Annotated in this window: 76 protein-coding genes and 1 tRNA gene (1 of these 77 cut by a window edge); 8 read left to right on the top strand and 69 right to left on the bottom strand. The window is 31.3% G+C overall.

Annotated features, from left to right (window positions below):
• The 55 genes from mutS to CLCY_RS01455 form a co-directional block, all read right to left on the bottom strand.
• Positions 1-2,415: the 5' portion of a DNA mismatch repair protein MutS gene (gene mutS, locus CLCY_RS01690; protein ID WP_048569499.1), read on the bottom strand. 216 nt of this gene lie to the left of the window's left edge; the window shows 2,415 of its 2,631 coding nt (coding positions 1-2,415); it begins with the start codon at positions 2,413-2,415; its stop codon lies off the left edge, out of view.
• A gap of 84 nt (positions 2,416-2,499) precedes the next feature.
• Entirely contained in the window at positions 2,500-3,858 is a 1,359-nt protein-coding gene (miaB, locus tag CLCY_RS01685; protein WP_048569498.1) for a tRNA (N6-isopentenyl adenosine(37)-C2)-methylthiotransferase MiaB, read from the bottom strand.
• A gap of 586 nt (positions 3,859-4,444) precedes the next feature.
• A complete protein-coding gene (locus CLCY_RS01680) occupies positions 4,445-5,338 on the bottom strand; it encodes an N-acetylmuramoyl-L-alanine amidase (protein ID WP_048569410.1) in 894 nt (297 codons plus the stop codon).
• 116 nt (positions 5,339-5,454) lie between these two features.
• On the bottom strand, positions 5,455-5,682 hold the full coding sequence (locus CLCY_RS01675; protein ID WP_048569409.1) for a phage holin family protein: 228 nt from the start codon (positions 5,680-5,682) through the stop codon (positions 5,455-5,457).
• A 2-nt stretch (positions 5,683-5,684) separates the two neighbouring features.
• Complete coding sequence (locus CLCY_RS01670; protein WP_048569408.1) at positions 5,685-5,981, bottom strand: hypothetical protein; 297 nt, start codon at positions 5,979-5,981, stop codon at positions 5,685-5,687.
• Between the two features lie 80 nt (positions 5,982-6,061).
• On the bottom strand, positions 6,062-7,489 hold the full coding sequence (locus CLCY_RS01665; protein ID WP_053083225.1) for a ComEC/Rec2 family competence protein: 1,428 nt from the start codon (positions 7,487-7,489) through the stop codon (positions 6,062-6,064).
• Positions 7,490-7,707: 218 nt separating this feature from the next.
• Positions 7,708-8,154 carry a sunset domain-containing protein gene (locus tag CLCY_RS01660; protein ID WP_048569407.1) on the bottom strand — a complete coding sequence of 149 codons (447 nt, stop codon included), beginning with the start codon at positions 8,152-8,154 and terminating at the stop codon, positions 7,708-7,710.
• A 285-nt stretch (positions 8,155-8,439) separates the two neighbouring features.
• Positions 8,440-9,648, bottom strand: coding sequence for a hypothetical protein (locus tag CLCY_RS01655; protein ID WP_048569406.1), 1,209 nt, complete (start codon positions 9,646-9,648; stop codon positions 8,440-8,442).
• 164 nt (positions 9,649-9,812) lie between these two features.
• Positions 9,813-9,965, bottom strand: a complete 153-nt coding sequence (locus tag CLCY_RS13865; protein ID WP_200899954.1) for a hypothetical protein — start codon at positions 9,963-9,965, stop codon at positions 9,813-9,815.
• A gap of 1 nt (position 9,966) precedes the next feature.
• Positions 9,967-10,293: a hypothetical protein gene (locus tag CLCY_RS01650; RefSeq protein WP_048569405.1), complete on the bottom strand. Its 327-nt coding sequence runs from the start codon at positions 10,291-10,293 to the stop codon at positions 9,967-9,969.
• A 17-nt stretch (positions 10,294-10,310) separates the two neighbouring features.
• On the bottom strand, positions 10,311-11,741 hold the full coding sequence (locus CLCY_RS01645; protein ID WP_048569404.1) for a ligand-binding sensor domain-containing protein: 1,431 nt from the start codon (positions 11,739-11,741) through the stop codon (positions 10,311-10,313).
• Complete coding sequence (locus CLCY_RS13270) at positions 11,742-12,641, bottom strand: phage tail protein (protein ID WP_053083224.1); 900 nt, start codon at positions 12,639-12,641, stop codon at positions 11,742-11,744. It lies immediately after the preceding gene.
• Between the two features lie 14 nt (positions 12,642-12,655).
• Complete coding sequence (locus tag CLCY_RS01635; RefSeq protein ID WP_048569403.1) at positions 12,656-13,309, bottom strand: phage tail protein I; 654 nt, start codon at positions 13,307-13,309, stop codon at positions 12,656-12,658.
• Positions 13,310-14,452: a baseplate assembly protein gene (locus CLCY_RS01630; protein WP_048569402.1), complete on the bottom strand. Its 1,143-nt coding sequence runs from the start codon at positions 14,450-14,452 to the stop codon at positions 13,310-13,312.
• Positions 14,445-14,744 (bottom strand): GPW/gp25 family protein, encoded by a 300-nt coding sequence (locus CLCY_RS01625; RefSeq protein WP_048569401.1) that lies wholly within the window; start codon positions 14,742-14,744, stop codon positions 14,445-14,447. Before CLCY_RS01625 ends, CLCY_RS01630 begins: the two co-directional genes overlap by 8 nt.
• An 8-nt stretch (positions 14,745-14,752) precedes the next feature.
• The gene (locus CLCY_RS01620) at positions 14,753-15,364 is read right to left on the bottom strand and encodes a phage tail protein (RefSeq protein WP_048569400.1); all 612 of its coding nucleotides are present in this window, start codon (positions 15,362-15,364) and stop codon (positions 14,753-14,755) included.
• 1 nt (position 15,365) lies between these two features.
• On the bottom strand, positions 15,366-15,569 hold the full coding sequence (locus tag CLCY_RS01615; RefSeq protein WP_048569399.1) for a hypothetical protein: 204 nt from the start codon (positions 15,567-15,569) through the stop codon (positions 15,366-15,368).
• Positions 15,566-16,495 (bottom strand): phage late control D family protein, encoded by a 930-nt coding sequence (locus CLCY_RS01610; protein WP_048569398.1) that lies wholly within the window; start codon positions 16,493-16,495, stop codon positions 15,566-15,568. Before CLCY_RS01610 ends, CLCY_RS01615 begins: the two co-directional genes overlap by 4 nt.
• A 3-nt stretch (positions 16,496-16,498) precedes the next feature.
• Positions 16,499-16,717 (bottom strand): tail protein X, encoded by a 219-nt coding sequence (locus CLCY_RS01605; protein ID WP_048569397.1) that lies wholly within the window; start codon positions 16,715-16,717, stop codon positions 16,499-16,501.
• The gene (locus tag CLCY_RS01600; protein WP_048569396.1) at positions 16,707-18,911 is read right to left on the bottom strand and encodes a tape measure protein; all 2,205 of its coding nucleotides are present in this window, start codon (positions 18,909-18,911) and stop codon (positions 16,707-16,709) included. Before CLCY_RS01600 ends, CLCY_RS01605 begins: the two co-directional genes overlap by 11 nt.
• A gap of 151 nt (positions 18,912-19,062) precedes the next feature.
• Positions 19,063-19,377, bottom strand: a complete 315-nt coding sequence (locus CLCY_RS01595; RefSeq protein ID WP_048569395.1) for a hypothetical protein — start codon at positions 19,375-19,377, stop codon at positions 19,063-19,065.
• Between the two features lie 31 nt (positions 19,378-19,408).
• Entirely contained in the window at positions 19,409-19,927 is a 519-nt protein-coding gene (locus tag CLCY_RS01590; RefSeq protein ID WP_242844923.1) for a phage major tail tube protein, read from the bottom strand.
• Positions 19,927-21,369: a phage tail sheath protein gene (locus CLCY_RS01585; RefSeq protein ID WP_048569393.1), complete on the bottom strand. Its 1,443-nt coding sequence runs from the start codon at positions 21,367-21,369 to the stop codon at positions 19,927-19,929. Before CLCY_RS01585 ends, CLCY_RS01590 begins: the two co-directional genes overlap by 1 nt.
• 13 nt (positions 21,370-21,382) lie before the next feature.
• Positions 21,383-21,901, bottom strand: coding sequence for a hypothetical protein (locus CLCY_RS01580; protein WP_048569392.1), 519 nt, complete (start codon positions 21,899-21,901; stop codon positions 21,383-21,385).
• On the bottom strand, positions 21,901-22,485 hold the full coding sequence (locus CLCY_RS01575) for a phage tail protein (RefSeq protein WP_048569391.1): 585 nt from the start codon (positions 22,483-22,485) through the stop codon (positions 21,901-21,903). Before CLCY_RS01575 ends, CLCY_RS01580 begins: the two co-directional genes overlap by 1 nt.
• Before the next feature lie 2 nt (positions 22,486-22,487).
• Entirely contained in the window at positions 22,488-22,823 is a 336-nt protein-coding gene (locus CLCY_RS01570) for a hypothetical protein (protein ID WP_048569390.1), read from the bottom strand.
• 36 nt (positions 22,824-22,859) lie between these two features.
• A complete protein-coding gene (locus CLCY_RS01565) occupies positions 22,860-23,072 on the bottom strand; it encodes a DUF7210 family protein (protein WP_048569389.1) in 213 nt (70 codons plus the stop codon).
• Positions 23,073-23,083: 11 nt separating this feature from the next.
• The gene (locus tag CLCY_RS01560) at positions 23,084-24,124 is read right to left on the bottom strand and encodes a major capsid protein (protein ID WP_048569388.1); all 1,041 of its coding nucleotides are present in this window, start codon (positions 24,122-24,124) and stop codon (positions 23,084-23,086) included.
• Between the two features lie 49 nt (positions 24,125-24,173).
• Complete coding sequence (locus CLCY_RS01555) at positions 24,174-24,518, bottom strand: head decoration protein (protein ID WP_048569387.1); 345 nt, start codon at positions 24,516-24,518, stop codon at positions 24,174-24,176.
• Positions 24,518-25,552: a head maturation protease, ClpP-related gene (locus CLCY_RS01550; RefSeq protein ID WP_048569386.1), complete on the bottom strand. Its 1,035-nt coding sequence runs from the start codon at positions 25,550-25,552 to the stop codon at positions 24,518-24,520. The genes CLCY_RS01555 and CLCY_RS01550 overlap by 1 nt, the downstream gene beginning before the upstream one ends.
• Positions 25,533-27,077, bottom strand: coding sequence for a phage portal protein (locus CLCY_RS01545; protein ID WP_048569385.1), 1,545 nt, complete (start codon positions 27,075-27,077; stop codon positions 25,533-25,535). The genes CLCY_RS01550 and CLCY_RS01545 overlap by 20 nt, the downstream gene beginning before the upstream one ends.
• 52 nt (positions 27,078-27,129) lie before the next feature.
• The gene (locus CLCY_RS01540) at positions 27,130-27,366 is read right to left on the bottom strand and encodes a DUF6148 family protein (RefSeq protein WP_048569384.1); all 237 of its coding nucleotides are present in this window, start codon (positions 27,364-27,366) and stop codon (positions 27,130-27,132) included.
• Positions 27,367-27,368: 2 nt separating this feature from the next.
• Positions 27,369-29,210 carry a phage terminase large subunit family protein gene (locus CLCY_RS01535; RefSeq protein ID WP_423230484.1) on the bottom strand — a complete coding sequence of 614 codons (1,842 nt, stop codon included), beginning with the start codon at positions 29,208-29,210 and terminating at the stop codon, positions 27,369-27,371.
• Positions 29,170-29,766: a hypothetical protein gene (locus CLCY_RS01530; RefSeq protein WP_048569382.1), complete on the bottom strand. Its 597-nt coding sequence runs from the start codon at positions 29,764-29,766 to the stop codon at positions 29,170-29,172. Before CLCY_RS01530 ends, CLCY_RS01535 begins: the two co-directional genes overlap by 41 nt.
• Before the next feature lie 267 nt (positions 29,767-30,033).
• On the bottom strand, positions 30,034-30,609 hold the full coding sequence (locus CLCY_RS01525) for a tyrosine-type recombinase/integrase (RefSeq protein ID WP_048569381.1): 576 nt from the start codon (positions 30,607-30,609) through the stop codon (positions 30,034-30,036).
• The gene (locus CLCY_RS01520; RefSeq protein ID WP_048569380.1) at positions 30,606-30,968 is read right to left on the bottom strand and encodes a hypothetical protein; all 363 of its coding nucleotides are present in this window, start codon (positions 30,966-30,968) and stop codon (positions 30,606-30,608) included. Before CLCY_RS01520 ends, CLCY_RS01525 begins: the two co-directional genes overlap by 4 nt.
• A gap of 11 nt (positions 30,969-30,979) precedes the next feature.
• Complete coding sequence (locus CLCY_RS13820) at positions 30,980-31,177, bottom strand: hypothetical protein (RefSeq protein WP_048569379.1); 198 nt, start codon at positions 31,175-31,177, stop codon at positions 30,980-30,982.
• 67 nt (positions 31,178-31,244) lie between these two features.
• Positions 31,245-31,457, bottom strand: a complete 213-nt coding sequence (locus tag CLCY_RS01510; protein ID WP_048569378.1) for a hypothetical protein — start codon at positions 31,455-31,457, stop codon at positions 31,245-31,247.
• 147 nt (positions 31,458-31,604) lie between these two features.
• Positions 31,605-32,129 carry a DUF722 domain-containing protein gene (locus tag CLCY_RS01505; RefSeq protein ID WP_048569377.1) on the bottom strand — a complete coding sequence of 175 codons (525 nt, stop codon included), beginning with the start codon at positions 32,127-32,129 and terminating at the stop codon, positions 31,605-31,607.
• A 112-nt stretch (positions 32,130-32,241) separates the two neighbouring features.
• Positions 32,242-32,565 carry a hypothetical protein gene (locus CLCY_RS01500; RefSeq protein WP_048569376.1) on the bottom strand — a complete coding sequence of 108 codons (324 nt, stop codon included), beginning with the start codon at positions 32,563-32,565 and terminating at the stop codon, positions 32,242-32,244.
• Positions 32,566-32,600: 35 nt separating this feature from the next.
• Positions 32,601-33,008 (bottom strand): YopX family protein, encoded by a 408-nt coding sequence (locus CLCY_RS01495; protein ID WP_048569375.1) that lies wholly within the window; start codon positions 33,006-33,008, stop codon positions 32,601-32,603.
• A 12-nt stretch (positions 33,009-33,020) separates the two neighbouring features.
• Positions 33,021-33,380, bottom strand: coding sequence for a hypothetical protein (locus CLCY_RS01490; protein WP_048569374.1), 360 nt, complete (start codon positions 33,378-33,380; stop codon positions 33,021-33,023).
• 98 nt (positions 33,381-33,478) lie between these two features.
• A complete protein-coding gene (locus CLCY_RS01485; protein WP_048569373.1) occupies positions 33,479-34,477 on the bottom strand; it encodes a hypothetical protein in 999 nt (332 codons plus the stop codon).
• Between the two features lie 99 nt (positions 34,478-34,576).
• Complete coding sequence (locus CLCY_RS13715) at positions 34,577-34,726, bottom strand: hypothetical protein (protein ID WP_161797095.1); 150 nt, start codon at positions 34,724-34,726, stop codon at positions 34,577-34,579.
• Between the two features lie 20 nt (positions 34,727-34,746).
• On the bottom strand, positions 34,747-34,908 hold the full coding sequence (locus CLCY_RS13710; RefSeq protein WP_161797094.1) for a hypothetical protein: 162 nt from the start codon (positions 34,906-34,908) through the stop codon (positions 34,747-34,749).
• Positions 34,898-35,173, bottom strand: coding sequence for a hypothetical protein (locus tag CLCY_RS01480; protein ID WP_048569372.1), 276 nt, complete (start codon positions 35,171-35,173; stop codon positions 34,898-34,900). Before CLCY_RS01480 ends, CLCY_RS13710 begins: the two co-directional genes overlap by 11 nt.
• A gap of 14 nt (positions 35,174-35,187) precedes the next feature.
• Positions 35,188-35,595 (bottom strand): single-stranded DNA-binding protein, encoded by a 408-nt coding sequence (locus CLCY_RS01475; protein WP_048569371.1) that lies wholly within the window; start codon positions 35,593-35,595, stop codon positions 35,188-35,190.
• Positions 35,561-36,610, bottom strand: a complete 1,050-nt coding sequence (locus CLCY_RS13265; protein WP_053083222.1) for a DnaD domain-containing protein — start codon at positions 36,608-36,610, stop codon at positions 35,561-35,563. Before CLCY_RS13265 ends, CLCY_RS01475 begins: the two co-directional genes overlap by 35 nt.
• A 53-nt stretch (positions 36,611-36,663) precedes the next feature.
• Entirely contained in the window at positions 36,664-36,834 is a 171-nt protein-coding gene (locus CLCY_RS13705; RefSeq protein WP_161797093.1) for a hypothetical protein, read from the bottom strand.
• Positions 36,835-36,845: 11 nt separating this feature from the next.
• Positions 36,846-37,001 (bottom strand): hypothetical protein, encoded by a 156-nt coding sequence (locus tag CLCY_RS13700; RefSeq protein ID WP_161797092.1) that lies wholly within the window; start codon positions 36,999-37,001, stop codon positions 36,846-36,848.
• A gap of 12 nt (positions 37,002-37,013) precedes the next feature.
• Complete coding sequence (locus tag CLCY_RS01465; RefSeq protein ID WP_048569370.1) at positions 37,014-37,259, bottom strand: hypothetical protein; 246 nt, start codon at positions 37,257-37,259, stop codon at positions 37,014-37,016.
• A gap of 71 nt (positions 37,260-37,330) precedes the next feature.
• A complete protein-coding gene (locus CLCY_RS13695) occupies positions 37,331-37,474 on the bottom strand; it encodes a hypothetical protein (protein WP_161797091.1) in 144 nt (47 codons plus the stop codon).
• Positions 37,475-37,525: 51 nt separating this feature from the next.
• Positions 37,526-37,963, bottom strand: coding sequence for a helix-turn-helix transcriptional regulator (locus tag CLCY_RS01460; protein WP_048569369.1), 438 nt, complete (start codon positions 37,961-37,963; stop codon positions 37,526-37,528).
• Between the two features lie 15 nt (positions 37,964-37,978).
• Positions 37,979-38,134, bottom strand: a complete 156-nt coding sequence (locus CLCY_RS13690) for a hypothetical protein (RefSeq protein WP_161797090.1) — start codon at positions 38,132-38,134, stop codon at positions 37,979-37,981.
• Between the two features lie 209 nt (positions 38,135-38,343).
• Positions 38,344-38,544, bottom strand: a complete 201-nt coding sequence (locus CLCY_RS01455; protein ID WP_048569368.1) for a helix-turn-helix transcriptional regulator — start codon at positions 38,542-38,544, stop codon at positions 38,344-38,346.
• A gap of 159 nt (positions 38,545-38,703) precedes the next feature.
• Here CLCY_RS01455 and CLCY_RS01450 point away from each other — a divergent pair, with 159 nt between their 5' ends.
• The 7 genes from CLCY_RS01450 to CLCY_RS01420 all read left to right on the top strand — a co-directional run bounded on the left by CLCY_RS01450 (position 38,704) and on the right by CLCY_RS01420 (position 44,849).
• Positions 38,704-39,120, top strand: a complete 417-nt coding sequence (locus tag CLCY_RS01450; RefSeq protein ID WP_048569367.1) for a helix-turn-helix domain-containing protein — start codon at positions 38,704-38,706, stop codon at positions 39,118-39,120.
• Positions 39,121-39,139: 19 nt separating this feature from the next.
• A complete protein-coding gene (locus tag CLCY_RS01445) occupies positions 39,140-39,613 on the top strand; it encodes an ImmA/IrrE family metallo-endopeptidase (RefSeq protein ID WP_048569366.1) in 474 nt (157 codons plus the stop codon).
• 14 nt (positions 39,614-39,627) lie between these two features.
• Positions 39,628-40,254 carry a hypothetical protein gene (locus tag CLCY_RS01440; protein WP_048569365.1) on the top strand — a complete coding sequence of 209 codons (627 nt, stop codon included), beginning with the start codon at positions 39,628-39,630 and terminating at the stop codon, positions 40,252-40,254.
• A 101-nt stretch (positions 40,255-40,355) separates the two neighbouring features.
• Positions 40,356-40,571: a YHYH domain-containing protein gene (locus CLCY_RS01435; protein ID WP_053083220.1), complete on the top strand. Its 216-nt coding sequence runs from the start codon at positions 40,356-40,358 to the stop codon at positions 40,569-40,571.
• 137 nt (positions 40,572-40,708) lie between these two features.
• The gene (locus CLCY_RS01430; protein WP_048569364.1) at positions 40,709-42,610 is read left to right on the top strand and encodes a DEAD/DEAH box helicase; all 1,902 of its coding nucleotides are present in this window, start codon (positions 40,709-40,711) and stop codon (positions 42,608-42,610) included.
• Positions 42,611-42,645: 35 nt separating this feature from the next.
• On the top strand, positions 42,646-42,954 hold the full coding sequence (locus CLCY_RS01425) for a hypothetical protein (RefSeq protein WP_048569363.1): 309 nt from the start codon (positions 42,646-42,648) through the stop codon (positions 42,952-42,954).
• A 215-nt stretch (positions 42,955-43,169) separates the two neighbouring features.
• Positions 43,170-44,849, top strand: a complete 1,680-nt coding sequence (locus tag CLCY_RS01420) for a recombinase family protein (protein WP_048569362.1) — start codon at positions 43,170-43,172, stop codon at positions 44,847-44,849.
• Positions 44,850-44,892: 43 nt separating this feature from the next.
• Here the strand turns inward: CLCY_RS01420 and CLCY_RS01415 are convergent, their stop codons facing one another.
• The 13 genes from CLCY_RS01415 to CLCY_RS01385 all read right to left on the bottom strand — a co-directional run bounded on the left by CLCY_RS01415 (position 44,893) and on the right by CLCY_RS01385 (position 54,508).
• Entirely contained in the window at positions 44,893-47,640 is a 2,748-nt protein-coding gene (locus CLCY_RS01415; protein ID WP_048569361.1) for a transcriptional regulator, read from the bottom strand.
• A 479-nt stretch (positions 47,641-48,119) separates the two neighbouring features.
• Positions 48,120-48,833 (bottom strand): replication-relaxation family protein, encoded by a 714-nt coding sequence (locus CLCY_RS13940; protein WP_048569360.1) that lies wholly within the window; start codon positions 48,831-48,833, stop codon positions 48,120-48,122.
• Positions 48,834-48,998: 165 nt separating this feature from the next.
• Positions 48,999-49,166 (bottom strand): hypothetical protein, encoded by a 168-nt coding sequence (locus tag CLCY_RS13685; protein ID WP_161797089.1) that lies wholly within the window; start codon positions 49,164-49,166, stop codon positions 48,999-49,001.
• Positions 49,167-49,241: 75 nt separating this feature from the next.
• Positions 49,242-49,409 carry a hypothetical protein gene (locus tag CLCY_RS13680; protein ID WP_161797088.1) on the bottom strand — a complete coding sequence of 56 codons (168 nt, stop codon included), beginning with the start codon at positions 49,407-49,409 and terminating at the stop codon, positions 49,242-49,244.
• Positions 49,410-49,555: 146 nt separating this feature from the next.
• Complete coding sequence (locus tag CLCY_RS01405) at positions 49,556-49,807, bottom strand: hypothetical protein (protein ID WP_048569359.1); 252 nt, start codon at positions 49,805-49,807, stop codon at positions 49,556-49,558.
• Positions 49,808-50,053: 246 nt separating this feature from the next.
• Positions 50,054-50,141, bottom strand: a tRNA-OTHER gene (locus CLCY_RS13570).
• A gap of 432 nt (positions 50,142-50,573) precedes the next feature.
• Positions 50,574-50,900, bottom strand: a complete 327-nt coding sequence (locus CLCY_RS01400; protein ID WP_161797087.1) for a hypothetical protein — start codon at positions 50,898-50,900, stop codon at positions 50,574-50,576.
• A 14-nt stretch (positions 50,901-50,914) separates the two neighbouring features.
• Complete coding sequence (locus CLCY_RS13675; RefSeq protein ID WP_161797086.1) at positions 50,915-51,064, bottom strand: hypothetical protein; 150 nt, start codon at positions 51,062-51,064, stop codon at positions 50,915-50,917.
• A 161-nt stretch (positions 51,065-51,225) separates the two neighbouring features.
• Positions 51,226-51,393 (bottom strand): hypothetical protein, encoded by a 168-nt coding sequence (locus CLCY_RS13670; RefSeq protein ID WP_161797085.1) that lies wholly within the window; start codon positions 51,391-51,393, stop codon positions 51,226-51,228.
• Between the two features lie 279 nt (positions 51,394-51,672).
• Positions 51,673-51,834 carry a hypothetical protein gene (locus tag CLCY_RS13665; RefSeq protein WP_161797084.1) on the bottom strand — a complete coding sequence of 54 codons (162 nt, stop codon included), beginning with the start codon at positions 51,832-51,834 and terminating at the stop codon, positions 51,673-51,675.
• A 341-nt stretch (positions 51,835-52,175) separates the two neighbouring features.
• Positions 52,176-52,376: a hypothetical protein gene (locus tag CLCY_RS01395; protein WP_048569357.1), complete on the bottom strand. Its 201-nt coding sequence runs from the start codon at positions 52,374-52,376 to the stop codon at positions 52,176-52,178.
• 823 nt (positions 52,377-53,199) lie between these two features.
• The gene (locus CLCY_RS13565) at positions 53,200-53,385 is read right to left on the bottom strand and encodes a GNAT family N-acetyltransferase (protein WP_048569356.1); all 186 of its coding nucleotides are present in this window, start codon (positions 53,383-53,385) and stop codon (positions 53,200-53,202) included.
• Between the two features lie 226 nt (positions 53,386-53,611).
• Entirely contained in the window at positions 53,612-54,508 is an 897-nt protein-coding gene (locus CLCY_RS01385) for a GGDEF domain-containing protein (RefSeq protein ID WP_048569355.1), read from the bottom strand.
• Between the two features lie 500 nt (positions 54,509-55,008).
• On the opposite strand from CLCY_RS01385, the gene CLCY_RS01380 reads away from it, so the two are divergent.
• Entirely contained in the window at positions 55,009-56,277 is a 1,269-nt protein-coding gene (locus CLCY_RS01380; RefSeq protein WP_048569354.1) for a ComEC/Rec2 family competence protein, read from the top strand.
• A 270-nt stretch (positions 56,278-56,547) separates the two neighbouring features.
• Here the strand turns inward: CLCY_RS01380 and CLCY_RS01375 are convergent, their stop codons facing one another.
• Positions 56,548-57,177 carry an HDIG domain-containing metalloprotein gene (locus CLCY_RS01375; protein ID WP_242844922.1) on the bottom strand — a complete coding sequence of 210 codons (630 nt, stop codon included), beginning with the start codon at positions 57,175-57,177 and terminating at the stop codon, positions 56,548-56,550.
• Between the last annotated feature and the right edge of the window lie 280 nt (positions 57,178-57,457).

The following is a 57,457-nucleotide window of genomic DNA, read 5'->3' as shown; positions in this document are numbered from 1 at the left end:
TAAAGGCTCTATCTTTTTGCTACTTTGTGTATTTTTATTATTAATATCATTTTCCTCAAGTCTTTGAAGTATAGTCTTAGATAAATCTATAACCTTATCTGGAAGTCCTGCAAGCTTTGCTACCTGAATACCATAACTTTTATCCGCTCCACCTGGAACTATTTTTCTAAGGAATATTATATCCTCTCCGTGCTCCTTAACAGATATACAATAGTTTTTTACACCTTGTATCTTTTCCTCTAGTTCAGTTAACTCATGATAGTGGGTTGCAAATAGTGTTTTGCATCCTATAGAATTTGCTATATAGTCAACTACTGCCCATGCAATACTTAAGCCATCATAGGTACTAGTCCCACGACCTACTTCATCTAAAATAACAAGGCTATTTCTAGTAGCATTAGTTAATATATTTGAAACCTCCGCCATTTCAACCATAAATGTACTTTGCCCTAGAGACAAATCATCTGAGGCTCCTATTCTTGTAAATATTCTATCTACTATACCTATAACTGCACTAGAGGCTGGTACAAAGCATCCTATTTGTGCCATAAGTGTGATTAGGGCAACTTGTCTCATATAAGTAGACTTTCCCGCCATATTAGGTCCTGTAATAATAGATATAGTGTCTGATGCATTGTTAAGGTAAGTACAATTAGGCACAAATACTCCATCAATTACTCTTTCAACAACTGGATGTCTTCCTTCCTTAATGTCTATAACATCATCTTTACTTATAATAGGCTTTACATATCCATTTTCAAATGATGCTTCAGAAAATGATAGAAGTACATCAATAGTTGCAATTATCTTAGCTGTTTTTAGTATTCTTTCTATTTCAAGGGCTACTTTTTCTCTAATTTCTTGATAAAGATTATACTCTATAACCTTAATCTTCTCCTCTGCCCCTAATACCTTTTCCTCTATTGTTTTAAGCTCTTCAGTTATATATCTTTCACAATTAGCTAGTGTTTGTTTTCTAATATACCTGTTTTCTGGAACACTAGATAGGTTAGACTTTGTAACTTCAATATAGTACCCAAAAACCTTATTATAGCTAACCTTTAGGGACTTTATTCCTGTTTCTTCCCTTTCTCGGCTCTCAATATCCATTATCCATTGCTTACCTTTTTGCATAGCTTCTCTTAATTCATCTACTTCAATTGAATATCCATCTTTGATTATATTTCCTTCTTTAATTTGAAGAGATGGAGAATCCATAATTGAAGAGGATATAAGTGAGTGTATGTCCCCAAGTGTATCAAACTCTTCATGCATTTTTGTAAGTGCTAAGGACCTACACATTGATAAAGATTCCTTTATATCTGGAAGTAGTGATAGAGAATTCTTAAGAGACACCATATCCTTTGGAAGAACAGCCCCTGAAGATATCTTGCTTGTTATTCTTTCAATATCATAAACCCCAGATAGAAACTCCTTAAAATCTCCCGCAGCATTAAGGTTATCTATAAATTCCTCTACAACTTCAAGTCTTAAATTTATTTCATCTATTTTAACTAATGGCTCTTCAATCCACTTTCTAAGAAGTCTTCCTCCCATTGGAGTCTTTGTCTTATCTAAAGCTCCAATTAAAGATCCTTTTTTACTTTTTCCTCTAATGGTTTCTGTAAGTTCAAGGTTTTTTCTAGATGTGGAATCAAGCATCATGTAATTTTCTAAATCATATCTTTCAACTTTTAAAACATGGGAAAGACTTCCCTTTTGTGTTTCTTTAATATATGAATAAAGAATACCTGAGGATATCTTCTCCTCTTCCTTAATATTTGATATATCAAAGTCTACAAGTGAATCCTCTGTGTATGAATATTCATCTACCTTATTTATAAGTAGATTAAACTTACTTTTTATTAGCTTCTCTAGGTTTATCTTAAGTGAAAATTTAGTTTCTACTAATATTATCTCAGCCGGAGAGAACTTTGACATCTCATCTATTGCCTTAAAGTAACTATTAAAGCTGCTAGTTGTTAAAAATTCTCCTGTTGATATATCACAAAATGAAAGTGAAAATCTATCTTCTAAAACATAAACAGATGCTATAAAGTTATTTCTAGTATCCTCTAGAAGGTTGCTATCTATAAGCGTCCCTGGAGTTACTATTTTAATAACATCTCTTTTTACTATCCCCTTAGCCTTAGATGGGTCTTCTACTTGCTCGCATATAGCCACTTTATATCCCTTTTCAACAAGTCTTGCTACATAGCCTTCAGAAGAGTGAAAAGGAATCCCGCACATAGGTGCTCTTTTCTCCATTCCACAATCTCTTCCTGTTAAAACAAGTTCTAGTTCCCTTGAAGCTGTTTCTGCATCCTCAAAAAACATTTCATAAAAGTCACCTAATCTAAAGAAAAGTATACAATCCTTATGCTTTTCCTTTATTTCAAAATACTGCTGCATCATAGGGGTTAGTGCCACATTTATCCCTCCTTAAGTAAAAGTCAAAGTGCCTTTGAATAAATTTTGTCAAAGGCACTAAATGCTTTTTTATCTAACTACTTCTACAAATTCCCCTGTTAAACTCCATGTTTGAGGTTGTATGATTTTAACTAGTACTAGTTTTCCTATAACTGAATCATCTGCTCCATCAAAGTTTACAAGCTTTCCACCTCTAGTTCTACCCATAAGCTTTGTTGAATCATTTTTACTAGTACCCTCTACTAAGACTTCTACAATCTTATCCTTATAAGAATTATTAATCTTAATTGAATTATCGTTCATAGCAGCAACTAATCTATTAAATCTTTCATGTTTTACCTTATCATCAACTTGGTCTTCATATTTAGCCGCTGGAGTACCTTCTCTAATTGAATAAATGAAAGTAAATGCTGAATCATAAACTACCTTATTTACAAGGTCTAATGTATCTGCAAAGTCCTCTTCAGTTTCCCCTGGGAAACCTACTATTATATCCGTAGTAAGTGTTACACCTGGAATTGCTGACTTTATTCTATCTACAAGTGCTAAATAGTCTTCCTTTGAATACTTACGGTTCATCTTCTTTAGAAGTCTTGTACTTCCTGATTGAACTGGTAAGTGAACTTGTTCACATACCTTATCACAATCCTTCATAGCCTCTATAACATCATCAGTTAAATCCTTTGGATGAGAAGACATGTATCTAATTCTTTCTAAACCTTCTATTTCATTTACTATTCTTAGAAGCTTTGCAAAGTTCATATCCTCAAGGTCTTTACCATATGAATTAACATTTTGACCAAGAAGTGTAATTTCCTTATATCCTTCAGCAACTAGAGATTTAATTTCTCCAACTATAGCGTCAACTGTTCTACTTCTTTCTCTTCCTCTAGTGTATGGAACTATACAATAGCTACAGAAATTATTGCATCCATGCATTATAGTTACAAATGCTTTTAACTCACTTTCTCTTTTTATTGGAATATCTTCAACTACTTCTGAAGCCTCATCCCATATTTCAACTATGCTTTCACCTTGAAGAGCATGTACTAAAAGCTCTGGGAATCTATGAAGGTTATGAGTTCCGAATATAATATCAACAAATGGATACTTTTTCTTAATTTCTTGAGGCATACCCTTTTGTTGCATCATGCATCCTGAAATAGCAATAATAAGATCTGGTCTTTGCTTCTTTAAAGCCTTTAATTGTCCTAGGTTTCCATAAACCTTAAGTTCTGCATTTTCTCTAACGCAACAAGTATTAAATATAATAACATCTGCTTCATCACGAACTTCAGTCTTAGAATAACCCATACCCTCTAGCATTCCTGCCATTTTCTCTGAATCTTCTTCATTCATTTGACAACCGTATGTGTGAAGGTAGAACGTCTTGTCTGCTCCTGATTTCTTATCTAAATTGTCATATATTTCATTAAAACTTTTTCTACTTTGTATCTTAATCAATGTAAATCCACCTTTCTAATTCTTGAGTAAAAAATAATTAAGTCCAATGCTTCTTAGTATATTATACTAGTAAAATCACTCCATACAATAATAACAAATATTATATAATAATTGCAAACATTGAATAATGTGAAGCATTGAATTTTAAGGTTTAAGAAGACACTAATATATAACTCAAAAAACATTGAATTTATAATGATTTATATATAGAAAATAACTAAGTAATGTTTTATACTCTTGATTTTATCTACTTTTAAGTGGTGATTTTTTGTCTATTTTTATCTTTTAATTATCAGTTATGATAATATTCGTTATGATATAGTCCATAACAAGAATATAGATGGCGTCCTAGTTTTTATCACTTTTCTATTTTTAATAATGTATCTTTATTGTATTTGCAGAAGGGATTGATATAAATAAAAAAAGAGGCAACAGAAATTAATCTGTTACCTAAACTTTTTTAAAAGAATTGCATAAGATACTAGGGGAATATCTTGCTACTAAATATATCCTATTATATAATATTTATTATCCTTTTACAAACTTTATTCTAATATTCTAGAAGTTTTGTCCATGTATCCCCATCTATTAGTATATTACTTTCTTCTATACCCAATGCTTTTTTAAACTTATTAATAGCGTTCTTATTCGCTGGGCCTATTACCCCTGTATCAGAGTTTTTACTTAGGAATCCCTTATATATTAATATGCGTTGCATTACTGTAACACAGCCTCGTTTTTCGATTCCAGTAAGCTGTGGAAGTCTGCTTACTAATTCTTCAGTAGCAAAACCATCTTCTTTTAATTTGCATATCCTTTGTAGTATTCTTATCTCTTCCTCCATAACACTAGCAATTGGACTGCTACTGTTAGCTTTTATAGTATTAGCTTGTATCTTTTGTCCAGTTATTCCTTCCACTATCGCCTTTGCTAATCCATCATGACCACACTTTTTATATAGCTCCACATCATTTGCATTATCTAGGAAGAAAGGTTCTATTATTATCGCTGCCATTTTTGTACGATTTAATTCATATAAACCTCTATCATCAGCCTTAGCTCCATTTCCATTTCTTAGCTTGAATCCTAAGTTAGATATACATTTAGATACATTAGAAGCTACTACTTTACCTTTGGAACTATTAGGATGATGTAATGCCTCGCACCCATATCCTTTCCCATTACTTGAATTAACATGACAGCTTATAAAAAGGTCAGCGCTCCATGAGTTAGCTCTTGATACTCCATACGCTAAATCCTCTGATTTCGTATCAGTAGTTTTTGGAGTAACATCTAGCACTTCATGATCTAATTGTCTTAAATATTTAATTACTAACTGGTAGTATTCTCTATCTACTTCAACTTCATCTATTTTAACTTTATTTATTACTGCTTCAGCGCCTCGTACTTTTTCGTTATGCCCACCTCTAACTGCTATTTTCATAATTTATCACGACCTTTCAAAAACAGGCTCACAGTTTGACCTGTAAGCCTGTTAATTTATTTTTGAGACCAATTATATTGAAATAAACTAAAAGCTCTTAGAATTGATTACACACCTTATTTATTGATTTCATCTTTCCTGATTGAAAACGGGTTATATATTCCTTCATCTGTTGGATTATTAAGGACTCCAAGAGCTATACCTATAGAACAAATAGCTTTTACTATTACCATCACCTGCTCATTGTCTACTTTAATTCCTAATGTGGTTAGAATTAAAACTGCTGCTGAAACAATAGTTACGATTGTCCCAGGATTCTTTACTCTTTTCAAAAACTCTTTCATACTTATTCCCCTCTTTCTATTCCATCAAGCCTTTTATGTGCTGACTTAGTAGACTCCTCAACCTTTATCATTCTATTATTCAATTCATCAATTCTTTTATCTTGTGCTTTTATATCTAGCCTTATATCGTCTACCCCCTTACTTATGTAATCAAGCTTAATATCTATGATACTTTGCCTTGAAGCCGTATTTGCAGTATCTTTCTTTAGATCATTATCATAGTTACGCCTATAACCTAGATACCCTATTACTGCACCTAAAATAGTGCACCCAAACCCTATAGCTGTTATATATTCCATGTACACCTCCATATAAAAAAGGAACCCTAATACTAGAGTTCCTTATCTTAATGTTTTAATATTACTTTTCACTTTAGTTTTTACATACATTTATCACATGGATCGTATTTCCCTGACTCTTCTATTGTTCCAGAGTTTATTATTTTACTTCTACTTAATGTAGGACAAGAAGTAGTTGAGTGATATGATTTTCCTTTTGGTGTCCAATAAACAGTTTCACCATTACTAACTTTTGGCGCTTCTTCTATTTTAGGAGTTGGAGCTGGTGAAACTTTTTTAGTAGGAATCGTTGATGGTACTGTATTTTTAGGTTTTGCTGCCGAGCTTTCTTTTTTAATTCCAGCTACATAACTTCCTTCTTTACAATCTACTGTTAGTCCATTTCCTGTAGACTTAAAAACAATATCTCCACATTCATCACTTCTGTGAACCTTTATATTGCTGTTCTTTAAAGTGCTCATTGTTTCAATATGAGGATGTGAATACTTATTATCTTTTCCTGTTAAAATTACTGCATACTCTGGTTTTATATTATTAATAAATGAACTGCTTGAACTACTATTTGAACCATGATGACCTATTTTAACTAAATCAACATCCCCTACATTTAAAGTATTTTCTATTTTAGTTTCTGCATCTCCCATTAATAACATTTTATCTTTCCCATTTGTATAAAGAAGGACTAATGAGTTATTATTTGGTTCACTTTCATTTGCTACACTTAATACTTTGAATGTAGATGAACCTAACTTAAACTCAGAATTTAATAAAGGAACACTAGGGTTCAACCCCTTATTTGTCATCGCGTGTATAAAATCTGTATATGTATCTGTGTCAGATGTACCATTGCTAACAAATATATTTTTTACAGTTATACTCTTAACAACAGCATCAAGTCCTCCAATATGATCTGCATGAGGGTGTGTGGCAAATATATATTCTAATTCTTTTACTCCCTGTTTATTCAAATATGACACTACTCTGCCTTCATCATCATTATCCCCACCATCTATAAGTGCTGATTTATCACCTTGTTTTATAAGTATAGCATCAGAATTTCCTGTGTTGATAAAATGTATTTCTGCATCTGTTACAGTTTGTGTTGTTGCAACTTCTTTTACAGTATTTTGTTTTTTATTTTCCTCTGCTGCAACTTTTGAATTATCAACTGCCTCTTTTTTATTTTGCTGTACTGCTATTTCACCAACTGAAGTTTTATTAGCGCTTTGAGGTGTTAGATAACCTAACATCACTATCACAACTATAAAAACTATTAGTGTACTAGCAAATCTTTTACCATTTGGATAATTAGAATTGCTTTTCTTTACCATGCTAATAAAATTGAAAATTAATGATGGTATAATTAACAGCACTAAGAGTGTCATTATATCACTTAAGCTCTTATTTGAGCCTATCATGAAAAATAAAGTAATTAAAATATAATATATAATGGCTTTTTTCTTGTTTTTAGGATTGTCACTACGAAATCCTGCAATATAATCTTTCATATGTTAATTCTCCTTTCTTATTATGTAGAAATACTTGTATCATAGGAGAATTTAACATAAATATGTCAAAAAAACAATATTAGAACTATTATTCCACTTTAACAATTTACTTACTAAACATATCTTACTACTAATCTACAATAGCTTTTCTAAAAATAGATATAAAAAATACACCCTTATTAGGGTGCCTTTCTTATACAATTTCAGGTTGATAAGACCTATTTTTTAGGTGGTCTATAACCAGCTTTTACAGCTTCTTCTTCAGTATTAAAATATACGTTATTACTTTCTTTTATTATTGCTTTATTGTAATATGTAGAACCAGGTACATGATATATCATGCTATCCTTATTTCCTACTATTTTACCATTAGAATTTCCATTACTGTCATTTTCCTTATCAGAAAGACTTCCATTCGGCATATCAGCTTTCTTTCCGCTGTCAGTACTAGTATCTGATTCAGTCTTAACATTAGATACAATAGGAATAGCATCACTTGAATATATTAATTCAATATAAGCACTATAACACAGTAGTCCCCAGAAAAATATATATGTAATCAGAAACATGCTAGCAATACCCTTTTTACTCTTCACAGCAGCTATTGTAAATAGCACTAAAGCTATAACTGCAACTACAAAACAAACTATTTTAATGATAAACATATAAATACCTCCTAAGAGGTATATCGATTAAATATTATTTTTTAAGAGTATATAAGTCTTATATTACAAAAATTGTTATTTTATATACTCTAATAAAAGTTATATTTCTCATTATTTATGTCACATAATTTTTCTTTTGTTAGTATAGTTTTATTGTTCATTATTAAATAAAAGAAGAACAACCTATCACTCCTGATAAGTTGTTCTAAAATCAACTTCCTTTATTATCACAAAAGTTAAACTATTACTTTTTTAACAAAATATGTATTCAAAGAAATAATATTGTTAAATTGTTGTTTTTTCGTAAATAGTAATCATATAAGTTAATCTATTATCGAATTTATAAATTGAATACATTGCTGTAAAACCGTTAACATCATAAGCATCAAATCTTACCAGTCCATCTTTTGAGCTTCTTATTTTGCTTTCATTGTCATTACAGTATTTTATTAATGACTTTGAAGCATTACTATACGCTCCTACAAAATCTCTATCTCCATAGAATATCTTGCTTATAGTCGAAGTTAAGTTTGAAAACTCATCTAAATCCTTTTCTTTTCTATCTGTTAAAGTATCTCTTATATACTTTCCTTTCGTGCTTTCCCACCCTAAAGTGATGTAATCAACTGGTATATTTTTATTAGGTTTTAATAAAATGTAGTTACTTGCCACTTCTATTATGTCTACATCTACTTTTGATATCGCATCTTTAAAATATGCAACTTCTATACTAGGTAATGTTTTATAAAAACTCTCTAAATTACCAATAACTTTATTTTCTTTCCTAGAAACAATAATTGCTTTTATATCCTTTTCTAACTTATCACTTCTATCACAAGTACCAAGTTTTTCTGCTTCTGCAAGGGCATTTTTTGCCTTATCTAAATCATTAGACGACTTAGCTTCTTCATACAATTTAACTACCCTATCATATTCAATTTGAAATTTATCTTCTATATCTTTAACTATCTTAGAAACATTATCTAATCTACCAATTAATTCATCATACTGCTTTTTAAAAATAGACTTGTCTACTTTTTCTAGGTCTATCTTTGCAATTCGTAGATATTCATTCCATGTTTCAGCATTTTTAATAATAAGTGAATTTCCGTATCCACCTTTATCTTTTGGTGTTGTACTTTTTTCTACTTGGTTAACTCTGGCTAGCCCATTAACCAATGCTTCATCCTTATTAACTTCCACTGCTAAAGCATCCTTTTGGGCCTTTTCAGAATTTGGAATTTTTTTTATTAATTCTCTAGCTTCGCCTATATAGGTTTGCCACATGGCTTGGTTTTTGATTCCTAAGTAATTTGTTTTAAGCGATTTAGTCAAATGATTTATTTTAGCTTTGGCATCTTTTAAGACCTTAGATTCAGATGGATACGTAGTAGCATAAGCAATACTTATATCATTTACTAATAAAGATATTGATGTGGATACCACAAATGTAGCTACTATAACTCCTAATAACTTACTTTTAATTCTTTTCACCTATAAACTCCCCCAATCGTATATTTACCATCCAATTATATACTATATATTGTTAATAAATCAAATTACTGTATAATAGCAACCCTACTCGATTTTCAACAATTCTAAATCCACTGTCTTATTTTCCTAATATTTTGTATTTCAAACATAAAAATAACACCTAACTAATCTGTTGGTGTTTCTAATCTCTTTATTACTTCATTCTTATATTCAATTATCTTAATATCCTCAACTGTAAAAACTAATCCTGTAACTGGATTAATTTCTCCTGACTCTATTTTTCTAACTAGCATATCTACAAAAGTAGGTATTATCATTTTATATCACCCCTTGCATTAGTAATATTGTATTTTCGAGACTTGATACTTGTTCTTTAACTTCCGTATTCTCCTGTTTTAAAAGTTTTAATTCTTCTTCAATTGTTGGCGGTCTATCTACATATTCTATATATAATCTTTGTGTTCCTAATTCTATATATAGAACTGCATCTTTTCCTTCTATAAATTCTGCCTTTGGAATCTGATTAACATCATTAACATAAATACCTTGAATTTTTAAGTGTTCAGGTAGTAATTCAGGCTTATAATGAATGTTAGTTACTCTTCCTATAGTTTCTGTTACCTTTTCATAAAATAAAATTGCCATTTAGTAACCCTCCTCAATTATTTATTAACTGTATAATACTCAGGGAATGTTGTCATTTGAGCCATTTCTAGAGTAAATGGTTCATTTTTTGTAATATCCAAATGTTCTGATACCAAAGTACCCACTCTATCAAAAAGATATATTTTCCCATCTATAGAATTTTTAATATATAAATTATTTTCTGTATCTATAATAAATGTATTGTCTGTTTCTAAAGTACTACTTCCACCTTTAGGTGTTTGATAGCTATTGAATTTTAGATCTGTTGAAGTATATATTAGATTATAATTTTCATCTAATTTTGAAATGTATTGCGATATTGTTGTTGACCCATGTATATAAAAATGTCCATTCCCATCAATCAGTAAATGATTTGCATTGTTATTATTGCAATCATACACTAATGTTAATCCTGCATTTCCAGTATTAACACCATCCCATTTATATAATCTACCTGTTTGATATAGTACATACACATTTCCATTTCTATCAAACTTTACTGATATAGGATACCTTGTATTCCCAGATATAAGCATTGATGTGAATTGAGCCACTAAAGTTAATGTAGGAGTCCCGTTAGACCATGATATATTAAACATTTTAGCACTGTTTCCAGAATACACATAAACTGTAGCCAATCTTTCACTCTTATACAAGTCTATTCTTTCTGTCGGAACATCATTTACTAGCGCACTATATAAATCAACTCCTGTAACACCATCGACTATTCTAAAAGCTTTCGGTGTTGTACTACTAGTATAAAAACCATAAAAAAGATTCCCTTCTCTATCCGTCCTCATAGCTAATACAAAATGACTTGCTATACCTGAAGGAAACTTTTCCCACAGCATCTCCCCTGTAACCTCATCAACTTTTGATATTCCATAATTCGCAAGTGTTTTTGTGTAACTTGAATATAAAAATCCACTTGGATGTCTAACCAACTTTTGTGAAGAATACATCGCTAAAGGCTTCGTAGGGTCACTTACTCGTGTATGGTTCGTAGTTCCGAATTTAGTTTTATAAAACTGCCATCCACTTGTATCAATGTTTTTAGCCTCATATATATTTCTTTCTGCACTTTGAGGATTTACTCCACTAAGATATTTCCAGGTATTATCTATATATACTCTTACTTCGGGATAAACCCATACACCATTTTTTCTTAAAACTGCATATACAACTTGTTGAATAATACTTAATTTACCTCCTGTTACCTCCATGTTATATCTAACACCGGTTCCATTTGTATTTTGAACAGTTGTCAAAATAAGAGTATCATCTTTTACACTTGTTGGGATACTATTTCTAAATAAAGTTTGCTTTATAGGGGTATCTATTTTTACCCAAATATCATAGGGCTTTGGAGATGTAGGTGCTATCAATCCATAATATGTTTTAATTAATTTACTATTCCCTCCACCTACATTTACTTTGCCTATTGCCATCTATGCCACCTGCCTTTGAATTTTTAAGTCACAGCTTATATTTGCAGTTGGCACACTATCACTATATATTTCAACATATCCAAGAAAACTCTCATTAGCACTTTTGAAGTCAGAAGCTTTTTCTAAATCAGCAAGTTTAATATTAATATCAACTATAGTATCTGCTGTAATATCTACATCCTCTATCTTATATTTATATAACCCCATAGTATTATCCTGAATCCATCCCATAGTTAATATGGTTACATTCTTCTTAACTTTATTTAAAGACTTAATATCAGCCTTTTGCAACTCAATTTTCTCATCTAGAACTTTTCCTTGTGCTGCTGTTAGTGCCTCGGTTGTATTATCGGAAGCAAGAGAATTATTTAACTTAACATGGCCATATTGAGTAGTTGAAGCACTTACATTTGAATGATCTGTAATCTTCTTATCAATTTCAAGTACATCTTTTTTAGTTGCTAGCACTACTGATGGGTCAATCTTTAACGTAACACTTGATGCATTGCTTACCTCCATAATGAACCTTACATATAAGTCCTTAGCACTTCCATCGCTGACCATAGGCTTATATGTTTCAGGATATTTGCCTATACCTATTAGATCATCGGCATCATCAATAATCGCTACCTCTCTAACCATGAATCCGCCTACTGAAGAAGGAATTATTGCTTCAACTACTATCCAGTTAGGATTAGCTTCATCAACTTTTATTGATGATACTGCTCCCCTCCATACTTCTTTTTTAAGAGCTGTTTGCTCCTGTGTAGGGTTATAATAAACTCCGCCTCCATCTCCTATAGCCATGGTTGTTAGGTTAACTTTCACTCCTAGTGCTGTAGAATTTGCTATCTTTCCTTTCCCTATATTAGTTAATATAGTATAAAAACTTTCTGCCATAATTTTTCTCCTTTCTAAATCTTAGGGTATACTGTAGACGTTTCTACTAGGGAGTTTACTCCAGTAGATATATTAAGCTTTGCAAATACATCAATGCTACTAATGCTCCAAGGATAAACCGTAACTTCTTCACTAAATACTGAAGCAAAGGCAATAAAAAAAGTCCCTATTGATGCTAAAAATATTTCTATTTTTTCTAACCAGGAACGTTTATTTTTATATGCATTTATTAAGTTATCTAGTAGTTTTAGTTGATACTCTGAAGCACCTTGATTTGTTATTTCAACTTCCATTTTAAAGTAATATGGACTTCCACCATATTCAAACCACTCTTTAAGTTTACTTCTACCAAAAACAGTAGTTGCCATTCTTTCTACTATATCTGGTGTTCCTTTTTTTCTATGATATAAAAGTGATTCCTTTATAAGCTTTCTTTTTATATCTATATTTAAATCTGAAGTATAAAAATCAACATGCATTTGCCATGCTAATTCATCTAATGCAACTTCATCTAAATCATCTATTCTAGAATAAATCAAACATGCTTTAGTTTCATTTGCAAGCTTTCTAAACTGAGGACTTAAAGCTTTACACATTGCTATGGTGGTAGGGTCATTTTTCATATAGCTAGTTTGTAATTCAAGTAAATCTACATTTTCTAAATTCATTTACTCTAGCCCTCCATATACTACACTAACTAAACCGACCTTAGCTACTTCAGTTTCTCCAACTATAGTTGCAATAGGTAAAGTTATTTGCACCCTTCTTACTGCTGTATGTTTAATATTATTACTATCATAATATACAGCTGCATCTTGAATTTTGTATCTTAACTCATCTACGCTAATATCTCTTCCTAAGCACTCTTGTTGCCAGCTTATATAGTTTTTAATAGCCCCATTTTCTCCTTCAATAGCTTGTCTATATAGTCCCTCTTGTGTAGCATATTCTCTATCTAAATAATAAGTAAGAGTAATATCATATGTTTTTATACTTGGAGGTCCTACTTCGACCTTATCAGTAAGAGGCCTAACACTTCTATCACTACATATTGATAAAACCTTATCTAACATACCTTGTTGAGGTATTGCTCCATCCTTACATAAAACAGTTAACCTTACAACTCCTGGAGAAGGTGAAGTAACCGCAACGTCAGATATACTTAGATCTGCTGACTTTGCATAGTACTTATAAGCGCCCTCTGGCCCTGTAGTGCTAAAGCTTTCAGGTGCAAGTCTTATTCTTTCCCTATACCTATCATCATCTTCAATATCTGCTCCTCCAAAGGATATTCCAGTATTTATTCCACTTTCAACATATGGTATAGGATCCACTAATATTTTTATTTGACCTATTTCAAAATCATTATATTTTTCTCCTGAATCTGTAGCTATAATTACAGTTTCTATATCTTTTGTTCCAGCTTTAACAATTGCATCAGCTATTGTTTCAAAATATAACTCTCCATCTGGAGATACCCTAGAGCCTTTTGGAATTAATACATCAAATGTTTGCAGTTCAGATAAACTATACTTAAAAGGTGCTTTTGCTCTCTGTGCTGGTAGTCTTTCAGTTCTTGAAGGCTCCCCAAGTGCTTCTAGATATTGCCCTCTTGCATATCTTAGAAGATTTTGCTTAGCACTATCATTAATATCATTTTTTAATCCTACGATAACTTGCACTTCTTGTTGTAAAAAAATCCTTCGCTCATCACTAGGATATAATGTTTCACCTAATGCTTCCTCAAATGAATTAATTAAATCAGATTGAATTTTACTCGAATCTACTTCAACAAATTGTATATCACTCAACAATAAGTACCACCTTTCTTACTAACTTATCACCTTCCCATAATACTTCAACTTCTATAATTGTTGCCCTTGGCTCATATTGTTCTATCAAATCATAGGTTTCAGATATAATCCCTCCTATGACTTTATCATTAGGCAAATCCACATTATCTGGGTTTGTCCCTAATACTCTGTCATAGGCAACTTCATATTTAAATGTATTAAGTAGATTTACTATATTTTGAAGTATCCTCTCTGTTCCTTTAGCACCCCAATTTATCTCTTGGTCAGTTCTTATACTATATATAGCCATTTAACTAATCACTTCCCGAATATTTCTTTTTCAAGTGCTTCTACCTTTTTATTGCTTGCTGCCGAACTGCTCCTCTTACTAGAACTGCCACTTTTCTTATTTGAAGACTTCTTTTTGTCACTTGTTTTCTTTCCCTTATCCTTTGACTTCTTAGAGTTACTATTTTTTCGCTTGTTTTTACTTTTATCATCTTTAGATGTTTTAGGCTTCTCCTCTTTCTTGCCAAGCCTTACAAACTCTTTAAACTTCAAGTCAATTTTAGCACTTAAAACTCTCCCTTGATTATCTATAAGTACATCACTTTCTCCAACGGATACTAATAAATATTTATTAGCTCCAACTCTTGAGCCTCCTAAAATAAAGTTTTCTGGTGTCTTTGAATCCTTTATAGCCATCCACTCATTTATCTCTTTTCTTACATCTATCCCCTTCATTTTCTTAAGTTCAATAGTTATACCTAAATCATCAAGTGCAGAACCTTTTATATATGAGGAAGGCTTGCTTCCTGCTACTTCTTGCTCTTCAACACTTAATGCTGATGTTCTAGTATAACCATTAAAGGTATATACTCTATTTAAACTAACACTAAAAACCTTCTTACCAAATGATGCAATAGGCATTTTATCCCCTCACCTTTGCTATAATTACCGCATCTGAAAGATTATTCCCCCAGAAAGCAACTACAACAGTATCATTAACTTTCAAGCTAAATAAATTCTCAGCTATAGGTAATTCCGATGATACCCCACTCCCTAAATCTGGGAAGGTTACTCTTGCTTTCATTTTTATATTATCAATCGTTGAAATAGTACCTCTCCTTATCATAAAAGCTCCTCCATTATCTTTCTTGATGAAACACTACTTATATTATTTATCAAATTATGCCTTATACTCTCAATAAAGTATCTACCACTAAATGACCCTAAATCTTTTACATCAACTATATTTGTTGCTGCTAAACTTGTATTTAAATCTATACTAAAATTTCCTGTATACTCAAATTTATTTGTACTTCTTAATAAATTCTTAGTGTACCTTTCTGCTTCAGCTAAGTTTGTTGCTCTTATATTTGTCTTCATAACTGTCCCATTAGGTGCATTATTAGGACTATATACATAATTAATAAGTTTATTATCACTTGTTAAGTAACTTAAACTGCAGCTTGAATACAAACCGAAAGATGATGATTTAAATTCATAATTGCTATATAGCATATCCTCATAAATATCAATAACTGGCTTATATCTTTCAAATACCCTTTCATCATATATAATGGCCTTATCATCTGTAACTTTAAGGCCATAACCCTCAAGTATACATCTTTGATTTAAAAACTCTATATTATTTATATCTACTTGATCTATCCTCTTATATAAATAATCCTTAATATCATAGGTCTCTAGTTTAAGTCCTACTTCCTTTGCCATATCTTCCGCAAGCTTTATAAACCTTATTTCCTCCCACATATTAACCTTAGGTGTTTTAGCATGTAGGGGTAATGATTTAGCTTTCATTTTAAACTTGCCATTATATAGTGAAAAGTCATCTACATACATATTCCCAGATGAGAATGCATCTTTTGAAAGTATAATCTTGTCCCCTTTTTTAGGGTTCCATCTACTCCAATTTCTTTCTCTATCTGAGAAAATTATTTCTAAATCATCTGATTTACCACCTGCATTATCACATATAACAGCGTGCATTATATCCACACCTTTAGTTATATCCACACCTTCATATATTAGCTTCATATCTTACCCTCTTTTCCAAGGTGGAAGAGAAGATTCATCTACTTTTTCAAGTGCAGGAATCTTTAAAATAACACCCTCTGAAAATATCAATATACTTATATACTCTGGATTCATAGCCATTATTTCTGATACATAGTTTTCATCGTCAAAGAAGTCTAGGCTTATTGAATCCCATGTATCCCCTTCTAGAGTTTCATACTCGTAATATGTATTATCCTCCATAAGATAACCTCGTTTCATTATTAAAGTACTCTTCGGCCCATCTCTTAAACTCTTCAAAGCTACTTGATAAAGACTTTTCAACTTCAGCTCCACCGCCCATTATTTGAGGGCTATAATGTATAACTACAGGGCCACCTCCCTGCCCATTATCTACTCCTAGCATTTTAGCTGTTGTATTTAGAAGACTTATAGCCCTTGGATTCTTTGGCTTAAGTGGTATAACTGCTTCAGGTCCTGCTTCACCAGCAATTGAAACCCCTTGTGTTATACCTCCCTTTGCAAGCATTGGTATTTTAGGAATTGAAAATCCTAGCTTCTTTCCTCCTGCACCTGGTACCCAATCTGGCACATCAACTGAAATGCTATTAATGCCACTAATTGCACTATTAATAAGTCCTATAACAGCATTTATAGGCGCCTTTGCAATTGCAGCTAATGATCCAAATATACTTCCAAATATATTAACTACATTTTGCCATGCACTTCCCCATTGTCCCGTAAATACATTTACAACGAATGCAATTATGTTACTTATAACACTTAATACCCCAGTAAAAACTGTAATCAAAGATTGAATTATAGGTAATATCATTTGTATTGCAGTAAATAAAACTGCTGAAATTACTGTTGCCGTAATTTGAATAAGTGGAGCTAAAAAAGTTAATATATTAGCTATCATTGTAAATAGTGTTACAAAAATAGGTAGTAGTTGTTGAACTAATTGCGCTATTATTGGAATCAAAGGTGTAATAACTGCTACTAGGGCCTGAATTATAGGTACTAATATGGGCAATATTGCACTTATTAGTTGCATTAAAATAGGCATTATCTGCTGAAGTGCTTGCATAATTACAGGCATTAGTTGATTAACGGCATCTAATATCATAGTTATTACTGGAACTAGCATTGGTAATAGCTTTTGTACAAAGTTACCTATTATTGGTGCCAACTGCTGAACAACATTTAATATAATTGGTAAAAATGAAGCCTTTGACATGGTATCAAAAACTTGACTTATTGTTGGAGCTAAACCTTGAAAGATATCTGTAAGCTGAGCTCCTATAGGTGCAAATGATGTAGCTAAAGAATTAAATGTCTTCTCTATACTTCCACCTATAGTGGTTAAAAAAGACATAATGGGTTCTGCCATAGGCTGTAGTATTCTTCCTATATTCTTAAAAACATCTCCTGCCTTACCCATTGAAGAACCTAAAACATCACCTATTTTACCAAATACACCTGTCTCTTGAAACTTGGTTAATAGTTCTGCAGCTTTACCAAGCCCTGTTCTTAATCTATCTGCAAAGCTTCCAAATTTAATATTTCCTTCTATATCTATCCCAGCTATTTCTGTTAGCCCTGATTTTGCAACTCCAGTTATAGTTGACCATAGACCACTTATACTCCTAGACTGTATGTCCATTGCACCTTTGTATCTTTCTTGCATCAAACTAAATAAAGCTGCATTAAAGGCCCTTTGGTTTGTTATCTGTCCTTTATTATTAACAATTTCTACTCCTGCGAGCTTTTTTGCTCCTTGTTCAACTATCATTTGTTTAGTAATCCCAAACTCTTTAAGTCTCTCAAGCTCTCCTGTTTGAGCATCAGCTATAGCTTCAACTGCTTGATCTAATCCTTTACCCATAGCAGACGCCATATCCCCTACCATAGGTAATGTTTTTTGAGCCTCTACTCCATAGGATTGAAGTTTAACGGTAGCCTGGACTAGTTCATCAGTTTCGAAAGGCGTCTTATTAGCAAAATTAACTGCCCATTTATACATTTCACCTGCTTTTTGTTGGTCTTTCATCACAACATTAAGTGTATTTCTATATTGCTCAGCACTTGCAGCCTGCTTAATCATAGCTCCTCCACCGAGAACAATAGCACTGCCTGCTATTGCTGAACCTACACCTCTTAAACTACTTGCTAAGCCCATAATTCTTGTAGTTGTGCTACTTGCTATACTGCCTAATTTAGATAATCCTGAACTTGCACCTAGGCTCCTTCCAAGTCCATTTAACTTGGATGCTGTCCCCCCAGCAGTACTACCTAATTTAGCTAATCCTGAGTTTGCTTTAGTCATTACTTGAGATGCCTTTTGTGCATATTTAGATGCTGAATCAAACGCAGTCTTAAGGGAAGGATTTAGTTTTCCTCCAATTACTACATTAGTAGTAAAGTTTTTAGACATTACCTCCCTCCCTTCATACTTTTCTTTTGGGCCTCATTTCTACGATCAAATTCATCTGCAAGAGCTTCATAATACTCAATTAAATCAACTAATCGCATTTCAAGACATTCTTTTCTACTATTAGAAGTTTCTAAAGTTATCTGGGCTATTATTATTCTGATATATTCTCCTGTTGGGAAACTTCCGAATCTGTTAGCAAAAAATCCCTTACAGCCGATACACATTTTAAGTAATCCTTTGCCGGAAGGGATTTAATATCTAAATAATCAAGTCCTGAAGCTTCTGCAAATATATGCGCATGAAGAATAGGATCTAGCTCTTGAACTGTTGAAACATAGCCTTGCTTTTGCATAGCTTTCACTGCATTTTCAATGCTATCTCCCTTTAGATCATCAAAGTCATAATCTATTTCCTTTACTTCTTCTCCATTAATTGAAACTACTTTTGAAAGTTTTAATACTGACATTACATTACCTCCTTAATAATAAAAGCCAGCCCTAAAGAGCTGACTCAACATCTTGTAATAAATTTTTACCATTAACAGCATATATCCCATTGAACTTATCTATATTCAATACTTCTTTACCGTTAATTATTCTCTTGTATGCAAAAACCTCATACTCAAATGCACCTTCTTGAGCTGCACTTGATTCAATTTTTCCTTCGTCTATCTTCTTTATTGATCCATTTATGAAAGCCTTATGTGCTAATATTCCTGTTCTAATATTTTGTGTATCAAAAACATCTGTAACCCATCTAATTTCTATTTCATTTGCCTGTGCTAGGGCTCCCATGTCTTCATTTGATACTCTTGTGCTTATCTCCAGAGACATTGCTCCAATTTGATTAAATGAAGGTAGGTCTACTTCTCCCATTATTCCAGCACCTTTTATGGCATCCGTTAGAAACTCTATACTTGGAAGCTGTACTCCTGTTGTATCGTTTATCTTTGTTGCCTTGCCATTTTCTCTTACGTATATAGAATAGTTAATTGTTTTATTAGCTATCTTAGCCACTATTCACCACCTCCTACTAAAGCTCCAATGCCAGCTGATGTGTATTGAACCCTATTTGTTATTGCCTTTCCTGGTGGTGTAGTTGTTACCGCTGAATCAAATACAAATTCTCCTTGAATAACATCTCCTACTGGATTACTTGCTGGCATAAATTCAATTGAACCATATAATAGTTTCCCATCTGATATCAACGAATTAAGCTTTAACTGTTCTGTGTTAAGTATTCCATCAATATCATTTCTTGCTATAGGTGAGTCTATTAAATCAACATTTCTTGTTTTAAAGTCATTTAATAGATATATATTCATTCTTGCATTTACATCGAATACATCCTCAATCTTTATATCCTCACCATATTTAAAGTTTGCCATATGTGGTCCCCATAGAACCCATTTACCACCATTGTATATAGCTGTAGTTATTCCTACTTCATTTAGCTCATTTGCTTGTACAATATTAAATCTTATATCCTTGCCATTAACACTTAGTCCTGATATTCCAATCTGTTTATTTGAAGGTGATTCATATGGTATACCATTATTTCTATTGTCTGTTTGCTGCATATCAACGATTGCAATAATAGACATCCATATACTCCTTCCATCTACTTTACCCTTTGGCCAGCATAACTTTTCAAGCCTTGAATTGTAACCATTAGCTGTAGCCCACTTCTTTGCATCAACAATATTCTTTGCTACATCTGAATCAATATCTACAACTGGTATAGCATTCCACCTACCACCGTAGTTTTGACATGCATTAACAAGTGCTTTTTCAACCTCTGGCTTATGATTAAATCCTGGTGCTGAGATAATATTCGGAACTAAATTTAACTCTTCATAAACTACATCTAGTAACTTAATTCCTGTTCTCTCCTCTGTAGTTGCACTGTAGCTACCTATTACATCAGCTGTAGTAACCTTTGATATATCAGGTGAATTATATGATGCGCTTGCACTAGTTCCTAAACTTCCATTTAAACTAGTTATCAATACCTTACCATCCTTTGTATACTCTGCTGTATAATCTGTTCCTAACACCTTAGTAGCTATTTTTACAGTGCTTAGTATTACATCCTTTTCTATATATCCTTTTCCTTCTACTAAAGTTATAGTTTCAGTAGCTGTTGTAGACTTATGTATTTCAGCATCTAGCACATTTACCGCTATAATAGGTCCAATCGGCTTAATGCTATTTTGAAAGTGAGCATATACCACTGAGGATAAAGTATATGTATCAAAATCATCCGTCGATTGATATCCTAACTTTGTAGCTGCTTCATCTAAGTTCTTAATTAAAATAGGCCTGTTAATAGCGTCTTTACTATTAGCAAGCCTATGAACTGGAGCAGTACCAACATAAAAAGGTATTGTACCCTTTGTAGTGGTTATTACCTCTTTACTTGGTACGACTTCTCCGTATAAACCATGTTTATATGTCATTTAATGCACCACCTTATAAATGTTTATCTATTTCTGGATCATGTTGACCCATTGGAATAATACTTGCCCGAAATGTTATCCATCCATTCCAATAAGGATAAGCCTGTTCCTCATAAAGTCCCCATCTTATTGGTTTTTTTATAACTGTTATTCCGCCAACTAAAGTAGAATTTGAAAGTTCAACTCTTATTCTTGTTATAAGATTTAATATATCCTTATAACCCTTAGAATTTGGCTTTGTGATATCACCTTCCGTATGTCCTGGATCATATGTAGCTATGCCTAATCTTATATCAAGGCTAGCTTCATCTATATCATCTTCTCCTCCATCTTGCATAACTAATATTGAAGGTATATCATACCCATATTCTTGCAAGTGGTTTTTAGGTGGTATCCAACCAACAAAAACCGCTGGGTTTACAAGTTGATATTCTTCTTCATCTTCTTCAATAGGCTTTTCTAATCGTATCTTACTTGCAACATTTTCTATAAGAAAGGTTTTTATCCCCTCTAATATCTTATCATCTACCATTACTTACTCCCTTTAGCAGCTGCCTTATCAAGTCTCCACTTTATTTCATGCTCTATTCTCTCCTCTAACTTCTTAGCTGATGTATCTTGTATTCTCTTAATAGTTTCTGGATTACTTAGCATTTGCGGAACTGATAATGTTCTTAAAAGAACTACAGGAGTCCTCCTGCTACCTTCTCTTTTCCATATATGTGTTGCTCCATTCATAGTTTGAACGAAGGCTTTAGGGGAAGTATTTATTGCCTTATATCCACTCTTTTGAACCTTAACACTTACTACCTTTGCTTTTTTACTATATTTTTTAGGCTTATATGGAAACTTACTTAAGGCAATAGTTGGCCCTCTTGATTCCATATATGCATAGAGATTTGACTTACTAGCCTTATGTGCCTTTATTGTAGACTTAACATCCCCATTCTTTATGGCATACTTTTGTGTAACTTCTCTTGCTGAGTTAGTTATAGTATTACTTAGCGTTCTATTTAAAGCTGAAGCTGTTGCTCCTGGTATCTGCTTTGGAAAATTACTTAATTCTATTGAAATAGATTTAAGACCCTTTTCTTGAATAAATACACTTGAAGCCATAATTAATTACCGTTATACTTCAGAATAATTTCATAGAGTCCATTATCTTCCCTTATATCAAAAACAATATATTGTTTACGATTAAAGGATTGAATACTATCAGGCTTAGGCTTTTTCATATTATTTTCCTTATAATCTGATACCTTTGCATAATAAAGTATATCCCCTACATATATTCCTTCATATTCCTTCTTAGCTCTTTCTTGAAGTCTATCATTATCTATTACTACATTTAGGATTGTGCCATCTATATTACGTTCCTCTGCAAACTCTTCTAGGTTTAACATGACATCTAAATCATCTTGAAAAAAATCCTTAGCACTTTTAGTAATATACATAGCTACTCCTCCTAAATTTATTTCTTATATTCCTAGCTATTTGTTTTTTTTAGCATCTTCATTACTGGATTCATCCTCTAGATCATCATACTCATCTGATGCATCTACATCTGATGTTTCTTCAGTTTCCTCAGCTGCTCCAAGGTTTATAAGTCTTTCAGCATCTTTTTTGGTTACCTTACGCATTATATCCCCTGGCTTATAACTTTTCCCATTGTGATTTATATTGTCTAATACCTTTATATCCATTTAAACTCCTCCTATGCAACCCTTGCTATAAACCATGAATCTACTTCATGTGGAACTGCAAGTGGTTTTGCACTAACATTAAGTATTCTTCTTGCTGGTCTTTTTTCTACCCATGATGTAGGAACTCTAGTACCTTCTACTATAGTGATTGAGTCTGTCTTTTCATCTGCTACTTCAACTCCACCATACACTAATGAGTAATTAGCTTGAGTGCTAAATAGCCCAATAGTTCCCTCTGGCACAAGTGGTAAAGTAACGGGATTCTTAGGGTCTGTCCAATCATCTACATACCATGTATTGTATTGATAAATATCAAAACCTAGTTCGTTAATAGTACCTACATATGTTGCACCGTTTGGTAGTTGTCTTGGTGCTATAGTTGCATATTCCATTTTTGTTTTATCCAGTACATCCTTAACCTTTGGGTGATTTATAAATGCTGGAACAACATCATATGACATTATGCAGATATCACAATTAACAAATCCTGTTTTTTGGACTAATGTATGTTTTGCCTTAATATAAGCTATAGGGTCTGATGCAGGGTCACTCCAAAGTGACGTTCCTGAAAGTGTCTCTTTATTACTAAAGCCAAAATCTATAACTTCATTAATTCCCTCACCTACTACTGGAATCTTTCCTGTAAATAGTGCCTGTGCACACATCCATTCTTCTCTTCTAGTAATTGTTTCATCTAGCTCTGCTAAATCTAACCCTAATCTTTCAATAGCTCTATCCTCTGGAGTTCTTTGAGAATATATATTTTCTCCTGGTAATCTATCTAAAAGATCAGATGCCTTTGTAACCTTATCAGGTGCTACAAGTGGTGGGCTATAGCTTTCTGTTTGGTATCCTTGATGCTCCATAACCTTTCCACCTATTACAGGGTGAACAAATGGGGCAAGTCTTCTATTGCCCTTCTTAAAGTCCACATCTACCTTGGTAGTTGGGAAAGTTGCTACATTCCTAAAAAATGTGTCCCTTAAAAATGTGTGAACTGGAGCCATTCTTTGTACAGCTGCCATCATTGTTCTAGTTGCAAACATATTCATATATCTTGATTCCTCCTAAATTTGAATAATAAAAAAAGCTCCTACTTAGCTATCTTAGGAAAATTCCTAATTTTCTAAGTGGAACTTTATAATCTGCTTCTGATTTCCCTTCAGGGAAAATAACCTTACTTGAACTAAACTCTCCATTCATATATGCTACTCCAACTGCTGTAGTATCTCCTGTTACAATATCCTCTGCCATAATCCCATATACCTTAGCAGGGTCTATTACTCCTGTTGGAGCTATTGCATTACCTGAAGCATCAAGTTCAAATACTTGTCCTCTTTTTAGTGTTTGATTTGCAGCTACTATAACATCATCAGAAATTACCTGACATGTAGTTGCAATTAATAGATTATCTGGATTATATATTGATGTTTCCCTGTATGCCACTATCTAGCACCTCCTCTAACTTTATTTACTGAATTAGCCATTTTATTTGCCACATCATATATTTTTTCTTCCTCTGTTGCCTTATTTGTAGGTGCTCCATCACCTTCAATATTATCTATCCCCGCTGCATCTTCCTTAACGCTATTCATATAGTTTGTTCCAATATTTTTATTAGCCTTAACTATATTCATAGCTAAAGTTTCAGCAGTAATTGTATTATTAAACTTAGCATCTTGAACCATGTCCTCGAATCCTGGAACTGATATATCCTCGATAGCTTGTATTCTATCTCTTTCAGCCTTAATGCCTTCTTCTCTACCTTGATTTAAAACTTGGTTAAATAGTTCTGGATATTCATTTTTCAACTTGTCTAAAGTCATATTTCCATCTCCTTGCTTTTTATTTGTAATTTGAGGTACTTGATTTATAGAATTATTAATTTTATTAGATACTCTAGGAGTATTTTTAAACTTACTAACATCGAACTTAACATTATTTACAACCATGAAGCTTCCATTCATAAAAGCCTCTGTATCAGAATCTGTTAATTCATCAGCAAAACCCTGTTCAACTGCCTCTGCACCTGTAAACCAAGTTTCATTGTCCATTATGTCTGACAACTCTTGTTTATCCTTACCGGTTTTGACTGCATAAGCATTTATTATTGAATCCTTTACCTTGTCTAACACCTCTGTCATACTTTCAAAATCCTGTTTATTATACATACCCCAAAGTGTTACTAAAGGATTATGTATCATCATCATGGCACTTGATGGAATATATATTTTATCCCCTGCCATTGCTATTATTGTTGCTGCACTTGCAGCTAAACCATCAATAAATACATTAATAGTTGCCCTATGAGACCTAAGCAAAGCATTTATTGCTTGTGCTGCAAATACGTCTCCCCCTGAGGAGTTAATCCTAACATCTATTTCACTTACTTCTCCTAATGCCTTTAGGTCATCGCTAAATTGTTTAGGGGTTACTTCATCTCCCCACCAACTTGTTTCACTAATCGGGCCATATAGCATTAGTTCCCCCTTCTGTGTCCCTAGGTTCTTGAATGTCCAAAACTTGCCCATCTGAAATTAGTCCTCCTTCCCTCATTAGCTTTTCTTCTCTTACCCTTTGCCTATAGTTCTTCTGCCAATCACCTCCTGTAAGTTCCTGTGTTTCTCTAGCTCTAGTACTAAAGCCATTTGCAACTCTTTTTTCTGCTGCATTAACTTCCTTAAGTGGATCTATCTGACCTTGTGAAGGGCCATTCCACTCAGCACCACAATATGCCTTTCTAATCATAGGGTCATTAAAGAATCCCGGTGCTGATACTCTTCCACTTGCTACAGCCTCGCAAAGCCACTCTTCATAAATAGGCTTACAAAAATCATTTGCCATCCAACTTCTTCTCATTCTAAACATTTTCCACGCTTCTAATAGTGAAGCCCTAGATGCTGAATATGAAGCTGAAAAGTGCTTTATAAGAAGTTCATAGGGAACTTCAATTGCCGCCCCTATTTGCCTACATATGGAAGTTACAAAACCGTCAAAGGCTGTATTTGGTCTTCCTGGGTTTGCTATATTTGCTTTTTCTCCTGGAGCAAGACCTACAATTGCACCGTTTCCAAGTTCATAGTTATATTCACTATCTGATACCTGGTCCTCTTCATCAATCATTTCTCCAAGCATACCATCTGAGCTCTCATTTTGTGACTCTATAAAAACAGTAAACATACCTGAGATTACTGCTGCCATTAATTCAGCTTCAGTATATCTACTTAGCTGTTTTAGGCACTCTATAACCGGCGCAAGCATAGGAACACCACGCCTTTGCTCTGGCCTTTCACTTTCCATCAAGTGAATTACGTTATATCTTCCTGTTTTTGCTCCAAACTTCTCTACTCTATTCCATTTTTGCTTCTCCTTAAAATCTCTACTTCCTGGATGCCTTTGTGCTATATGGTAAGCAAGTACTGCTCCATTTTTATCAACTTCTACACCGTTTATTATTTTATTAACTGATTTTGGCTCAGGTACTGGAGTACAAACCCTATCAGCTTCAATCAGCATTACCCTTATGTCATATGGCATATTAGGTCTAGGGATAAATGGAAGTAGAGCAAAGCATTCACCACTCATAAGCCAACTTAAAAAAGCCAGCTGTTGCAATTCATAGAAATCATTCATTCTCTGTGAATCACAATTAACTGACTCTGCCCATAGATTAAATTCTCTTTCAACATTAGCTTCCCATGTTGCCGCCTCTTCATAATCAAGATTTAAGTATTCATAGTCTATTTGTGACTTAAGTCTTAGTCCGCTACCAATAACATTGGTTCTAGTTGTTTTAATTGCACCTGTTGCAAATGGTGCTCCCATATAAAGGTCTCTAGACCTTTCCCTTAGGAGTTCTAGATTATCATCTATATCTTCTTTAGATGAACCTCCTGAGCTTATCCATCCTCTTAGACTTTTCTTTTTCCTACTTGCTCCATGGTGACTATATCCTTCATTTAGTATTTCAAGCTGTTTTCTTGCAACTGCTCTCTTTAATGCCATTTGTGGAGCAACTGAAGAAAATATTCTATTAACTATCCCAAGTTATCACCTCCTAAAAGTCTCTTGGAATGACTCCCATTACCCTATTGGTTCCACCTCTTCTAGATTTTCTTTCTAATTTCTCAACTTCATTTTTCCAAAACCTAATTTGTTCTTTTATTTGCCCTAGATTGGCCCTTTGAAGTTGTCTTGAACCTATTTGATAGCTTTGTCCTGTTGATACTGCAATTTCAGCTTCTAACCATGCATTTAAGTGATTTCTAGCTACTTCTAATGTCCATGCTCCCATAATTACACCCCTTTTGATATCATTCTTCTCTTCTTCACTACTTTTTTAGTTCCTTTTATAGGTGATTGACTATAATAATCACCTTTTCTTTTTAACTTTTGTAACATATCTACATTAGGATTTAGTATTTCATATGCTGCATTAGCATAATTTCTAACATCTAGCGGCTCATTTCTTCTACCTGATTTCTTAATCCACTTAAAACTAGATACTCCCTTCGTATGTGTTAGCACCCTTTTTTCACTACAAAGACCCTTAAAATATACCTCATCATATCCCTTTTCTGTTTCAGTTGGGAAATGGCTATATCCTGGACCTTCAAATTCTGTTTTAAGTCTTAAGAAAATATTTTCCTTCCCTAAATCAACACCTATAGGGAATAATGCCACCTTATATCTATTGTTTCTTGAAGGTTTCCCTATAAAGGGCTTGTCTCCTCCATAGCCTTTTATAGCGAATATTCTTCTATGTTCTTTACCCTTAGTAAACTTATATACTTCATCTGTGTAATGTCCCCCTGAGTCAATACATATACATGATATTTTTAATGAGCTACCATCATTGAAGTAGAGATCTTTCATAAGATACTCATCAAGCTGATTCCATATAGCCGATTGGCCTAAATCACCATAGAAGGTTTTATACTCTATTCCCCAATTCTCTTTATCTACTCCCCATCCTACAACTTCAAGTTCTAGTCTGTTATCTTGAACGTCAACACCTGCAGTTAAAACTAAAACATCCTCTGGAAGCTCTGCATTGTATGTTTCTCTTCTTTTGATTAAAGTGTTTTCATCTGTACTTTCACCTTCATCATCTTCCCATGACTCACCAAGAGTTGTATTAACCCAAGTTTTAAGCTTTTCCTTATCCTTTTTAGCTATTTTAAATTCCTTGATAATTGTATCCCATCTTTCCCAAGGTGAAGCCAAGGCATTAATATGAAACCCTCTTTTACTTTCAGATGCATTAGGATTACCTACAACCCATTTACCTTCCTGTGCCTTCCATTCATGTTCCTTAAAGCGTTCCTTACAAAACTTACACTCCATAGTTACATCATCAAATTTGATTTGAGCCCACACTAAAGGCTGATACCTTCCACAACATGGGCAAGGTAAACACCACTCTTCCTGTGTACTATCCTCGAACTCAAACTCTATTCTCGATACTCCTCTTTCTGTTGGAGTTGATACATATACCTTCTTCTTATTCCAGAAAGTTTTTGTTCTTTTTTCAGCAAGTGCCAAAGGATCACCTTCACTTCCCGCTGATACTGGATATCTATCAACCTCATCAGCAAGGAGTACCCTAATTGGTCTACTTGCAAGACCCGCTGGAGAATTTGCCCCAACTAAAGTTAAATGTCCTCCTGGGAATATCTTATGAAGTATAGTATTGTTACTATCCTTTGCCTTAGAATCACTTACTTTTTCAGTTATTGCTGGTGTATCCCTAACCATTGTTGCTATGCGGTCTTTAGAAAAGTCCTTAGCTCCATCAACTGTAGGCTGTAATAAAAGAATAGGTGAGGGATCATAATCTATGTAATAACCTATTGTATTAAGGAGTATTTCAGATTTCCCTACTTGTGCAGATGATTTTATTACTACTGTTTCTACACTATTATCACTTATTGCATCCATCATGCCCCTTTGATAAGGTGCTCTGTCAGTTCTCCATCTTCCAGCCTCTGCACTTGCTTCACTTGAAAGCATACGATAGTTATCTGCCCACTCACTTATAGTTAATACTGGAGGTGGTGCCAATATACTAGATATGTTTTTAAATAAAGTTAAGGTTCTATTCCTTATCTTCTTCATGTTTCTGGTCAAAATCCTCACCCTCATCTTCTAAATCAATATATTTTTCTGAATAGAATAATCTAGGGTCATAATTTGATAACTCTTCTAATACCTCATAGGACTCTTTATTTATCATATCCTGTATCTGATTAACATCACTTCTAGCTATTAAAATAGGTGCAAGCTTAGAAGCCATTGAAAGGACTTTGCTTCGAAAGTTAGATAGCATGTCATTCATAACATTCTCTACATCATCTGCATAATGAATTTGCCCCTTCATCTCTGCTAGGTTAAGCTCTGCCATTTCTCTTTTTACCCTTTCATGCATAGCTTTTTCTCTGTCATAGTCTAGGTCTGCATCACTTTTACTTTCTTTAATGTCTTGATTAGTTTTTAGGTAAACTATATATGCTTTTATGCTTTCAACTAAATCATATCTCCCTTTTTTGACTCTAACTATAATCCCTTCCTCGGCAAGCTGCCTTACTCTTCTATCTGTAATGCCAAAAATATTAGCTAGATAGCTACCAGCTACTACTACATTATCTACTTCAGATTTTTTAGAGTTTATAATTACGTCTTCTTTTTCACTCATAAGCTACCTCCTCTCATATTAAGGCAAAGGAAACGGCCTTTTAATTTTTTTTGTATCTGCGTGTATTTTGGGATTCGCAAGACCCGCAACGCAGAAAAACTCGCCAAAGTACCTATTGTTTTCAAGGCTTGTATCACTTCCAAATAACTCCATTTGAGATTTACAAAAATAATAGAATGTCAATCTATGAAAAGATTTTTCCTTCTTCTATATATACATTAAAATTAACCATTAGCTTTTAATGTATGGAGAACGTCAATGTCATTATCAAATACATTTAGACTTCCGATTATTTCCCTTTAGATTTATCTTTTGTATGTAACTGTTAACTACTGCTTCAGTTACTCCTATATACTTTCTTGTTTGTTCTGGTGTAGTATGTCCTAAGGCTTGCATTGGTATTGTAATATCTTGGTTGCTCATTACAAACAGTATTCTTGCAAATGTCTTTCTTAGACTGTGGGGGGATATCCTTATACCAAACTCCTTGCCTGCTCTACTTAATATGTCATAGGCTCTTTGTCTTGATATATGTTTGTTAGCTCCCTGCCTTGACTTGAATAGATACTCATAATCCTTCTTATCTTTAATGTAGTCCTTGAGTATCATCTTAAGCTCATCATTTACTTCTACATCCATGTTAGTGTCTTTCTTATTGATGTAGGCTTTTATCTTCCCATTATCAGTTTTAACATCTCTCACTCTAAGTTCTAATATATCCTGTATTCTTAGCCCTGTATAAATACCTATAGAAAATAATACATAGTCTCTTTTGTTTCTTACTTTTAAATAATCAGATATATCTGTTATTCTTTCTACATCAAGTATTGGATCTGCTTTCACTTTATTTCTCCTATAGCTTTTAATTCTTTAAGTAGAGATGTAAAGCTTTTACTACCATTTTGAAGAGTATTGTTGAACTTATGAAATGCTTTAGCTACTGCTCCTATTGTTCCTGGAGTAATGGATATAACCTTACTAACATCTTTGCCTATATACTTTCTACCGTTAGTTCTAAATCCTTCATCATTTAATTCTTTAGCAACACTAGCCACGTTTTGAACATCAACATATCTCTTACAGATATGTTCGTTTCCTGTGCTTGTCTCAGCTTTAGATATATTTTCAAGAAGGTTTTTAACAATTACTAGATCTTCTATAGCTGATGTTACAGGTTCTATAGTCACCTTATTTAACCTCATATAACCACTCCTTATATCTGCTTCATAGATCCTCCCTTACTTCTCTTATATATAGACCTACTTTGCCCCATGAGATTTCTTATATCTTTTTCACTTAGCTTCTCTTTTCTACTTCGTCTTTTTCTTCTTTTAGGAGAATATTTATATTTGCTTTTCAAGGCTGTATATACACTGGGCTGTGATTCTTTTAGCCTTGTAGCTATGTTCATATACATCACCTACTTTCTTATTTTTCTATATAAAAAAAGAACCCTAATATTAGAGTTCTTACAGATTCTATTTAAATAACTTCTTTATTAAATCAAACAATCCTATGCTTGTTTTGTTATAGACCTTATTATAAGCTGCTTTCTTAGGGTTATTAATCCACCCCATTCCCTTTTTACCGTATAAGGGATTTATAGCTGCCTTAGCTTTTCTTCTCAACTTTCCAGTTGTTCTTGCTTTAAGACTTTTCTTAAAACTTGGCTTTCTTACTCCAAATTTCATACATATCGCCTCCTGTCACAATTATACCATTATTATGAAATATTAATATAAAAAGGCTCTCTGGACAATATGCTTACCTAAGGGCCTTTTTAATAATATAGTACTAGGTTTGTGGGAGTACTTATGAGTAATTCTCATGCTTATATATTACACCACATTTTTGGTAATTGTTTGGTTATTTTGGGTAAATCTTTGGTCAATCTTGGTATCAATTTGGTATTTTTCACTTATCCAAATACAATCTGCTATCTCATTAATCAATTCCCTTCTCATTTTGCAGCAGTTGCTCCCATCTACATTTAACATTATACCTATTTGTTGCCATGTCATTTTCTTATTTGTGCATAAGTATTTGTGCTCTAGTATAAACTTTTTATCTTCTTCTAAGTCCTCTATGACATTATCAATCTTTTGAATAAGATTTTGCTTAGATACTAGCTCTGATGTTAACTTGTGCAATAACCTTTCTTTTTCTAGGACTTCATCTTCAACTACACTACCTACTTTATGTGTTACTCCTGTTTTCTCTGTGTATTCTATAGATGAACAACCTTTGAAACTATTTTTAATTGAGTCTATTTCAATAATAAGGTTCTTAATTTCTCTTTTTATTTTATTGTAGTTATAAAGTACTCCCTCAGTTCTTTTATATAGGTCCGTTACTATTTTCATACTATCACCCCTATGTTATAATTAAGTTGCGTATGAGATAGGGGTGTAGCAAGATGCTATGCTCTTTTCTTTTTACTATACTTTTTCTTCGTATTTTCCTTATTTTGTGTAGCTATGCTCCCCACTTCATAAGTTTTTTATTTTCCATAATTCTCACAAAGTCATTAACATACTTACATATCTCATCAGTCTTTTTAACTCTCATTTCAACTGCTGAATTACTAAATTTTAAAAGTTCTTCTGATATTCCGATTTTATCCAATGATATAAAGCAATCTCCATAATCACATATTCTTAAAGCTTCTTCCTTTGTATAAAGTCCTACCTTAGATAAATCAGCTTCGTACCCACTACTATTTTTGCCCCAAAATACAAGATTGTCGTACCTTTCCCAATAACCATGTCTTAGGCATATGATTAAATATTTCTTATCCATCATTTCACCCCTTCACAATATAAAAATTTTATGTCCTACTCTGTAACTTCTTTAAATAGGCTAGGATGTTCGTAAATGTTACCTATAACTTCACCCTCTATAAATTGAAGCCATGTATCACCATAAGGCGTACTCCCTATTAATTCTCCTTTGTAATATCCCCCATTTGAGTTATATACAATTAAGTATTTTTTACTTATAAATTTATTGGTCAAAGGATTCATAAATCCACCTTCTACAATATCGCCTTCATAAATCTCTTTACCATTCTTATCCTTACGACCTGTATATTGCATAAATACTAAATCATCATCTTCATTCACTGCATGAGTAATTATGTTATAGACACACCAACAATCACCATCTTTTTGCTGTAAGTCGTCATGGTCTATCATTTCCTGTTCTTCTTTATCCCACGCTCTAAACTTAATATCTTTAGGCACACTCTCTCCCCCTTATTTTGTGCAATTAATAAATACCTCTATTTCTTTTGCTAAATTTTTAATACAATGTTTCATTGAATCTTTAAAATAAGGCCCTTCTATCCATTGGTTTTTATAGGCTTCTACTACTTCTTCAACCGTATAAGAATATCCATTTTCTTTTATGAAGCTTTCTATTTTTATTCTCTTCTCTCTTATAATTGCCATATATCGATTGATCTTAAATCCATGTTCCAGAGTTTTATCATCTAAAGATTTAACCCATGCTTCTATTTCTTTAACTTTATTTTCATCTTTTATCTTTTCTAAAAAGCAAATATCTTTTATCAAAGTATTAACCATGTCTTCCTTGATTTTGTTATAACCTTTCATCTTCTCCCTCCTTCGCAATATGATCTTATTGCAAATAAAAAATACCACGACTATTTAGTAAAAATTCGTGGTATTATAACAATTTAATTATTATCTAATTATTTATGGAGTTTATAGATAATATTATCACACAGCCCCATAAGTTCATCAGTAATACTTCTTAACATCTTCAATTCTTCTTCTGTAAAAGACTTAGCATGAAATAACTTATTTCTAAAATTAATAAAACTCCTTATCTTTTCACAAGTTATTTCATATGATTTTTTTTCAAAATTACAAATCACTTTCTTAATTCCAAAATATTGTGTAATAATGTTATATAATTTCTCTGCTCTTGATTTATTAGTAATTTTACCTAAATAAGATTTAAAACCACTTATCAAATCATTTATAGTATCTTCCGAAAATCCAAGATACTCCTCACTTAGCTTTTCTAAAAATACCTTTGAAACCTCATCTGTAAAACTTTTATTAAACAACTTTAATGAATTGGACTTGTCCTTATAGTTTTCTTCTATATATTCAATAATAGTAAATAGATTATAGTACCTACTTCTATCTTCCAACTCTCCAAAAGATCTATAATACGCCTCCATGATAAATTTAAAAGAATCACTTTTATTCATACTTACAAATAAGTCTTTAAATTCATTGTTATCTACTCGATTATTTATTGTACAAATTAATGTATCCTTGTATCCAAAACTATGGAGATAACCATCTAAAATTTCAATATTTATGTCACTAGGATTATATGTAAACTTAGAATGAAAATAATTAGTATTTGCGACTTTGCTTTGCATTGAAAAAGTTAATATTATACAAACTCTATTGATTAAGTCTTTGAAACTATTGTAAACTTCATCTTTATCATTAGCATATATATCTTGAATAACAAGGTATATATGCTCTTCTTTTCCTTCTAATATTATCTTAATATCTTCATTGATAAATTCTTCATTTCTTTCAAATTCATATTGTGTGTTAAATTCTACATAATCCTGTATTTTAAATACTATGCTACTACCAGAAGCATAACTATTATATTTAGAAATGTTATTATATGTTAACGGAACACTCAACTTAAATTTATGCATAGTTCTCTCTCCTATTTAAAGTTTATATAGCTATAAATATAATACCATATTATTTAATTTTCAAAGACCATCTTTATGTCACAATACGAATTTTTATGTCTAAACGCTTATTCTAACCTCTATGTCAACATCTAAATGCCTTATTGTGCCTCCTTTTATTTTCTTCAACTTTTCAGCCTTTCTTCTATCTCTAAAGCCTCTTTCTACTTCCTTGCCATTTTCACTATATTTAAGTATGTGTATCCTCACTGTAAATCACTTCTCCTTATTTACAAGCTTGCTAACTCTTCTCTTAAAAAGCTTATGTGACTTTCATATGTCTCTTTTAGTACAGGGTTACTTGTCCTTGCTATTTCATCTTCTAGCATTGCTATTCGATCTAGATACTGCTCTTTAACACCTTTCTTAGCCACTATAAACCTACCTCTCATTAAATCTAACTCCATCACAGAACATTTCAACAAAGTTAAAAGCTGTTCTATATCCATTCTTGTCATTCTTGCTTCTTATAACAATAAAGTCTCTGTATATTTCTTCTACAGTACCTTGTATGGCACGAGTAAACTTCTTCTTCTGCACTTTAATCCCTGTGATATTAACCATGCTACCTTTAGTAAGCCTAGCCTTTATATCTGCAATAAAGCTTTCATACTCTGTACTTATAACCTTAGAACCTTTCTCTCTTCTCTTATCCATTACAGCACCCCCAACTAAAACGGTATCTCTGTATCATCTGTAGGGAAGAACTCGCCATAACCTGGATTACTGGATGTATTCCCCTCTACTCCTGAAGCTCCTTTTGGCCAATCTAGGAACTTAACTTCATCTGCAACCACCTCTGTTACGTATCTGTTGCTTCCATCTTGTGCTTGATACTTTCTAGTTTGTATGCTACCTGAAATACCTACTAACCTACCCTTTGACAAGTTATTAGCTACAAGCTCTGCAAGCTTTCTCCAACAAACTATATTTATAAAATCAGCTTCCCTTTGACCATTTTGACTAACATAGCTTCTGTCTACTGCTAATGAAAAAGTAGTAACAGCAAGTCCACTCCCTGGAGTAAATCTAAGCTCAGGATCTCTAGTCAATCGACCTATCAAAAATACCTTGTTCATTGTTATTCACCTCATCATAGTTAGGAGGAGTCCAATCCTTGTATTTTTCTACAAGTTCCTTTGATTTCTCCCTTTGACTTTCTATAAGTTTCTTAATGTCTGGAGCATATTCGTCATTAGGCTTTTGTACTTCTTTCCCTTGTCCTATGTTCTTTCTATTTTTCTTATCTTCAAAATCTCTTATGTATGCCTCTAGTCCTTCTTTTGTCTTAACTCCTGCGTTTATCAAGTTATTAAACACCTTGCTTATATACCCCATGTTTCTTGCGTTATACATCACTGCTGATTCAATTGAGTAAATAATAACTTCCTTCTCCACATCTTCATGCCATGACGATAATTTTTGTGCTTCCATAGGGGTCACTGGATGAATGTTGTTATTAAAGCAATTTATGATTTCTTGAAAATCAGAATTGTTAAAATCACTTTCCCTAGGAATACCATCATCATCATTTCCCCCTTCTGATGAAGATGATGATGAAGTCTCTGTAGAAATCTCTGTAGAAGTCTCTGTGTAAGTCTCTGGTATAGGTTGGGTCAAATTGTCCTCCTCCATTTGGTCAATTTGTCCTTCTCCATTAGGACTTTTTGTCCCTTTGGATTGGGACTTTTTGTCCTCTCCGATTGGGACATTTTGTCCCAATCGACTGTCCTCTTTATTTTCATTAAAGTTTTTAACTATTTCGCTTAGTTTTTCATAGTCAATGCTATACCATAAAGACTTATCAAATTTTGATTTATTATAGTTAGCTGTTATTAGTAAACCTTTTTCAACTAAGCTACTAAAGGTTCTTTTTACTGTTTTTTCTACCCAAAATGAAAAGTGCTCCTCATGCCACTTTTTTATACTGTTATAGGTCCAGTACTTCCCATCTATAAAATTAAGTGCTTTTTTCTTGTTTATCTCTAACCAGTAGTGAATCTGCTGAACTATTATTGCTTCATTAAGACCTATAACCTTTGCAAGCGTAGTATCAATTACAAGTGGGTTTTCATCAAATAAAATCTTACTCACTTATACTCCCCCTTAAATTACTGTGTAAATAGCTACCCTATTTTGGGGTAGCTTTATATTATTGATAATTGCTCATAAGTATTACCGTTTATATCCTTGATCTTTTTATATACAAAACATGGCTTTTTTTCTGAGGATATAATACTGTTCTTTTCAGTAGTTTTTATGGGAGTATCTTTTCTATGACACTCCACATACTTACTACTTCTGAAATCTTCCCTCATAAAGCGCCACCTTAAGCTTTAACACATAGATACTTAAGATCATTCCATGTCATTTCAAACATATCCAATGCCTTATTTATAGCGTCTATATATCTGCACCCTGTTTCTAAATGTATCTTTACAGCTAAGTCAAAAACTTCTCTTTTACTAACCATAATTGCATTCATCGTAATTCCTCCTTAATACTTACTAAAACTAAAGTCTGTAGGTATGATGTTACGTCCGAATCTTTGCTCAAATCGTAAACAAGCTGAATACCAACCATTTTTAGTTTTTATATCTGCATAAGCTTCATCAAGCTCTTCATCTACTACAAAATCTTTTATGACACAATGTCCTTCATGTTCAGTATCAATTCTAAAAAAATCTACCATGTAACTTCTTATGCATTTAATATCTGTTCCTCTAAGCTTTCTAGCAGCCATATGAAACACTCCCTCTCTATGCACTTGCATATGTTACAAAAATCAATTAAACTATAAATAACGTTTTTAATTTATGAGCTTCGGCTCTCTTTTTTTATGCCTACAATTCCCTTTATCTTTCTATCTGCATTTTCCATTATGAAAGTTTTTTTATCACCGTCTAAATGAATTGAATACCCTTTATCATACAAAAGGTATAAATCTTGTATCGACATCATATATCCCCCTTTAATTCAAATATTTTGAAGCTAAAAAGTTAAAAAAATTTAGCACTTAGAATATATTACAGATATTCCAGCACCAATAAATTCTAGGACTTCTCTTGTTACCTTATCCCACTTCTCTTGCTCACTTTTATCTATTACACCATCGCAAGCTACCTCAATCATTGTAGGAGTTATTTCTCTAACATCAGCCATTTCTTTCTGAAACCTAAGTACAGCCTTAGCTAAATCTCCTATATCAATGCTCGGTAGATATTTTCTTCCAAGAAGTGTATTGTGCTTGAAATGCATATAGGCAAGCCATGGAGTTCCATATACTCTTACCATCACATCAACAACTTCATCTCTTGGAATAGTTGTAAATGTTTCATAATTAGAAACTGAACGCCATGATACACCTATCCTTGATGCTGCCTCCTCCTGTGTAATACCTGCAAGCTCCCTAGCTGTCTTATAGATGTTCTCAAAGTCCTTACTCAATTGTAGTCCCCCTTTTTATGCTGTTTTATTATCAAGTTTAATAGGTGATACAAATATCCCTATATCAAGCTTCATTTCCTTTAGAGCCTTATCAAGCTCGGCTTCAGTATGTATGCCATGGGCCTTTAAATATTCCCATGCCTTTTCTGCTTTTTCTTTTAATTTTTCCATGTTACTCAACCCTTTTTAATTTATTAACTCAAACTAATTTTCCATGAAACGTATATAAAATTTTTTTATTTATAGAAATGCAACTTACATTTCTTAGTACTTAATAACACAACCAGTTCATAGTAATAACAGACATGTGGTTGTATAATGACCTTAAAGATAAGAAAGGTCTATACGTGATTGGATTAATACAACATTTAGTTGTTTAGCTAATCAAAAAAAATTTCTTCTACTTTTTTATTAAAAATATAAGCTATCTTCTTTGCTATATCTAACTTGGGAGTACGAACACCCTGCTCTATCATTCCGTAATAACTTGTAGTTATACCAACTTTTTCTGCAATCTGCTTCTGTGTTAGTCCAATAGAATTTCTTAGGTCTATTAAGTGAATTCTAACTGTCTTATTCATAAATTCCCTCCTAAACAACAATAAGTTGTTTGTATTTAATTACATATTAATACAACTAACTGTTGTTGTCAATACTTTCAACTACATTTTGTTGTATATTATTTATTTTACAACTGTAAGTTGTATAATGTAATTATAAAAGATATTGAGGTGAAATAAATGTTATCTAGTCGTCTTAAAGAACTTAGACGTGAAAAAGATATTTTACAGAAAGATGTTGCAGAAAAGCTTAATATTTCTACTAGTGCCTATGGTTTTTATGAACAGGGTAAACGTACTCCAGATCTTACAACCTTAGAACTATTAGCAGATTTTTTTAATGTTTCTGTTGACTATCTTTTGGGAAGAACAAATAACAAAAATGAAGTTCTTATACCTGAAGACTATAGTTCAAAACATTCAGTTACTAAAAGAGATCTTAATCAACTAGATGATGTTCTTAGTAACGCTGAAGCTTTCTTTATGAATGATAAAGTTAATGATGAAGATAAAGAAAAGGTTATGAGAGATATTCAAGAGCTATTTTGGAAAGCAAAAGATATGAATAAAGAAAAATACGGTAGAAAAAAGAAGTAGATGTGTAAGGGGGCTTCACATGGATATTCACCGAATTGTAAAAAGGCTTATTAAAAGGTATGAAACAAGAAACCCTTTAACTATAGCTAAAGAGCTTGGGATATATATAGAATACAAAAACTATACGGATGATACTAAAGGCTATTTTATTAACTTACTAAGGAATAAATTTATTGTAGTAAACTCGAATCTAAATGAACATGATCAGCAAATTGTATTGGCCCATGAACTTGGACATGCTATACTCCACTCTTCACGTGGTACATGCATGATAAGAGAATATACTCTCTTTCCTAGAGGAATACATGAAAATGAAGCTAATAAGTTTGCAGCTGAACTATTGATAGATGAAACTACGATAAGTAAAGAGCAACTAGCTGAAATGTCAATTGACCAGCTAAGTTGTTTTTTTTGCACTCCTCAAGAGTTAATTTCATACAAATTTGATAATTACAATGACAATATTATAAAACATTACAATTATAAAAATTAGGAGGTTATAGAAAAATGGGTAGGAAACCTATATGGAAGAAAAAATGGGTATGGATTGTTGCCGTATTACTTGTTATTGGTGCAAATGCTAATTTAACTGACAATAACAAAGAACAAGCACCATTAGCTACAAGTACCACCCCCAAGGTAGAAAAAGTAAAGAAAGAAAAGAAACTTGAGGAGCAAAAGAAAGTGGAAACTTTTGATTTCTCTAAAGCTGAAGTTAATAAGGAAAATGTGCTTAAAGCAGCTAAAGAAGTTCTAGGAGATACAAAGATTAGCTCTGTAGATATAAATATTGAAAAAGGAGTAACTATCGTAGATGTAAATACTGTTATAGAAGATACATGGAGTGAAAAGACACTTGTTAAAGGGTTTGCAAATCAATCTGTAAAGGTATATGAAAAACTATTTACTAACTCTAAGGTGGGAAAAGTTTGGGTGTGGACTTCTACTAAGATGATAGATGAAAAGGGAAATGAAAAAATAGAACCTGTTATAAATTGTGCATTAACAAAGGAAAATGCCAAGGAAGTAAATTGGACAAACTTCAAACCTATGGTTATAGCAGATTATAAGAACTTATTTAATATAGCTGACGGAAGCTTTATTCATCCTGCTATAGCTAAGAAATTAAAATAACACTATTAATATAAAGTTTATAAAAATACTAGAATATAAGATTATTTGGAGTTTTTTATACTTCTTAATACTTATAAATACAACTCAAGGAGGAATACATAATGAAGAAAAAAATATCGGCATTATTCATTGCGTTAACACTACTATTTGGTAATAGTGTAGTAACAATTTCAGCAGATGCTCACTCTGGAAGAACTGATTCAAGGGGTGGACATAGGGACAATAAAAATAAAAGCGGTCTAGGAAGTTACCATTACCACCATGGATATGGTCCTCATCTACATAAAAACGGTAAGTGCCCATATAAAAAGAAATAATTACAACAGGCCTTCGGGCTTATTTTTATATTCTTTAAATATTGCAGCTGACTAAAATAGAAGTTCTTAACTAAGTTGTCTTTACATTTCTATAAATAATGTTTTATATTAAAATTTAAATTATTGGAGGGCTGAAAATGGCTTTTACATACGATCCAAACTATTTTATCTCATCAATTCCTAATATATATGGTAATGATGAAATAAGACTTCCTCAAATAGAAGCTTATAAAAAAATTAAAGATTATTTTGATAGTGAATATAAAAATAGAAATTCATTAGTAGTATTACCTACAGGTGTTGGAAAAACAGGTGTAATTGCCCTTTCACCATTCGGAATATGTAAAAAAAGAACTCTTATCATCACACCTGGAACAACCATAAGGGACGGTATACTTAAAAATATGAGCCAAGAAAATCCTAATAACTTTTGGTATAAGCGTAAGGTTTTTTCATATGGATTTCCTTTGCCTAATGTTATCGAATATGAAGGTAAAAATACACCTGAAGAAGTCCTTCAGGTGTCAAATATAGTTGTTCTTAACGTCCATAAACTCCAAGAGAGATTAGATTCTTCATTAACAAATAAAGTTGATCCCGATTTCTTCGACTTTATAATAATTGATGAAGCACACCACTCCACAGCTGAGACGTGGGTAAATTGTTTAGAATACTTTAAAAATGCTAAAGTATTAAAACTAACAGGTACTCCATTTAGAACAGATGGAGTTAAAATAGCTGGTGAACTTATATACAAGTATCCTCTTAGTAGAGCAATGCATAATAATTACGTAAAAAGTCTTCAGAATATAAAATACGTACCTGGTGACCTTAAACTTACTATAGATAATGATAGTAGCAAAGAATACTCTGTTGATGAAATTTTAAATTTAGGATTAAGAGATCAGGATTGGATTACTAGAAGTGTTGCTTATTCACAAGAATGTTCAGAAAAAATCGTTGATGCTAGCATAGAGGCGTTAAATGAAAAATTAGCAACTAGTAATGATATTCCTCATAAAATAATAGCAATTGCATGTAGCATTACACATGCGCAACAGATAGCTTCACTTTATGAAAATAAAGGAATAAAAACAGCTGTTATTTATTCAGGTCTACCTTCTGAAACAAAGGATGAAATATTTAAATCTATTGATAATCATAGGGTACAAGCAGTTGTCAATGTTGCTATGTTAGGAGAAGGATATGATCATGAATATCTTTCAGTGGCAGCTATATTTAGACCGTTTAGATCTGAACTTCCATATGTACAATTTATAGGTAGAGTATTACGATTCATACATGAAGGTAATGAAAATGATAATATTGCTAAGATAATTTCCCATGAACACTTATATCTAGATAAGTTATGGGAAAAATACAAAAAGGAAATAAACGAAAGTGAAGTTATTAAAAATCTTAAGGAATATGATGAAATACTAGATACAGACTTTGGAGATGATGATGATGCAGGATTGCCTAAAGATCCAACTAGTACTCTTGAAGTTGGAAAGGTTATAGAATCAAATAGTCATACGCTTTATGTTGATAGTTACTTAGATACAGAGTTAATTAGGAGAAGTAAAAAGGCTGATGATGAACTTAACGAAAAAATCAAACTATTAGTAGAACAGTTTAATTTAACTGAAGATCAAGCGAGGGCTTTCGCAGCTCAAGCTCAAAATGCAAACCAAAATCTTAATCGACCTGACCTAATAGTTAAGAATAAAAAGAAGGACTTAGACTTGGTAATACGTGAAGAACTTGTTCCTAACTTAATTGTAAAGTATGAAATAGATCAAAGAGGAACAGATCTAAGAAACTGTGCTTTATTTACAGGTAAACTATGGTACCTAAAAAACAAAGCAAAAGATAACATTGCTATGCTTGCAATGTATTATAATGCTTATTTAAGAAATGAGATAGGATTACCTAGAGCAAAATGGCAAGACGATGATATTAATAGAGCTTTCGATTTACTACCTAATCTTAATAATTTTGTTGAAGGTGTGCTATCCACGTATTATAATAAACAGTAGTATAAAGTAGTACAAAGTAAAGGAGGGGAGATTATATGACTATAATAGATAAGATATACGATTTAACATATAATGAAATACTCACTCCATACAACCTTATAGATAACTTAAAATTAGACAATTATCATGAAATAAAATATGCAAAAAACAATGACGGTATTATTGCTGAGGTTATATGTGATGTATCCCAAACTAGAACTTCCTTCTACTATCAGTTTAATTTTGATAATTTTTTAAATGAAATTTACTATTTTGAAGGAAATGTAAAAGAATACTTATTTAATCGTTCTGCTGAATTATCTAATCTAAGATCAAAGTTTATAAATACCGAAAACTGTGTATAATGAATAATTGATATCTTAGTATTAGTATAAATTTAATTCTTATATAAGTTTTAAAGAATTAAATTTAATATTCATTAATAAGTAATTGACAACTACACTCAAACGTGTTAGATTTTAATTAACTCAAACGAACCCATGAAACTCATGTAGGACTTTTATGTCTCTATATGAGTTTTTGTTTTGCACTACTCTACCCTTGCGAAAGGATGTTAATATTGAAAAAGGCTGCTCTTTATATAAGAGTATCTACTCATCATCAGTTAGATAAGGATTCTCTTCCATTTCAACGTCAGGAACTTATAAACTACTCAAAGTATGTATTAGGTATAGATGAACATGAAATCTTCGAAGACGCTGGTTATAGTGCTAAGAATACTATAAGACCTGCATATCAGAACATGATGTCTAGAATAAGACTTGGGGAGTTTTCCCACCTTGTTGTTTGGAAGATAGATAGAGTATCTCGTAATCTTTTAGACTTCTCTGATATGTACCAGGAACTTAAAAACTATAATGTAAGTTTTATAAGTAAAAATGAACAATTTGATACATCAAATGCTATAGGTGAAGCAATGCTTAAAATTATCCTGGTATTTGCTGAGCTTGAAAGACAAATGACATCTGAGCGTGTGTCCAAGGTAATGCTGGACAGAGCAACTAAAGGCTTATGGAATGGTGCCCCATGCCCCTTAGGCTATAAGTGGGATGAAGATAGGAAGTTTCCTGTGATAGATAAAGATGAAGCTATAGTAATAAATCATATTTATAATGTGTATGAAGAAACTGAAAGTACAGTTAAAGTAATGCACTTTCTCAATTCAAATAGCTATAAAACTAAAAGAGGTGGTAAATGGACTACTAAAGTTATAGCTGATATACTTCGCAATCCATTTTACAAAGGAACTTATAGATATAACTATAGACAATCTGCTAGGGGGAAAATAAAAAAACAAGAGGATTGGATTCTAGTTGATAATAATCATGAATCTATTATATCAGCTGAACAATGGGAGAAGTGTAATAAAATCATGGATAAGAATGCTCAAAGGAATGTAGCTTTTTATCGTGGTAAACCTAATATTCATGTATTAGCTGGCCTTATAAAGTGTGGAGAATGTGCTTCTAGCTACTCTTCTAAATTAGATAGAGCTAGAGAAAATGGTTATAGACCTTCCACATATATATGTTTAAATAGAAATAATGGCCTTGGATGTAAAGCAAAAATACTAAATGAGATGGGCTTAGGATCATTTATATTTAACTATATAGCCAATATAGTTAATGTTACTAAGTCGATTAAAAATCAGATAAGTATCAATGAATTTGAAAAATTATTGCTTAAAGGAAATATCTTTTCAGATGTAGTTGGACTAGATCCTAAGTCACTTGAAGCAATTTATTATAAGTACTTATTTTCCTACAATTCTAATACTATTAAGTATTCTTCAAAGAAACACATTGTTATTAAGAAAGATACATCTGAACTTGAATATGAAAAGAACAAGTTAATTCGAGCATTAGAAAGACTTGAAGAATTATATTTATTCTCAGATAACTCTATGAGCCAAAAGAAGTATATAGTAAAGACTAGGGAACTTGAAGATAAAATAAAAGCTATAGATGATAAAATAAGTGAAAGTAAGGTTGAATCTTTAGGTGGTGTAAATGATATAGAATTTCTAAAAAAATCAAGCTACTTCATAATGATGAATGAAATATCTAATCGAAGTGCTGATATAGAATATAGAGAGTTAGATATGAGAATAAATAAGGAAACTCTAAGGGAGTTTATATTAACAATAATAGAAAAGATAATAGTAAAAAATGATAGAATTGACTCTATCTTATTCAAAGATGGATTAGAACATAAATTTATATATAAGAGCTACCAGTAATGGTAGCTCTTTAGCTTTATATGTACAATTATATTTGTCTAAATTATATTGTATTTTTTTCAATATACTTTTTTGCTTTCTCCCGTACAAAATAATGATTATCTACTTTTGCTTTTTTTATCATTAAAGCTGTAATATCAGAATCTATATCACTTAATTTATTAAAATTATTTATAATAAGATTTTTAATAAATACATTATCATAATCCATTGATTTTGACAGTTCTGTTAACATATAACTTTTATTTTCTGTAGTAATCATTTCTAATATTGCCTTAACTACTAAATATCTTATATTTTGATTATTATCATTTTTCATGTTCAAAACAAATTGAGTAAATATATTTTGAATATTATAATCAATTTGTTCAAAAAATTCTTTATTAAAAGCATTTATAATTGAATGCAAACATTGTATTTTCTCAAATTCTTCTTCATTATTAACTTCCAATAATATATTAATCAAATCTCCAATATTTAATTTTTTTAAATGTATTTGCAACATTATATAATTAAATTTCAATGTTATCTCAGAATATTTTTGAATTATATCACTTACAGCAACAAATAATGTTTGTTCATTTTCTAGTAATATGTCATATAAATCCTCATAATTATAGTCTATCTTAGTAAAATTAAGTTTTATATAGATGATTAGTTGGATTGCACTTATCTTCTCTAAAAATGTAAGATTTTTTACAATCAATGAATCTACACAAACGTTTACTATCTCATCAAGAATCTTAACATCAACTATTTCATGATTTTCCTCTAAAATATTTTTAATTATTATATAGGAATCATATGCTTTTATACTATATTTACCGTTTTCTCCTTGCCTTTTAATATTATTCTTTATCTCCTGTATATACTTCATTACATATATATCATCATTCTTATTAGTTGTTTCTAAAAAGTACGTTTCAATATCTGATTCATTCATACTCTCTTGAACAATTTGATCAATTTTTTCAGTTCCTTCTTTCTTCTGCTTCCTAAAACTTATAACTGCATTCAATAATCTATTAGTTTTACTAGCCACTTCTTTATTTAAAATGATACATATATATTCTTTTAAAAGTGAATCTAATAATTCATTTCTAACTTCTTTCAGCTCCAATGTTTCCAATAAATCAAAAATATTATCATAAAAACGATACATCTTTTTATTAAGAATTTTTATGCATACTTCAACAATTATATTAGAATTTATTCTACATTTATTTTCTTGAATAGAACTTATAATAATATTACCTAATAAAACTACTCTATCTTCTTTTTCTATCCAGTCATAAGTTTCCTCTATCAGATTACTTAATATTAAGTCATAATCATCATCACTAAAAAAATATCCTAAGTGCTTAAATACTTGGAATTTTGACTTTAATCTTTCAGTTTTTATAGGAATAGAATCTGTAAATTTATAAATTTCATTTGCATCTTTAGAGTTCATTTTTCCCATAACATTATTATAGTAAGAAATATATCTTTCTGTTTGTTTACTATCATCAATAACCATAGACATTTTTAATAACAAAACTCTAAATTCCCAGTCTTCATATTCTTCACATAATTGAAACGCTACATCTTTAATTCTATTTTTTAATAATAGCATCTGCGTTAATGATCCATTAAATGCTGCAATAACGTAGATATTATTTAAATACTTAACATAAACGTCTAAATTATTCCCTAACCTAACACTATATGGAGATTTAGTTCTGTTCTTACTATTTTCCTTATTAATTTCTTGATATAGATATTTTTCATATTTGTCAATAAGAGGATAAAATAATCCTTGGGACATAGAGTTTAACTCCTTTTGTGCATCACTCTCTATAAAGAATTTATTTTCTAATTGACCCTTTAAATTTTGAATATTTCTTAAATCTATCAAAATATCTTGAATAAACCAGCTAGGTAAATCCTTCTCTTTTGCTAAAATAAGAGCATCATTTAAATAATTAAGTGCTGTGTTTAAGTCATCTATCCAATAAAATTGAATAGCTTGCCATCTTAATTTAACAACTTGATTTATATCCTCATTTTGTTCTTTTTTCAAGAACTCTAAAAATAGTCCTATATTAAACTCGTTAATACTCTTTTCACCCCAAAGAACTTTTAGAAATTGCTCAAAATAATTATCGATTTCTTTACTATCATTTATTTCTTGTTTTATTGAGTGAATTACATTCCTAATATATGATTTAGACTTATCAGTTCTTTCTAAAATACGCTTTTCCAACAAGCCTATATCAACTTCTCCTGTTTCTAACTTATCATGTTTATATTCTCCGAATTCGGTATCTGTAAGTCTATTCTTACAATAGTTCCTGTATATATTACATATATCATTAATTAAATCTTTATAACCTTGCTTAGCAAAGTCTTCAAAGTTATCAATTACATAATATTTAGCACCTTTTGCTCCTGTTAGTTCTTCTTGTATTTGCGTAGATTTCTTTTCATTTTGATTGCAAAATAGGTACAAAGATTTTTTTGGATGAGACTTAGCTCGATTTATTTCTCTTACTATCGCATCTGTAACACCATCAGCATTATCGATTAGAAACAAACAAACATCACTATCATCTAATGCATATAAATAATTTTGTTCTGCTGATTGAGTGGAAGATCCACCACCTTCAAATATGTAAACATCTGCTATACCAGTTGATTCAATAGATGTTTTCAACTGTCTTCTTACTTTATTATAATTTTCATACTCTTTTCCACATCTTGAGCTTATAAAAACCTTAATTTTATTTGTTATTGAAATATAATCTTCCAAATTTATCACCTACAATTATCTAAGTTATCCTTTTAAAATTATCTCATCTTATTTGATGTATTTTCAAAATAATCTGATTACTTCAACTTGACTAAATCATCACTTCTTATTATTTGGGCATTAGACAAAATTAAAGTACATACTCTATTATGAGCTCATTTGACAGCCGTATGTTATTAAATTAAAGGTTTTTCCTGTACCTTTTTTCTTATCTAAATTGTCATATATTTCATTAAAACTTTTTCTACTTTGTATCTTAATCAATTGTAAATCCACCTTTCTAATTAGCGAGTAAATAATTCAGTTAATTTAATGCTTCTTAAATATATTATACTAGTAAAATCACTACATACAATAATAACAAATATTATATAATAATTGCAAACATTGAAGAATAGTTAAAGCATTGAGTGATAAGGTTTAAAGACTTGTCCAACTATACCATACAAAAGTATAGAATTCCGTACATGAAAAAGTACCTAAGGAAGTACTACGTTTTTAAAATTATCAAGGTTATGATTTACATAAGCAACTTTAATATTGTTGCTTTTATACGCTATAGGATTATGATCTAAGATAATCAAAGAAGGGAATATGTCATACTTATTTTGAACTTCACCAGTATCTTTTAACCTTTCATATTTTTCAATATTAAGCTTATGAGTTAGAATCACTTCTATAAACTGGATTACCTCATACCCTTTATAAATATATCTTATTAATGCATCCGCCCTTAACTCACTAGTTTTATACTCTGGGATAAACTCCATTATAACAGCACCTTCATAAATAAGCTCTGAATAAAAGTCTGCAAGTAGAATTCTGTGAGTAGAAGGTATACGTCCAATATAGTAAACAGTCTTATTTGTATCCCATGGTTTACCCTTTAGTAGGTAACCTCTCTCTTCCAAGATTTTAAGTCTCTTTCTAGCAAGGTCCATACCATAACGGGAATGATTAAAAAACATCTCATAACACTGAGAAATAGTTATCCCATACTCCTTAGCAAACTCAATTATAATAAATTGTGCTCCACCCTTAGCACTATCTTGATATGTTGCTCTACTTTCTCCAAGTATAAATATAATATCCGCCATTACATTTCTATATAAAGAGTCTGTACTTTCCCCAGACATTAGAAACTTATCATATGGAGAGTTTAGAATAAAAAGTGTCCAGGCTGAGTTGCTCATAATTTCTTCCCTCCATTTCTTACAACATATTTCTACAAAAACAAAGGGTTTCCTTCCAACTATTGCAAATTACTTATTCTTTCTACAACCTTAGTTTGAACTCTATAGTATCATTACTCATAATTACCTTCAATAAAAAAAGAACCCCTATTGGGGCTCCTTTTTCTAATATGCTACAAAAGTATCGCTTTCTTGGTTTTCACCTATCTCTTTTTTAAGTATCTTGATTAAATCAGTAACTTTCTTTGCTGTTTTTTCTATATCGCTACTTGGAGTTATCACTCCACTTTGAACCATAGCTACAACAATTTCTTTTATCATTTCGTTATTCATTCTATCACCTTCTTTCTCACAACATAATTCTAAAAGAAAGAAGGTAATTCCTTCTATAATATTACATTATATTGCTTATACACTACCTAGTACCGCTAGACATATTGATATTATTATTCCCATCCTTACAGCACTAGCAAAGCTCTTAAACCTAGCCTCATCCTTAAACATTAATACAATATCATATATACACTCTAAAGCACAGGTAAATATCAATGATAATGCTATAATATCAACTATCATTCAATCACCTTTTTCTCATTCGCTTTCTTGCAACATTTATCTATGTAGCCCATAACTTCTTTACCTGTTGTTATAACACTCATGCTTGAATTCTTTATACATAATAAAAAGCACCTACATATAAGGTAAGTGCTTTCAAATTATCATTATAATTGTTCTAATCTTTCCAAGTTTATAGGAAAATTAATTGTATAATTATTTTCTCTTGCTTCTTGCTCTCCCTTAGTAGTTAATTGTATATTCCTAGGGTCACCAGCAAACATAGAGTTGTTTTTTATAACATCATACGTAACTTTATCCATATCCATTTGATTTGGTGATACTCTTAATCCCTCTTTCAATCTACCTAGTATAGTTCTTTTTAGTGCTTCCTTTTCTATAGGGCTTAATTCTACCATAATATCTCCCCCCTTTCTTCAACATGTTAATCCTTTATTCCACTTTATATCATTTTACTTTTTCTATCAATAAAAAAGAACCCCTTAAGGAGCTCTTAACTAAATAACCTCTTTATTAAATCAAATAATCCTATACTGGTTTTGTTATACACCTTATTGTAAGCTGCTTTCTTAGGATTCTTAATACATCCTGTTCCCTTTTAACCATATTCGGGTATAAGTGCTTTTTTATATTTATATTCTACATGGAGGAATGCACAGGATTCGAACCTGTGTAAGCTTTAATCTAAATAGTTTAGCAAACTATCATATTAAACCACTCGAACAACATTCCAAGGCTTGACCCCTGGACAAATGCCCACCCAAGGACCTGGATTAACTCGTGAATAGTTGTTGTACCCCTACCCTCGAGTTTTATTCCAGAATATCATTATCCATAACGATACATAAATCAATTTCCTAATGGTAGAAATATTTCTATTTAGAAAGTTTATTTGTTAATTAGTTTAAAGAATGATAGTTATCAATTATGATAATGTTATTTATGACATAATACACAGTAAACATAGAGATGACATCCTAATCTTTGTGATTTTTCTATTTTTATTGTATTTGCATAAGGGATTGATATAAATAAAAAAGAGGTAACAGAGCTTAATCTGTTATCTAAACTTTTTTAAAAGAATTGCATAAGATACTAGAGGAATATTTTGTTACTAAACATACACTATTATATAATATTTATTATCTTTTTACAAACTTTATTCTAATATTCTAGAAGTTTTCTCGATGTATCCCCATCTATTAGTACATTATTTTCTTCTATATCCAATGCTTTTTTAAACTTATTAATAGCATTCTTATTCGCTGGGCCTATTACCCTTGTATCAGAGTTTTTACTTAGGAATCCCTTATATATTAATATGCGTTGCATTACCGTAATACAGTCTCGTTTTTCGATTTCAGTAAGATGTGGAAGTCTGCTTACTAATTCTTGAGTAGCAAAACCATCTTCTTTTAATTTGTATATCCTTTGAAGAAAGGTTCTATTATTATAGCTGCCATTTCTGTAAGATTGAATACCTATTATCATCTTTAGCTCTACTTTCATTTCTCAACTTGAATCTTAAGATTGTTTGCAAATTTGATCTTTTCGTCGTAAAGCTTTAGCTCCGTTGTTTCCACTATGTTTTCTAGTGTACTTTTTATTAAGAGAATATTTTCTCTAGTTTCTTGCCAAGCTTTTTCTTCAGGCACTTACTCACCTTCCTAACAAAAGAAGGACACCTTATATAAGGTATCCTTCTAAGCTTATTTATTTGAGAAATTTACTAAAATACTTCTTAAAACACAAAAACTAGGTATGTAAACTTAAACATCCTAGCTTTTCAGATATATTAAAAATTATGTTAGACTCTTTAATGTTTATAATCCCCTATAAGGTTCATTAAACCTTCTCTAGAAATTCTCTTTTCTCTCATTATATTCATCTCTATAATCGCTTCTTTAATTTTTTCTGCTGGGGTACCCACACTTGAAGCTATTCTTTTAATAGCCTCTAGTTCTTCTTGATAAGTAGAATACATCGTCTATCACCTCTTACTTATAGTATACCTAGCCATTTATGATTAATTTATCGAATTACAGAGAGAAAATATATAAAATTTTCGTCATTATTTTAGCTTCTTTCTTATTGTAGTAATTTTCCTAATATCAATACTATATGCTCTTAGCCATTGATACAGCTTAGTTTACACTAATATCTGTTATTAACTACTAATGCAACATATCAATCAAAATAAAAAACTAGGAATGTAAAACTTAAACATCCTAGTTTTTAATATATAAGGTTATTGGAGAACCTTTTAATAATTTTCTATCAGATTAATTAGCTCGTCTCTAGAAACTTTTTGTCCTCTCATTATATTCATTTCTATAATCGCATCCTTAACCTTCTCTGATGTGTTATTAGAACTCAATGCTATGCTTTGAATGGGATTTGTTTCTTCTCTATTTGTAATATCCATGATTTTATCACCTCTTAATTTTAGTATTTCCAATCATAGAATATTAATTTGACGAATTAAAGGATACTAATATAGTAATTATTTTTAATAATGTAATAAAGTAACACTCATTAAGACTGTTTTTAAAACGTAGTTTATATACACTTCTGGACATTCCTAGTCCTTAATATACACTAATATGTACATATAACAATTAAAAAAACTAGGTATGTAAACTGTACATCCTAATTTTTTAAATATAATTAAGATATGGCAATGAAAATTAAACTTCCTACTTTTTAAAGTTCCATATTAATTTATTAATTCCTCTCTATTATTTGCCACTTCACAAATTTTTTCTATTATGCAGAAATAGCCGCTATAAGTGATAAACTGAAACCTAATATAATTAAGATCCACCCAATCCTATCTAATTTATAATTAGGAAACCTAACTACCTGCCCAGGTTTAGGTCTTCCCTTTGTTGTAATTAAGCCTACTATAATAGACCCTAGTACACATAACGTTAATCCTGTGATATTAACAATCTTTATAACATTCATTCATCTACCTCATTTCACCAGATACTGTAACACTAAAATTAATTTTTCATATTAAACCTTCTTTCATTAAAGATAGGCATAAAAAAAGCTAGGGTTTTAAACCTAGCTGTATATGCTTAATCTATTAAACTTATCATATATTTTTTCCGTTTTTAAATTTCTGCATAAACTCTTTTAGTTCTCTATTAGAACCTCTTCTTTCTTTTTCTAAATTCAAATCTAATATTGCTTTTCTAATTCTTTCAGCAGCATCATTAGATTTTCAAACAAACTTTTCTATAATATCTACTCCTCATAATCCTATTCCTTTAATATTATAACATAAATACCAAATATAATCTAATGAACTAGTTACAAAAAATTTTTCTCATATCAACCTTATATACTCTTAACCATTGACAACCTTAATTTATATAAATATACATTAGTATCTACTAGTACCATAAAAAACACCCTTATAAAAGAGTGTTCTGCTTCTGTACTATAAATTTCACTTGCTAGTACCTTGTAAGATGTTAATGTTCCAATAGCACTAGCTTTGATAAAAAGACAATCACTTGTAGAGTTATACTAAACTGTATATGCCTTTCCTTCTATAAGCCTAGGTGCACTAGTAATATTGGGCTTATAGGGTGGCTTAGTATTACTAGTTGTAATAGTACTTCCTACTCTTGGGTACATTAAATCATTATCTTACGGTATAGGAAATACCATAAAATTCACTTCTGAATAACACTGTATTTTTTATAAATTATTCACTCTATTAATAATTGGTGAGGTATTAGAAGAACTTTCATTAATTCAATTAGATAAATTAGCATTTTTAATCTATTGCTTCTTGCAATAGTTTCCTACCGAGACCAATCCCACGATAATGTTGATCAAGTAAGAACCAGCGAAGTTGAGCTCTTTCTCCATGGCCTACTATACCTATACAGCCTATTATTTTCCCATTATGTTCTGCGTACAATGAGCTATAATTGTTCAAAAACTTATAAAGTGATTCCACACTGTTATCTTTCCTTTTTTTATTACATATAGTTTTATGGTTTGTTTTATCATTTATGATAATATCAATTATAATACTCTAATATACTATATATCAATTTTACATATATAGACCAACAAAAGCGTATACATACTATTCTACTTAAACATAGTTTGTTTTTTAGGAGTTATTGTATTACCTCTACATTTCTTCATATTCTCCTAATCCATGCTATTAAATATACACCCTATTTTATACTCTTATTTCTACCAGTTCTTTTGGCTTCATATAGTTTTTCATCAGCATACTTTATAATCGCTTTTATATCTAAATTAAAGTTATTTTCATCTAATGTATATATACCAAAGCTTGATGTAATCTGAATTTTGTTATCATCAAATTCAAAAACTTTTTCCTCTACCGCTTTTCTTATCTTTTCCGATATTTTAAAAGCAGTATTATTATCTGTATTGACTAAAACAATTATAAATTCCTCTCCTCCATACCTTGCTACCCAATCATTATCTTTTCTTATTGAACTCTTAATTAGTGAAGCAAATTCAAATAATATAAAATCACCTGCTAAATGCCCATAGTTATCATTTACAGACTTAAAAAAATCTATATCTGTCATTATTATTGATAGTGGAAATTTTAAGGATTTACTTTTTAAGATCTCTATTGGTAACCTTTCATAAATAAAACGTTTATTATATATTCCTGTTAATTCATCTTTGATAATTTTATCATTCATTTCCTTTATGAAATACTGAATCTCTGCAACTGTTTTATTATAAATATTTTCTATAATACCTGTATCTGTTATATCTTTGAACATTTCAAAAATATATTTCTTATCACCTATAGTTATGGGTGATGCCATTAACATATAAATTTTTTCTTTGTTATATTCAATTTTTACAAAAGTATCATTCTCATTATATGCTCTTATAGATATACAATTAGGACAATATTCACTAGATTTCCAAAAATCATAACAATTATTATTTGAAATTTCAACCTTACCTTTACTTTTATCATAATATATTGTTTTTTTGATTAAAGGATCTACTATCCTTACAACATCATATAGATTTGTTAACATTGATAAATTGTCAATTAAAGATATCAAATTGCTATCCATTTTCTCTCCCCCAATTTATATAACTAGCTTTAAAAGCTACTTTATAATAAAAAACCAATACAAAGATAATATTTTACTATTTTTGCATTGGTTTTTTATAAAATAATTATTCTTAATATAATTCTTTTATAATCTAACCCATATTCTATAATTTTTAAATTTAATTATTTTTTAAATACATAAAATTCACCATATTAGAAAGCTTTTATTTGTTCCATAATTCATCTAAATTAGATAAATTATCATATCAACTATTATTATATAATATAAAAAACAAATTGTTAATATATACTAACTCTACTTTTTATACATATCTTTAAGCATCTCATTTGTAATTCCATTTTAATTCTTCTCTAATATTCCATACTATTTTGAATCTATAATTATATGTAAGATTCTAAATTAAATCTTAATATATTCTTTTAATTTTATATATTTATCCACTATAATACTTTATGTAGAATAACCTAATAAATTGACATATTATAGGAGAACACTAAATGAATAAATTTAAAAATATTAAATTCTTATCCTTTGCAGTAACCCTTGCCTTACTATTTTCATTACTTACAGGATGTACTCAAGTTTCAAGTAGATCTGATAGTCCAAGTAATAATATAAATAAGGAAGCAGGTGTAACTAACACAACGGATACTCCAGCAAATCAATCGCTAGATAAAAATAATATAAAACAAAATAACAGCAATACCTCTTCAATATTTAAGGTACACTTTATCAATGTTGGTCAAGCAGATAGTATATTAATTCAAGATGGAAAAGTTAATATGCTTGTTGATGCTGGAAATAATGCTGATTCAAGTACGGTAATCAACTATCTAAAAAGACAAAAGATAAATAATTTAGATTATGTTATTGGAACACACCCACACGAGGATCATATTGGTGGACTTGACGAAGTTATAAAAAGTTTCAGTATAGGTAAAATATATATGCCTAAAGTATCACATACAACTAAAACCTTTATGGATGTAGTGAATGCAATTAAAAGTAAGGGACTAAAAATTACAACACCAACTCCAGGTTCAAAGTTCACTCTTGATACTGCTAATACAACCATACTGGCACCTAATAGTAACAATTATGAGGATTTAAATAACAACTCCATAGTTCTTAAATTAGCATATAAAAACACATCTTTCTTGCTAGAAGGTGATGCAGAGGATATAAGCGAAAATGAAATGATTAATAAAGGTTATGATTTAGCTGCTGATGTTCTAAAAGTTGGACATCATGGAAGTAGCTCATCTACTACAACATCATTCTTAAATAAGGTAAATCCTAAATATTCCGTTATTATGACTGAAAAAGGTAACTCCTATGGACACCCACATAAGGAAACAATGGATAAATTAAAGAGTAAGTCTATAAAGGTTTATAGAACAGATGAAAATGGTACTATTATTGCAACTTCAGATGGAAAAATAATAACATTTAATTCTAATCCAAGTAGCTATACATCCCCTGGCAATGGAAGCAAAAAGTCTACAAGTAACTTAGGTAATACTTTAAGCCATGAGGTTACGAATTCAAGCAAAAAATCGGATAGTAATGTAACAGTAACCCTTCCTAAAAAAAATCCGTCTACTAATACAAGTAAAGGAGAGGTCTACTTTACCCCTAAGGGTAAGTCATACCACTCAACTACTAACTGTAGAACACTATCAAGAAGCAAGACTATACTTTCAGGAACAGTGCAAGAAGCCATAAGCTCTGGTCATGGCGACCCTTGTAATGTTTGTATTAATTAGATTCATCACCTAAAAAAGCAATAGTATCGCTCCAGTCATTTCATATAGTACAAAGGAAAAAATGCCTTTAATTCTTTGTACTAGCTTATGATACTATCATTTATAATTATAAAATTATTAGGATTAGATGATTATCAATTATGATAACATCTAATATGAATATCTTAAAATAAAAATAGGCACCTACTAATCATAAAGTAAGGGCCTATTTTTTTAAATTATACTATAGCAAATGTATTTAATTTAATCCTATTCATTAGTTTTTTCATTTTAATATTCTTTGCATTTTTTAATAAACACTTTAATATTATTTTCTTCTTCTTCTCTATTAGTCCCTGTTCTCCCTAGTCTATCGCATAAGCCTAAAAGAGCTACTTCCTCTATATCCGCTTCTTTTTTCATAGATTCAATATCACCAAAGGGTAGGTTTTTAACTACAAATAAAATTTGCATATGCCATCTAACTAAAGCTGATACTTTATCAATAAATACAGTGTCGGAAGTAAATTCCTTTAAGAATTCTCTCACTAAACTTGATCCTAACTTATCATGATCATATGAGGTTATTCTTCCCTTACGAATTCTAGTTGAACCAGGCTTTCCTATATCATGTAGTAATGCTGCCCACATAAATGCCTTTATATCATTACTTCTTTCTCTAACCTTTGCTGCTTCATCTATAACAAGCATTGTATGGTTCCATACACTTCCCTCAGGATGATGTTTTGGAGATTGCTCTGTTTGTTTTAATTTATATAATAGTTCAAATGGATATTCTCTAAATAATGAAGTTTTTGAAATTTCATTAAAATACTCTGATGGAGTTTTATCTTCTAGTATATGAGTATTTATTTCATCAAAAAGACTATTCTTAGAATGTTTAAGCATACTTTTACTCATCCCCTTAAAAATTAATTATATAATTTATTTTATTGATAGTATTCCGTTTCTCATAATAATTATGCTCATTTTCCAAACAATAGAAAAAGCCAACATTACATAATGCTAGCTTTTGATAACTTATATATAATATAGTTAATTCTTATTCTATTTCATTAAGCAACTGGCTCTACTACAGGAGCTTGATCAGTTGATTGAACTGGGTCTGTTGTTGGAGCCGGGTCCGTTGTTGGAGCCGGGTCCGTTGTTGGAGCCGGGTCCGTTGTTGGAGCCGGGTCCG

The organism is Clostridium cylindrosporum DSM 605, from assembly GCF_001047375.1.
GTDB classification, from domain to species: domain Bacteria; phylum Bacillota; class Clostridia; order Clostridiales; family Caloramatoraceae; genus Clostridium_AB; species Clostridium_AB cylindrosporum.
This window is presented reverse-complemented; position numbering and strand designations above follow the sequence as displayed.

Bases quoted from the DNA above. Each gene is read 5' to 3' on its own strand.
- CLCY_RS13695 (WP_161797091.1), bottom strand. From the start codon at position 37,474: ATGTCGATACAAGATTTATACCTTTTGTATGATAAAGGGTATTCAATT.
- CLCY_RS13670 (WP_161797085.1), bottom strand. From the start codon at position 51,393: ATGTATTCTACTTATCAAGAAGAACTAGAGGCTATTAAAAGAATAGCT.
- CLCY_RS01570 (WP_048569390.1), bottom strand. From the start codon at position 22,823: ATGTATATTACTAAAAGTGCTAAGGATTTTTTTCAAGATGATTTAGAT.
- CLCY_RS01575 (WP_048569391.1), bottom strand. From the start codon at position 22,485: ATGGCTTCAAGTGTATTTATTCAAGAAAAGGGTCTTAAATCTATTTCA.
- CLCY_RS13685 (WP_161797089.1), bottom strand. From the start codon at position 49,166: ATGAATAACGAAATGATAAAAGAAATTGTTGTAGCTATGGTTCAAAGT.
- CLCY_RS01450 (WP_048569367.1), top strand. From the start codon at position 38,704: ATGTTATCTAGTCGTCTTAAAGAACTTAGACGTGAAAAAGATATTTTA.
- CLCY_RS01475 (WP_048569371.1), bottom strand. From the start codon at position 35,595: ATGAACAAGGTATTTTTGATAGGTCGATTGACTAGAGATCCTGAGCTT.
- CLCY_RS13865 (WP_200899954.1), bottom strand. From the start codon at position 9,965: ATGATAATACCTACTTTTGTAGATATGCTAGTTAGAAAAATAGAGTCA.
- CLCY_RS01490 (WP_048569374.1), bottom strand. From the start codon at position 33,380: ATGAAAGGTTATAACAAAATCAAGGAAGACATGGTTAATACTTTGATA.
- CLCY_RS01375 (WP_242844922.1), bottom strand. From the start codon at position 57,177: ATGAGTAAAAGTATGCTTAAACATTCTAAGAATAGTCTTTTTGATGAA.
- CLCY_RS01670 (WP_048569408.1), bottom strand. From the start codon at position 5,981: ATGGAATATATAACAGCTATAGGGTTTGGGTGCACTATTTTAGGTGCA.
- CLCY_RS01455 (WP_048569368.1), bottom strand. From the start codon at position 38,544: ATGAATAAGACAGTTAGAATTCACTTAATAGACCTAAGAAATTCTATT.
- CLCY_RS01610 (WP_048569398.1), bottom strand. From the start codon at position 16,495: ATGAAGCTAATATATGAAGGTGTGGATATAACTAAAGGTGTGGATATA.
- CLCY_RS13705 (WP_161797093.1), bottom strand. From the start codon at position 36,834: ATGAGGGAAGATTTCAGAAGTAGTAAGTATGTGGAGTGTCATAGAAAA.
- CLCY_RS01440 (WP_048569365.1), top strand. From the start codon at position 39,628: ATGGGTAGGAAACCTATATGGAAGAAAAAATGGGTATGGATTGTTGCC.
- CLCY_RS01545 (WP_048569385.1), bottom strand. From the start codon at position 27,077: ATGGCATTAAAGAGAGCAGTTGCAAGAAAACAGCTTGAAATACTAAAT.
- CLCY_RS01380 (WP_048569354.1), top strand. From the start codon at position 55,009: ATGAATAAATTTAAAAATATTAAATTCTTATCCTTTGCAGTAACCCTT.
- CLCY_RS01385 (WP_048569355.1), bottom strand. From the start codon at position 54,508: ATGGATAGCAATTTGATATCTTTAATTGACAATTTATCAATGTTAACA.
- CLCY_RS13700 (WP_161797092.1), bottom strand. From the start codon at position 37,001: ATGAATGCAATTATGGTTAGTAAAAGAGAAGTTTTTGACTTAGCTGTA.
- CLCY_RS01595 (WP_048569395.1), bottom strand. From the start codon at position 19,377: ATGTCAGTATTAAAACTTTCAAAAGTAGTTTCAATTAATGGAGAAGAA.
- CLCY_RS01430 (WP_048569364.1), top strand. From the start codon at position 40,709: ATGGCTTTTACATACGATCCAAACTATTTTATCTCATCAATTCCTAAT.
- CLCY_RS01465 (WP_048569370.1), bottom strand. From the start codon at position 37,259: ATGGCTGCTAGAAAGCTTAGAGGAACAGATATTAAATGCATAAGAAGT.
- CLCY_RS13940 (WP_048569360.1), bottom strand. From the start codon at position 48,833: ATGAGCAACTCAGCCTGGACACTTTTTATTCTAAACTCTCCATATGAT.
- CLCY_RS01480 (WP_048569372.1), bottom strand. From the start codon at position 35,173: ATGGATAAGAGAAGAGAGAAAGGTTCTAAGGTTATAAGTACAGAGTAT.
- CLCY_RS01505 (WP_048569377.1), bottom strand. From the start codon at position 32,129: ATGAAAATAGTAACGGACCTATATAAAAGAACTGAGGGAGTACTTTAT.
- CLCY_RS01660 (WP_048569407.1), bottom strand. From the start codon at position 8,154: ATGTTTATCATTAAAATAGTTTGTTTTGTAGTTGCAGTTATAGCTTTA.
- CLCY_RS01680 (WP_048569410.1), bottom strand. From the start codon at position 5,338: ATGAAAATAGCAGTTAGAGGTGGGCATAACGAAAAAGTACGAGGCGCT.
- CLCY_RS01400 (WP_161797087.1), bottom strand. From the start codon at position 50,900: ATGATAATAGGTATTCAATCTTACAGAAATGGCAGCTATAATAATAGA.
- CLCY_RS13665 (WP_161797084.1), bottom strand. From the start codon at position 51,834: ATGGATATTACAAATAGAGAAGAAACAAATCCCATTCAAAGCATAGCA.
- CLCY_RS01500 (WP_048569376.1), bottom strand. From the start codon at position 32,565: ATGGATAAGAAATATTTAATCATATGCCTAAGACATGGTTATTGGGAA.
- CLCY_RS01445 (WP_048569366.1), top strand. From the start codon at position 39,140: ATGGATATTCACCGAATTGTAAAAAGGCTTATTAAAAGGTATGAAACA.
- CLCY_RS01605 (WP_048569397.1), bottom strand. From the start codon at position 16,717: ATGGAGGATAATACATATTACGAGTATGAAACTCTAGAAGGGGATACA.
- CLCY_RS01560 (WP_048569388.1), bottom strand. From the start codon at position 24,124: ATGAATATGTTTGCAACTAGAACAATGATGGCAGCTGTACAAAGAATG.
- CLCY_RS01565 (WP_048569389.1), bottom strand. From the start codon at position 23,072: ATGGATATAAAGGTATTAGACAATATAAATCACAATGGGAAAAGTTAT.
- CLCY_RS13690 (WP_161797090.1), bottom strand. From the start codon at position 38,134: ATGGAAAAATTAAAAGAAAAAGCAGAAAAGGCATGGGAATATTTAAAG.
- CLCY_RS01600 (WP_048569396.1), bottom strand. From the start codon at position 18,911: ATGTCTAAAAACTTTACTACTAATGTAGTAATTGGAGGAAAACTAAAT.
- CLCY_RS01650 (WP_048569405.1), bottom strand. From the start codon at position 10,293: ATGGCAATTTTATTTTATGAAAAGGTAACAGAAACTATAGGAAGAGTA.
- CLCY_RS01625 (WP_048569401.1), bottom strand. From the start codon at position 14,744: ATGGCTATATATAGTATAAGAACTGACCAAGAGATAAATTGGGGTGCT.
- CLCY_RS01580 (WP_048569392.1), bottom strand. From the start codon at position 21,901: ATGGTAGATGATAAGATATTAGAGGGGATAAAAACCTTTCTTATAGAA.
- CLCY_RS13270 (WP_053083224.1), bottom strand. From the start codon at position 12,641: ATGGCAGAAAGTTTTTATACTATATTAACTAATATAGGGAAAGGAAAG.
- CLCY_RS01530 (WP_048569382.1), bottom strand. From the start codon at position 29,766: ATGAGTGAAAAAGAAGACGTAATTATAAACTCTAAAAAATCTGAAGTA.
- CLCY_RS01425 (WP_048569363.1), top strand. From the start codon at position 42,646: ATGACTATAATAGATAAGATATACGATTTAACATATAATGAAATACTC.
- CLCY_RS01520 (WP_048569380.1), bottom strand. From the start codon at position 30,968: ATGAGGTTAAATAAGGTGACTATAGAACCTGTAACATCAGCTATAGAA.
- CLCY_RS01635 (WP_048569403.1), bottom strand. From the start codon at position 13,309: ATGAATTTAGAAAATGTAGATTTACTTGAATTACAAACTAGCTATATG.
- CLCY_RS01485 (WP_048569373.1), bottom strand. From the start codon at position 34,477: ATGCATAAATTTAAGTTGAGTGTTCCGTTAACATATAATAACATTTCT.
- CLCY_RS13820 (WP_048569379.1), bottom strand. From the start codon at position 31,177: ATGAACATAGCTACAAGGCTAAAAGAATCACAGCCCAGTGTATATACA.
- CLCY_RS13680 (WP_161797088.1), bottom strand. From the start codon at position 49,409: ATGATAGTTGATATTATAGCATTATCATTGATATTTACCTGTGCTTTA.
- CLCY_RS01645 (WP_048569404.1), bottom strand. From the start codon at position 11,741: ATGGCAATAGGCAAAGTAAATGTAGGTGGAGGGAATAGTAAATTAATT.
- CLCY_RS01665 (WP_053083225.1), bottom strand. From the start codon at position 7,489: ATGAAAGATTATATTGCAGGATTTCGTAGTGACAATCCTAAAAACAAG.
- CLCY_RS01405 (WP_048569359.1), bottom strand. From the start codon at position 49,807: ATGGTAGAATTAAGCCCTATAGAAAAGGAAGCACTAAAAAGAACTATA.
- CLCY_RS01675 (WP_048569409.1), bottom strand. From the start codon at position 5,682: ATGAAAGAGTTTTTGAAAAGAGTAAAGAATCCTGGGACAATCGTAACT.
- CLCY_RS01585 (WP_048569393.1), bottom strand. From the start codon at position 21,369: ATGACATATAAACATGGTTTATACGGAGAAGTCGTACCAAGTAAAGAG.
- CLCY_RS13710 (WP_161797094.1), bottom strand. From the start codon at position 34,908: ATGAGAGGTAGGTTTATAGTGGCTAAGAAAGGTGTTAAAGAGCAGTAT.
- CLCY_RS01620 (WP_048569400.1), bottom strand. From the start codon at position 15,364: ATGCCTATTGCATCATTTGGTAAGAAGGTTTTTAGTGTTAGTTTAAAT.
- CLCY_RS01540 (WP_048569384.1), bottom strand. From the start codon at position 27,366: ATGGGAGCATGGACATTAGAAGTAGCTAGAAATCACTTAAATGCATGG.
- CLCY_RS01615 (WP_048569399.1), bottom strand. From the start codon at position 15,569: ATGATAAGGAGAGGTACTATTTCAACGATTGATAATATAAAAATGAAA.
- CLCY_RS01510 (WP_048569378.1), bottom strand. From the start codon at position 31,457: ATGAAATTTGGAGTAAGAAAGCCAAGTTTTAAGAAAAGTCTTAAAGCA.
- CLCY_RS01395 (WP_048569357.1), bottom strand. From the start codon at position 52,376: ATGAATGTTATAAAGATTGTTAATATCACAGGATTAACGTTATGTGTA.
- CLCY_RS01550 (WP_048569386.1), bottom strand. From the start codon at position 25,552: ATGCTATATGGCCCGATTAGTGAAACAAGTTGGTGGGGAGATGAAGTA.
- CLCY_RS01435 (WP_053083220.1), top strand. From the start codon at position 40,356: ATGAAGAAAAAAATATCGGCATTATTCATTGCGTTAACACTACTATTT.